Origin of the sequence: Undibacterium sp. 5I2 (assembly GCF_035019605.1) — a bacterium.
Taxonomy (GTDB): domain Bacteria; phylum Pseudomonadota; class Gammaproteobacteria; order Burkholderiales; family Burkholderiaceae_D; genus Undibacterium.
Genome location: NZ_JASJVS010000007.1, coordinates 1 through 57,671 on the forward strand (window position 1 = coordinate 1; position 57,671 = coordinate 57,671).

General features: G+C 54.7%; 48 protein-coding genes and 2 pseudogenes (1 of these 50 running past the window's edge). 20 read left to right on the plus strand and 30 right to left on the minus strand.

All coding sequences use genetic code 11. The features are described from left to right. Window positions 1-283 precede the first annotated feature (283 nt). Entirely contained in the window at window positions 284-1,249 is a 966-nt protein-coding gene (locus QN359_RS04255; protein ID WP_322248252.1) for a D-glycerate dehydrogenase, read from the plus strand. On the opposite strand, the gene QN359_RS04260 is transcribed toward QN359_RS04255, so the two are convergent. Both QN359_RS04260 and QN359_RS04265 read right to left on the minus strand, forming a co-directional pair. Continuing rightward, window positions 1,250-1,501, minus strand: coding sequence for an acyl-CoA-binding protein (locus tag QN359_RS04260; protein ID WP_322248253.1), 252 nt, complete (start codon window positions 1,499-1,501; stop codon window positions 1,250-1,252). Between the two features lie 128 nt (window positions 1,502-1,629). Then, window positions 1,630-2,331 carry a UPF0149 family protein gene (locus QN359_RS04265; protein WP_322248254.1) on the minus strand — a complete coding sequence of 234 codons (702 nt, stop codon included), beginning with the start codon at window positions 2,329-2,331 and terminating at the stop codon, window positions 1,630-1,632. A 138-nt stretch (window positions 2,332-2,469) separates the two neighbouring features. On the opposite strand from QN359_RS04265, the gene QN359_RS04270 reads away from it, so the two are divergent. Together QN359_RS04270 and rpiA are read left to right on the plus strand one after the other, a co-directional pair. Continuing rightward, window positions 2,470-3,477, plus strand: coding sequence for a serine/threonine protein kinase (locus QN359_RS04270; RefSeq protein WP_322248255.1), 1,008 nt, complete (start codon window positions 2,470-2,472; stop codon window positions 3,475-3,477). Window positions 3,478-3,516: 39 nt separating this feature from the next. Beyond that, entirely contained in the window at window positions 3,517-4,188 is a 672-nt protein-coding gene (rpiA, locus tag QN359_RS04275) for a ribose-5-phosphate isomerase RpiA (protein WP_322248256.1), read from the plus strand. Between the two features lie 75 nt (window positions 4,189-4,263). Here rpiA and QN359_RS04280 read toward each other — a convergent pair whose 3' ends face one another. Beyond that, window positions 4,264-4,536 carry an oxidative damage protection protein gene (locus QN359_RS04280; RefSeq protein ID WP_322248257.1) on the minus strand — a complete coding sequence of 91 codons (273 nt, stop codon included), beginning with the start codon at window positions 4,534-4,536 and terminating at the stop codon, window positions 4,264-4,266. Window positions 4,537-4,637: 101 nt separating this feature from the next. Next, the gene (gene argA, locus QN359_RS04285; RefSeq protein WP_322248258.1) at window positions 4,638-5,948 is read right to left on the minus strand and encodes an amino-acid N-acetyltransferase; all 1,311 of its coding nucleotides are present in this window, start codon (window positions 5,946-5,948) and stop codon (window positions 4,638-4,640) included. Window positions 5,949-6,198: 250 nt separating this feature from the next. On the opposite strand from argA, the gene hrpA reads away from it, so the two are divergent. After that, entirely contained in the window at window positions 6,199-10,218 is a 4,020-nt protein-coding gene (gene hrpA / locus QN359_RS04290; RefSeq protein WP_322248259.1) for an ATP-dependent RNA helicase HrpA, read from the plus strand. A gap of 33 nt (window positions 10,219-10,251) precedes the next feature. On the opposite strand, the gene QN359_RS04295 is transcribed toward hrpA, so the two are convergent. The 5 genes from QN359_RS04295 to QN359_RS04315 form a co-directional block, all read right to left on the minus strand. Then, complete coding sequence (locus QN359_RS04295; RefSeq protein ID WP_322248260.1) at window positions 10,252-10,851, minus strand: hemerythrin domain-containing protein; 600 nt, start codon at window positions 10,849-10,851, stop codon at window positions 10,252-10,254. Window positions 10,852-10,961: 110 nt separating this feature from the next. Continuing rightward, on the minus strand, window positions 10,962-12,824 hold the full coding sequence (gene pepF, locus QN359_RS04300; RefSeq protein WP_322248261.1) for an oligoendopeptidase F: 1,863 nt from the start codon (window positions 12,822-12,824) through the stop codon (window positions 10,962-10,964). A gap of 191 nt (window positions 12,825-13,015) precedes the next feature. Next, window positions 13,016-13,426, minus strand: coding sequence for a putative toxin-antitoxin system toxin component, PIN family (locus tag QN359_RS04305; RefSeq protein ID WP_322248262.1), 411 nt, complete (start codon window positions 13,424-13,426; stop codon window positions 13,016-13,018). Window positions 13,427-13,431: 5 nt separating this feature from the next. Further along, the gene (locus QN359_RS04310) at window positions 13,432-13,677 is read right to left on the minus strand and encodes a hypothetical protein (protein WP_322248263.1); all 246 of its coding nucleotides are present in this window, start codon (window positions 13,675-13,677) and stop codon (window positions 13,432-13,434) included. 633 nt (window positions 13,678-14,310) lie between these two features. After that, window positions 14,311-14,667, minus strand: coding sequence for a hypothetical protein (locus QN359_RS04315; protein WP_322248264.1), 357 nt, complete (start codon window positions 14,665-14,667; stop codon window positions 14,311-14,313). 57 nt (window positions 14,668-14,724) lie between these two features. Between QN359_RS04315 and QN359_RS04320 the strand changes: the two genes are divergently transcribed. Next, window positions 14,725-14,973, plus strand: coding sequence for a hypothetical protein (locus QN359_RS04320; RefSeq protein WP_322251152.1), 249 nt, complete (start codon window positions 14,725-14,727; stop codon window positions 14,971-14,973). Here the strand turns inward: QN359_RS04320 and QN359_RS04325 are convergent. Continuing rightward, window positions 14,906-15,306, minus strand: a pseudogene (locus QN359_RS04325) (transposase); the annotation flags it as partial. The gene QN359_RS04320 and the pseudogene QN359_RS04325 sit on opposite strands and share 68 nt — an antisense overlap. 349 nt (window positions 15,307-15,655) lie before the next feature. On the opposite strand from QN359_RS04325, the gene QN359_RS04330 reads away from it, so the two are divergent. After that, entirely contained in the window at window positions 15,656-16,141 is a 486-nt protein-coding gene (locus QN359_RS04330) for a DUF1579 domain-containing protein (protein ID WP_322248265.1), read from the plus strand. 186 nt (window positions 16,142-16,327) lie between these two features. On the opposite strand, the gene QN359_RS04335 is transcribed toward QN359_RS04330, so the two are convergent. After that, window positions 16,328-16,534 carry a response regulator transcription factor gene (locus QN359_RS04335; RefSeq protein WP_322248266.1) on the minus strand — a complete coding sequence of 69 codons (207 nt, stop codon included), beginning with the start codon at window positions 16,532-16,534 and terminating at the stop codon, window positions 16,328-16,330. A gap of 213 nt (window positions 16,535-16,747) precedes the next feature. Here QN359_RS04335 and QN359_RS04340 point away from each other — a divergent pair, with 213 nt between their 5' ends. Beyond that, on the plus strand, window positions 16,748-17,203 hold the full coding sequence (locus QN359_RS04340; protein WP_322248267.1) for a GNAT family N-acetyltransferase: 456 nt from the start codon (window positions 16,748-16,750) through the stop codon (window positions 17,201-17,203). 11 nt (window positions 17,204-17,214) lie between these two features. Here QN359_RS04340 and QN359_RS04345 read toward each other — a convergent pair whose 3' ends face one another. After that, entirely contained in the window at window positions 17,215-17,547 is a 333-nt protein-coding gene (locus QN359_RS04345) for an NIPSNAP family protein (RefSeq protein ID WP_322248268.1), read from the minus strand. Between the two features lie 197 nt (window positions 17,548-17,744). Between QN359_RS04345 and QN359_RS04350 the strand changes: the two genes are divergently transcribed. The 3 genes from QN359_RS04350 (at window position 17,745) to QN359_RS04360 (ending at window position 20,434) form a co-directional block, all read left to right on the plus strand. After that, window positions 17,745-18,269 (plus strand): IS66 family transposase, encoded by a 525-nt coding sequence (locus tag QN359_RS04350; protein WP_322248269.1) that lies wholly within the window; start codon window positions 17,745-17,747, stop codon window positions 18,267-18,269. Window positions 18,270-18,817: 548 nt separating this feature from the next. Then, on the plus strand, window positions 18,818-19,117 hold the full coding sequence (locus QN359_RS04355) for a helix-turn-helix transcriptional regulator (protein WP_322248270.1): 300 nt from the start codon (window positions 18,818-18,820) through the stop codon (window positions 19,115-19,117). A gap of 3 nt (window positions 19,118-19,120) precedes the next feature. Next, a complete protein-coding gene (locus QN359_RS04360) occupies window positions 19,121-20,434 on the plus strand; it encodes a type II toxin-antitoxin system HipA family toxin (RefSeq protein ID WP_322248271.1) in 1,314 nt (437 codons plus the stop codon). Window positions 20,435-20,479: 45 nt separating this feature from the next. On the opposite strand, the gene QN359_RS04365 is transcribed toward QN359_RS04360, so the two are convergent. From QN359_RS04365 to QN359_RS04380, 4 genes are all read right to left on the minus strand, one after another. Continuing rightward, window positions 20,480-20,908, minus strand: coding sequence for a type II toxin-antitoxin system VapC family toxin (locus QN359_RS04365; RefSeq protein WP_322248272.1), 429 nt, complete (start codon window positions 20,906-20,908; stop codon window positions 20,480-20,482). Further along, complete coding sequence (locus QN359_RS04370) at window positions 20,905-21,159, minus strand: type II toxin-antitoxin system Phd/YefM family antitoxin (RefSeq protein WP_322248273.1); 255 nt, start codon at window positions 21,157-21,159, stop codon at window positions 20,905-20,907. Before QN359_RS04370 ends, QN359_RS04365 begins: the two co-directional genes overlap by 4 nt. A gap of 211 nt (window positions 21,160-21,370) precedes the next feature. Beyond that, window positions 21,371-21,628 carry a hypothetical protein gene (locus QN359_RS04375; RefSeq protein ID WP_322248274.1) on the minus strand — a complete coding sequence of 86 codons (258 nt, stop codon included), beginning with the start codon at window positions 21,626-21,628 and terminating at the stop codon, window positions 21,371-21,373. 72 nt (window positions 21,629-21,700) lie between these two features. Then, window positions 21,701-23,074: an AIPR family protein gene (locus QN359_RS04380; RefSeq protein WP_322248275.1), complete on the minus strand. Its 1,374-nt coding sequence runs from the start codon at window positions 23,072-23,074 to the stop codon at window positions 21,701-21,703. 976 nt (window positions 23,075-24,050) lie between these two features. Here QN359_RS04380 and QN359_RS04385 point away from each other — a divergent pair. The 4 genes and pseudogenes from QN359_RS04385 to QN359_RS04395 form a co-directional block, all read left to right on the plus strand. After that, the gene (locus QN359_RS04385; RefSeq protein WP_322248276.1) at window positions 24,051-25,025 is read left to right on the plus strand and encodes a bile acid:sodium symporter family protein; all 975 of its coding nucleotides are present in this window, start codon (window positions 24,051-24,053) and stop codon (window positions 25,023-25,025) included. Then, window positions 25,025-25,816 carry a 2-oxo-tetronate isomerase gene (otnI, locus tag QN359_RS04390; protein ID WP_322248277.1) on the plus strand — a complete coding sequence of 264 codons (792 nt, stop codon included), beginning with the start codon at window positions 25,025-25,027 and terminating at the stop codon, window positions 25,814-25,816. Before QN359_RS04385 ends, otnI begins: the two co-directional genes overlap by 1 nt. Window positions 25,817-26,251: 435 nt before the next feature. Then, on the plus strand, window positions 26,252-26,374 hold the full coding sequence (locus QN359_RS20060) for a FitA-like ribbon-helix-helix domain-containing protein (protein WP_416200188.1): 123 nt from the start codon (window positions 26,252-26,254) through the stop codon (window positions 26,372-26,374). 49 nt (window positions 26,375-26,423) lie between these two features. Further along, a pseudogene (locus QN359_RS04395) lies at window positions 26,424-26,582 on the plus strand (XRE family transcriptional regulator); the annotation flags it as partial. Between the two features lie 102 nt (window positions 26,583-26,684). On the opposite strand, the gene QN359_RS04400 reads toward QN359_RS04395, so the two are convergent. Continuing rightward, on the minus strand, window positions 26,685-27,710 hold the full coding sequence (locus tag QN359_RS04400; protein ID WP_322248278.1) for an NADP-dependent oxidoreductase: 1,026 nt from the start codon (window positions 27,708-27,710) through the stop codon (window positions 26,685-26,687). Between the two features lie 245 nt (window positions 27,711-27,955). On the opposite strand from QN359_RS04400, the gene purU reads away from it, so the two are divergent. Both purU and QN359_RS04410 read left to right on the plus strand, forming a co-directional pair. Next, the gene (gene purU, locus QN359_RS04405) at window positions 27,956-28,828 is read left to right on the plus strand and encodes a formyltetrahydrofolate deformylase (protein WP_322248279.1); all 873 of its coding nucleotides are present in this window, start codon (window positions 27,956-27,958) and stop codon (window positions 28,826-28,828) included. After that, entirely contained in the window at window positions 28,828-29,370 is a 543-nt protein-coding gene (locus QN359_RS04410) for a YaeQ family protein (protein ID WP_322248280.1), read from the plus strand. Before purU ends, QN359_RS04410 begins: the two co-directional genes overlap by 1 nt. 38 nt (window positions 29,371-29,408) lie before the next feature. Here QN359_RS04410 and QN359_RS04415 read toward each other — a convergent pair whose 3' ends face one another. The 3 genes from QN359_RS04415 to yjgA are packed head-to-tail and all read right to left on the minus strand — an operon-like array spanning window position 29,409 to window position 31,323. Beyond that, complete coding sequence (locus QN359_RS04415; RefSeq protein WP_322248281.1) at window positions 29,409-30,086, minus strand: carboxylesterase; 678 nt, start codon at window positions 30,084-30,086, stop codon at window positions 29,409-29,411. A 24-nt stretch (window positions 30,087-30,110) separates the two neighbouring features. Further along, window positions 30,111-30,734 (minus strand): molybdopterin adenylyltransferase, encoded by a 624-nt coding sequence (gene mog / locus QN359_RS04420; protein WP_322248282.1) that lies wholly within the window; start codon window positions 30,732-30,734, stop codon window positions 30,111-30,113. Further along, window positions 30,721-31,323: a ribosome biogenesis factor YjgA gene (gene yjgA, locus QN359_RS04425; RefSeq protein WP_322248283.1), complete on the minus strand. Its 603-nt coding sequence runs from the start codon at window positions 31,321-31,323 to the stop codon at window positions 30,721-30,723. Before yjgA ends, mog begins: the two co-directional genes overlap by 14 nt. A gap of 223 nt (window positions 31,324-31,546) precedes the next feature. On the opposite strand from yjgA, the gene pmbA reads away from it, so the two are divergent. Further along, on the plus strand, window positions 31,547-32,899 hold the full coding sequence (pmbA, locus tag QN359_RS04430; protein ID WP_322248284.1) for a metalloprotease PmbA: 1,353 nt from the start codon (window positions 31,547-31,549) through the stop codon (window positions 32,897-32,899). 76 nt (window positions 32,900-32,975) lie between these two features. Here the strand turns inward: pmbA and QN359_RS04435 are convergent, their stop codons facing one another. From QN359_RS04435 to QN359_RS04455, 5 genes are all read right to left on the minus strand, one after another. Beyond that, window positions 32,976-46,823: an autotransporter-associated beta strand repeat-containing protein gene (locus QN359_RS04435; protein WP_322248285.1), complete on the minus strand. Its 13,848-nt coding sequence runs from the start codon at window positions 46,821-46,823 to the stop codon at window positions 32,976-32,978. 389 nt (window positions 46,824-47,212) lie between these two features. Further along, a complete protein-coding gene (locus QN359_RS04440) occupies window positions 47,213-47,926 on the minus strand; it encodes an ABC transporter ATP-binding protein (protein ID WP_322248286.1) in 714 nt (237 codons plus the stop codon). Then, window positions 47,923-48,684, minus strand: coding sequence for an ABC transporter ATP-binding protein (locus QN359_RS04445; RefSeq protein WP_322248287.1), 762 nt, complete (start codon window positions 48,682-48,684; stop codon window positions 47,923-47,925). Before QN359_RS04445 ends, QN359_RS04440 begins: the two co-directional genes overlap by 4 nt. Next, window positions 48,685-49,572 carry a branched-chain amino acid ABC transporter permease gene (locus tag QN359_RS04450; protein WP_322248288.1) on the minus strand — a complete coding sequence of 296 codons (888 nt, stop codon included), beginning with the start codon at window positions 49,570-49,572 and terminating at the stop codon, window positions 48,685-48,687. It abuts the gene before it with no gap. After that, window positions 49,572-50,456, minus strand: coding sequence for a branched-chain amino acid ABC transporter permease (locus QN359_RS04455; protein WP_322248289.1), 885 nt, complete (start codon window positions 50,454-50,456; stop codon window positions 49,572-49,574). Before QN359_RS04455 ends, QN359_RS04450 begins: the two co-directional genes overlap by 1 nt. A gap of 354 nt (window positions 50,457-50,810) precedes the next feature. Here QN359_RS04455 and QN359_RS04460 point away from each other — a divergent pair, with 354 nt between their 5' ends. Together QN359_RS04460 and QN359_RS04465 are read left to right on the plus strand one after the other, a co-directional pair. Next, window positions 50,811-51,542: a hypothetical protein gene (locus tag QN359_RS04460; protein WP_322248290.1), complete on the plus strand. Its 732-nt coding sequence runs from the start codon at window positions 50,811-50,813 to the stop codon at window positions 51,540-51,542. A 236-nt stretch (window positions 51,543-51,778) separates the two neighbouring features. Next, a complete protein-coding gene (locus QN359_RS04465) occupies window positions 51,779-52,507 on the plus strand; it encodes a carbonic anhydrase family protein (RefSeq protein ID WP_322248291.1) in 729 nt (242 codons plus the stop codon). A gap of 45 nt (window positions 52,508-52,552) precedes the next feature. On the opposite strand, the gene QN359_RS04470 is transcribed toward QN359_RS04465, so the two are convergent. Then, window positions 52,553-53,701 carry an ABC transporter substrate-binding protein gene (locus QN359_RS04470; protein WP_322248292.1) on the minus strand — a complete coding sequence of 383 codons (1,149 nt, stop codon included), beginning with the start codon at window positions 53,699-53,701 and terminating at the stop codon, window positions 52,553-52,555. A gap of 115 nt (window positions 53,702-53,816) precedes the next feature. Further along, window positions 53,817-55,220: an argininosuccinate lyase gene (gene argH, locus QN359_RS04475; RefSeq protein ID WP_322248293.1), complete on the minus strand. Its 1,404-nt coding sequence runs from the start codon at window positions 55,218-55,220 to the stop codon at window positions 53,817-53,819. Window positions 55,221-55,446: 226 nt separating this feature from the next. On the opposite strand from argH, the gene QN359_RS04480 reads away from it, so the two are divergent. Continuing rightward, window positions 55,447-56,196: a LytTR family DNA-binding domain-containing protein gene (locus QN359_RS04480; RefSeq protein ID WP_322248294.1), complete on the plus strand. Its 750-nt coding sequence runs from the start codon at window positions 55,447-55,449 to the stop codon at window positions 56,194-56,196. 5 nt (window positions 56,197-56,201) lie between these two features. Here QN359_RS04480 and QN359_RS04485 read toward each other — a convergent pair whose 3' ends face one another. The 3 genes from QN359_RS04485 to yghU all read right to left on the minus strand — a co-directional run. Then, complete coding sequence (locus tag QN359_RS04485) at window positions 56,202-56,429, minus strand: hypothetical protein (RefSeq protein WP_322248295.1); 228 nt, start codon at window positions 56,427-56,429, stop codon at window positions 56,202-56,204. A 122-nt stretch (window positions 56,430-56,551) separates the two neighbouring features. Then, entirely contained in the window at window positions 56,552-57,184 is a 633-nt protein-coding gene (locus QN359_RS04490) for a glutathione S-transferase (RefSeq protein ID WP_322248296.1), read from the minus strand. Beyond that, on the minus strand, window positions 57,181-57,671 hold the 3' portion of the coding sequence (gene yghU, locus QN359_RS04495; RefSeq protein WP_322248297.1) for a glutathione-dependent disulfide-bond oxidoreductase. The gene runs 373 nt beyond the window's last position; 491 of the gene's 864 nt are visible here — the last part of the coding sequence; its start codon lies off the right edge, out of view; its stop codon occupies window positions 57,181-57,183. The genes QN359_RS04490 and yghU overlap by 4 nt, the downstream gene beginning before the upstream one ends.

A 57,671-nucleotide genomic window follows, 5' to 3' on the forward strand; every position in this document is an offset into this window, starting at 1 on the left:
GGTTCCTGCCAAAAGCGCGCAGGAATGACGTGGCCACCAGTCAGGGTAATGATACCGACTCACTACCCTTTTGCGACGATCCATTAAGTTGTTTGCAAGGGGCGCGCTGCCTTGCTGTGTGCGTAGTTTGGAAATGATTCTGGAGGGAAATTGCTTGCGAGTAATTAAGCGCCCGTAAGTGCGCCTAACACGCTTAAATCTCATGCGCTACAATGACTGTCCGCGTGTTCTTGATGCGTATTCAGATCGCGCGTATTAACGGTTTATTTTAATTGAGGTGAGTATGAAGCCTGCCATTCTGGTTGCGCGTGCGGTTTTTCCTGAAGTGTTGGAGCGTTTGCAAGCGCATTTCGAGGTCGAGGCGAATCAAGAGGATGTGATTTTCACGCCCGCTGAGTTGGTCGCCAAGTTACAGGGTAAGGCCGGGGTGCTGACGACATCGAGTGCACGGATCAATGCCGCCTTGCTGCAGCAAGTTCCAGATTTGAAAATGGTCGCCAATATGGCGGTCGGCTACGATAATATCGATTTGGCTGCTTGTGCGGCCCACTCTGTGCAGGCCAGTAATACACCCGATGTACTCAACGAGACCACGGCCGATTTCGGCTGGGCCTTGATGATGGCAACGGCACGGCGCATTACCGAAGCCGAGCAGTGGTTGCGGGCCGGCTTATGGCAAAAATGGCGTTACGATTTGTTTCTCGGCCCCGATTTGCATGGGTCTACGCTGGGTATTTTGGGCATGGGGCGTATCGGTCAAGCGATTGCGCGCCGTTCCACTGGCTTCAATATGCAGGTGATCTATCATAATCGCTCACCCTTGGCCGCTGCCGATGAGGCGCAGGCCAACCATGCGCGCTATGTCAGCAAGGAAGAATTACTGAAAACGGCCGATCATTTGATCTTGGTGCTGCCGTATTCGCCGGCTTCGCATCATGCCATCGGTGCGCCTGAATTGGCGCTGATGAAGCCGACGGCGACGCTGGTGAATCTGGCGCGCGGCGGCATCGTCGACGATCAAGCTTTGATTACGGCCTTGCGGGAAAAACGTCTGGCTGCTGCTGGTTTGGATGTGTTTGAGAATGAACCGGCGTTTGCCGCCGATTTTTTAACACTCAGTAATGTGGTCCTGACCCCGCATATTGCCAGTGCTTCCGGCAATACCCGGCGTGCCATGGCGCATTGTGCGGTCGATAATTTGATCGCCGGGCTCAGTGGCTTGCCGGTGCCGAATTTATTGCGGGTCTGATTATTTCAGGGAGGCGATCAAGTCGATGTATTGCTGCATGGCCGCTTCTTTGCTCGTTCCTTGTAATTTTGCCCATGCATCGAACTTGGCGCGGCCGACAAAGTCGGTCATGCCAGGACGATCGCCGCTGGCGTCGCCAAGACTACCTTGTTTGAACAGTGCATAGATTTGCAACATGGTCATGTTGTCTGGGCGCTCAGGCAAATTCTTGGAATCGATAGAGGCGAGGGTGAATTGTTCTTGCAAGCTCATTGTGGTCTCCGGCTTCGTGTATAAAGTATAAACATAACACGAGTACCAGTGCGGCGACCAGCGTGGGGCTAGAGGCTTTCCTCTGGCGCGGACTGAGATGGCCCGCGCCAGCGGTGTGGAAGCTTTATTTACTCGGCGACCGCTTCGGCACCACAGCAAGTCTTGTATTTCTTGCCGCTGCCGCAAGGGCAGGGATCGTTGCGACCGATTTTCGGGGTGTCGCGTTTAACGGTGGTGACACCGGATTTGCGCAGTGGTGCCCAGAAACGTCGGATCGCTGGAATCGCGGCTTCCAAACTCAGTGCAAGCTCGTGGCATTTTTGCGGACTATCGACGAATTTCAATTCTTCTTCATCAATTTCTTCGGCACCGAGCAGATAGATAGGTTGCAGCAAAGGGCCGATTTCGGCCGAATCCCAGGCCGCTTCCCATTCGTCTTCGCGCAATTGCATGCCTTCCCAGAAGCCCCAGGCCCAGGTTTCGCCATCGATCAATTCTTGGCCATCTTGTTCGAGGATGCAAAACAAGGGTTCGAATTCTTGCGGTGCCACTTCGAAGGTGATTTGGATTTCATTCATGAAGCGCGCGATCAGGTGCGTGACGCGCTGCATTTCTTTGTCATTTTTGAAGGCTGGTTCTGCGCCATCGGCCAAGCCCCAGACCAGTGGCAGCCATTCGGTCATGGCAATCATTTCAGGGCCGAGTGCGATGGCGGTCAGGTAGCCGTGCAAGGCGTCCATGGTCATGCCATCGTCGCCGACGCGGTCGGACATGAGGAATTTGTCGAGTTCGTTGAATTCTTTATCGCTGAGCGGTTCGTCGAGTTGCATGGTGGAGCCTGAAGAGAAGAGGGAAATACCGGCAGTGTAGCGCTTTGCGGCGGGTGTGTAACGCGTTTTACGGATTTTTCCGCGCATTATCAGCGTATCGCCGTGCGCAGACTGGGCTGGTGCACGTACAATCTGGCCATGACAGAACACATTCTCCCGACTTCCTTTGCGGAACTCTCCCCCTTGCTGGTGCTTGATGCCGTCGATAGCTGCGGCTATCGCACGGACGGCCGCATCTTAGCGCTCAATAGTTATGAAAATCGCGTCTACCAAGTAGAACTCGATGATGCCGCACCGGTGATCGCAAAATTTTATCGCCCGCAGCGCTGGAGCGATGCGGCCATCATGGAAGAGCATCAGTTTGTTGAGGAATTGCTAGCGCAAGAAATTCCGGTGGTGCCGGCGCTGTGTGGCAGCGATGGCGCGAGCCTGCGCACGTATCAGGGCTATCGGTTTGCCTTGTTTGCGCGGCAGAGTGGGCGGGCGCCGGAAATCAGTGATGCCGCGACACTGGAATGGCTGGGGCGCTTCATCGGCCGCATCCATGCCGTCGGTGCCGTGCGTCCGTATGCCGAGCGGCCGGCCTTGGATTTACAAAGTTTTGGGGTGGCCCCGCGCGAGTGGTTGTTAGCGCATGATTTTGTGCCGCCAGCGCTGTTGCCGGCCTATCGCAGCGTGAGTCAGCAGGTGCTTGACGGTGTGGCGCGCTGTTATGAACGAGCCGGTGCAATCACGCTGCTGCGCTTGCATGGCGATTGTCATATGGGGAACGTGTTGTGGTTGGAAGCGGGCGCGCAAGCCGGGCCGCATTTTGTCGATTTTGATGATAGTCGCATGGGCCCGGGGATGCAAGATTTATGGATGTTATTGTCCGGTTCGCGCCAAGATATGCAGGCTCAATTGGCCGATATTTTGGCCGGCTATGAAGATTTTTTTGAATTTGAGCCGCGTCAGTTGTATTTGATCGAAGCCTTGCGCAGTCTGCGCTTGCTGCACTATTCGGCGTGGCTGGCGCAGCGCTGGAATGACCCGGCGTTTGTCGCTGCATTTCCATGGTTTAACACCGAACGTTACTGGCAAGATCGGATACTCGAATTGCGTGAGCAGGTGGCGCTGATGGATGAGACGCCCTTGTGGCCGGTATAATAGTGGCAAATTTTTTTCAAATGCTCAAGTGAGATTCTGATGACTCAAGATGAAATGAAACGTGCGGTGGCCCAGGCGGCGATTGCGTATGTGGTGGAAAATGATATCGTCGGGGTCGGTACCGGTTCGACGGCGAATTTCTTCATCGATGAACTGGCTAAAATCAAACATAAAATCAAAGCTGCGGTGGCCTCTTCGGAAGCGACGGCTGCGCGTTTGCTCGGCCATGGTATTACCGTACTTGATTTGAATGAGATTACGCGCATGCCGGTGTATATCGATGGTGCCGATGAAATCACCCATGAGGGGGCGATGATCAAGGGCGGTGGTGCCGCCTTGACGCGGGAAAAAATTGTCGCCTCGGTGGCCGAGCGCTTCATTTGCATCGCCGACGGCTCTAAGTTGGTACAACGTTTGGGGCGTTTTCCGCTGCCGGTGGAAGTGATCCCGATGGCGCATGCAGCGGTAACGCGTGCGCTCAATGCGCTGGGCGGCCAAGCGCAGCTGCGCTTGAAAGATGCTCAGCCTGTGCTCACCGATAACGGCAATGTGATCATCGATGTGCATGGTCTGCAGATCGCCGACCCAGCGGCGCTGGAGCAGGAAATCAATAATATCGTCGGAGTCGTGACGGTGGGTTTGTTTGCGCGGCAGGGTGCGAATGTTTGCTTGCTCGGTACGCCTGAAGGGGTGACGCAACTGACATTCTGAGGTTTGCGCTAAAAAAGAGCAGCATGCCAGCTAAGGCATGCTGCTCTTTTTTCGTTCCGGAAGCGCGGATTGAATTCAGTCGACCGGCGGCACGTAGCCGGCAGCGGCATCGGCACCATCACCGAAGAAATGGTTTTCCATTTGGGTGGCGAGGTATTTACGTGCGCGTGTATCGGCCAAGTTGAGACGATTCTCATTGACCAACATGGTTTGGTGCTTCATCCAGCCGGCCCATGCTTCTTTGGAGACGCTGTCGTAAATGCGTTTGCCCAGTTCGCCCGGATACGGGGCGAAATCCAAGCCATCGGCTTCTTTGTCGAGTTTGATGCAGTGAACTGTACGGGCCATGGTAATACTCCTTGTGTGATACCGGTATACAAAAACAGACCGAATTATAATGGAAACCTCGTCGTGCAGCCGCGCTGACTGCAGCGCCGAGGCCGACGCGCTTACAATTGCTTGATCAGCACCAGTGATTTGCGCTGCCAGTTATACATTTTCTGGCGGTCTTTCGGCAAATCGTCGAATGAGGCGTTGACGAAACCACGTTTCAAGAACCAGTGGGCGGTGCGGGTGGTGAGTACGAAGAGCGAATGAAAGCCGGCGCGGCGCGCGCGTTTTTCCATATGCTTGAGAATGCGTTCGCCATCGCCCTGACTTTGGACATCGGGATTGACAGTCAGGCAAGCCATTTCCGCCATTTTTTCAAATGGGAAGGGATACAAGGCAGCACAGCCGAAGATGACGCCGTCATGCTCGATGACGGAGAAGTAATTGATTTCGCGTTCGATCAGTTCGCGACCGCGTTTCACTAGAGTGCCATCGGCTTCGAGTGGTTCGATCAGCTTGATGATGCCGCCAACGTCTTCAATCGTCGCTTCGCGCAGACTCTCCAGATTTTCCGACGACACCATGGTGCCGACGCCATCATGGGTAAATAATTCCAGCAAGGCCGAACCATCCATCGCATACGGCACGATATGTATCCGCGCCACGCCGCCGCGCGAGGCTTTGACGGCATGTTCGAGGTAAAACGCGGAATCGGCCGGCAAATAATCGGCCTTGAGTTCGTGTTCGGCCTGGCTGAAGGAGAGCTCACGAATTTCATCGCCATCGCGATCAACCATCATCGGCGTTTCCGAGATGAAGATCAATTTGTCAGCGCGCAGGGCAGTGGCGGCCGAGACGGCGACATCTTCCATCGTCAGATTGAAGGCTTCACCGGTAGGGGAGAAACCCAGTGGGCCGAGCAGCACCAAGTTACCGCCCTCCAGAACGCGGTGTATAGTGTCGTAAGCGACTTTACGGGCGATGCCGGTGAGGCCGAAGTCGACGCCGCCGACGATGCCGATCGGTTTCGCGGTGACGAAATTGCCGGAAATGATGCGGATGGCGGCGTGCGCCATCGGCGTATTCGGTAAGCCCTGACTGAAGGCGGCCTCTATATCGAGACGCAATTCACCGGCCGCTTCTTTCGAACATTCGAGCGCAGCGGTGTCGGTGATGCGTATGCCGTTATGGAAATTACCTTCGACATTACGCAGCGCCAGTTGTTCAGCAACTTGTGGTCGCGAACCGTGGGCGATGACGATCTTAATGCCGAGCGCATGCAGCAGCGATAAATCTTGTGCCAACACCGGCAAGGCACCAGCCATCACCAGTTCGCCGGGAAAGGCGACGACGAAGGTTTTGCCGCGGAAGGCGTGAATATAGGGAGCGACTGAACGCAGCCAGTCGACGAATTGAACGGGATTTTCCATGGCGACATTATAATCTGAGACTTCGCCGGCAATGTGGCTTCTGCATGTGGCTGGCTCAAATTGGGCATTTTTTTTTGCTCTGCGATCAGCCTGCCCCAGTCTGGCGCAGTAGTGCGCCGCAAAGAGTTTTCAAAGTGGCATGTCCAAGCGCTTCAGTTCTTGCTGAAAAGTCGACAATCGCAGCGTTTCGCCCAATTTCCTGTGCCCTTACTCACCGATGCGGAAAAAATCTGGGATAATGCGCACCGATATGTCTTCTACTTTGCCCCCTAAAAATTCTACCGAAAAAATTCGGCCCGACGGCTTGGCCGGACTGCGCGAGTTGCGCGGACAATTGCGTGCGGCTGCGCCTGCACCCGAAGCGGGGAAAGCCGCCAAGCCGCACGCTGCTGCTGCTCGGCGCGGCGCGCCAGCAGCGAAGGTGCCGCCGACACAGCCTGTACCGCCGTCGCTGCCATTCCGTAATCCACCGCCGCGTATCAGTTTTCCCGAAGAATTGCCGGTGTCGGGCCGGCGTGCCGATATTGCTGCTGCCATCTCGGCCAACCAAGTTGTCATCGTCTGCGGTGAGACCGGTTCCGGCAAGACTACGCAACTACCAAAAATTTGTCTCGAACTCGGGCGCGGTCAAGCCGGTCTGATCGGTCATACCCAGCCGCGTCGGATCGCGGCCTCGTCGACCGCCAAGCGGATCGCACAGGAACTGAATTCTCCGCTCGGCGAGCATGTCGGTTTTAAGGTGCGGTTTACCGATACCCTCACTGCCGGGGCTTCGGTGAAGTTGATGACCGATGGTATTTTGCTGGCCGAAACCCAGGGCGACCCTTTACTACGTCAATACGACACCATCATCATCGATGAGGCGCATGAACGCAGCCTCAATATTGATTTTCTGCTCGGTTACCTCAAGCAGTTGCTGCCCAAGCGTCCTGATCTGAAAGTGATCATTACCTCGGCCACCATCGATGCCCAGCGTTTTGCCAATCACTTTGCCGCCCCTACTGCCGATGGTTTGGGCCGGCCGGCACCGGTGATTGAAGTGTCGGGGCGTTTGTATCCGGTCGAGTTACGCTATCGTCCGGTACAAGATTCGGATAAAGAACGCGACCTGATGGACGCGATTACCGATGCCGTCGATGAATTGTGTCGCATCGGTTCCGGTGATGTGCTGGTGTTTTTGCCGGGGGAACGCGAAATTCGTGATGCGGCCGAAGCCTTGCGCAAGCATCATCCGGCCCATGTGGAAATTTTACCGCTGTTCGCGCGCTTGTCGGCGCAAGAACAAGAGCGCGTGTTTAAAGTATCGAATGCGCGGCGCATCGTGTTGGCTACGAATGTGGCCGAGACCTCGCTGACCGTGCCGGGGATACGCTTTGTGGTCGACACCGGGCTGGCGCGCGTCAAGCGTTACAGTTATCGCAACAAAGTCGAGCAATTGCAGATCGAAGCGATTGCCCAATCGGCGGCCAATCAGCGTGCCGGTCGTTGTGGTCGCGTGGCGGCCGGGGTGTGCATACGCTTATACGAAGAAAGCGATTTCCTGCAACGTGTGAAATTCACCGAGCCGGAAATTCTGCGCTCGTCCTTGGCGGCGGTGATTTTGCGTATGAAGTCGCTGCGTCTGGCCGATGTGGAAGAATTTCCTTTCATCGAGCCGCCGCCTGGTCGCGCGATTGCCGATGGTTACCAATTGCTGCAGGAATTGGGGGCGATGGATGAAGCCAACCAGTTGACCTCGGTGGGGCGACAGTTAGCCAAATTGCCGCTCGATCCGCGCGTCGGTCGGATGATCTTGGCCGCCCGCGATAATCAGGCGCTGCACGAAGTGTTGATCATTGCCGCAGCCTTGTCGGTGCAGGATCCGCGTGATCGGCCGATGGAAGCGCAGGCAGCGGCCGATGCCGCGCATAAAAAATTCGCCGATGAAAAATCCGAATTTCAGTCGTATCTGAAAATCTGGACTTGGTTTGAAGAGGCGATTGCGCATAAAAAAACCAATCGCCAGTTGCAAGATAATTGCCGCGCCAATTTTTTGAATCAGTTGCGCTTGCGCGAATGGCGCGAAGTGCATTCGCAATTGCTGACCATCGTCAAAGAACAGGGCTGGCGCATCAACGAGACACCGGCCACCTATGAGCAATTGCATTTGGCTTTGCTGACCGGTTTGCTTGGCAATATAGGCTACAAAGCGGATGAGGAAGCGCATTACCTCGGCGCGCGCAGCATTAAATTCTTTATCTGGCCCGGTTCTAGCTTGGTGAAGAAAGCCGGACGCTGGATCATGGCGGCCGAGTTGGTCGATACCACACGCCTGTATGGACGTGGCATCGCTCAGATCAACCCGGAGTGGTTGGAGAAGGTCGGCAGTCACTTGCTGCGTAAATCGTATGGCGAACCGCGTTGGGAAAAGCGCGCCGGCCAAGTCTCGGCGTTTGAACGTGCCACCTTATACGGTTTGGTGGTCTATAGCCAGCGACGCACGCAGTATGGTCTGACCCACCCGGTCGAGGCGCGCGAGATCTTTATTCGCGAGGCCTTGGTCGAAGGCGAGTTCGACACGCGCGCGCCGTTTTTCGCCCACAATCAGAAACTGGTGCGTGAAATTGAAAATCTCGAACATAAATCGCGCCGCCTCGATGTCTTGGTTGACCAGGAATTGATCGTCGCCTTTTATGATCAATTGCTGCCGGCCGAGGTGTACAACGCCGTCTTGTTCGAGCAATGGCATCAGGAAGCGGTGAAGGCCGATGCGAAACTGCTGTACTTGAACAAAGATGACTTGATGCGCCATGAAGCGGCCGGCATCACCACCGATTTATTTCCGAAAGCCATGCAGGTATCGGGCGTGGCCTTGCAACTTGCTTACCATTTTGAGCCGGGCAGCCCGCGTGACGGCGTCACCTTGTGTGTGCCGCTGTTTTCGCTCAATCAGGTTTCAGCGGAACGCTGCGAGTGGCTGGTACCGGGCATGTTGAAAGAAAAAATTCATCTGCTGATCAAATCGCTGCCGCAAAAAATCCGCCGCCATTGCGTGCCTTTGCCCGAGTATGCGGCAGGGTTTGCTGAACGCTGCGATTTCGGTAAGGGTAATTTTCTTGATGCCGTGATCGCCGATATCCGCACGCAAAAAGGCTTGCTGTGCATGAGTACGGATTTTAAATTCGAGACGCTGCCGGTGCACTTGACGATGAATTTCAAGGTCATTGATGAGCATGGCCGGCAACTCGAAATGGGCCGCAATCTGAGTACGCTGCGGGTGGAATTCGGTACCCAAGCGCGCGAAAGTTTTCAGCGCATCGCCAGTGCTGATAAATTGGCCCTGCTTGATCGCACTGGCAGCGCTGCGGCGCAGCCTGCAGTGGCCAGCAAAGCCGCCGGCGCGCAGAAGCCGCTCGCTGCGGCCGCGCCGCTGCTGCAACAACAAGAAAAGCTGACGGCCTGGAGCTTCGGTAGTTTACCGGAACTTTTGGAAGTGCAGCAAGGTAAGCAAACCTTGATCGGTTATCCCGCCTTAGTCGACCATTTGACACATTGTCAAATCGAAGTCTTCGATGACCCTGATGAGGCAGCCCGCATTCATCGGCGTGGTTTGCGTCGTTTATTCGCTTTGCAATTGCGCGAGCAAGTCAAATTTCTGGAAAAAAATATTCCCGGTTTGCAGCAAATGGGCATGCAATTCATGGCGCTGGGCTCGCAAGAAGAATTGCGCGAGCAAATCATCGAAACCGCGCTTGAGCGCGCCTGTTTGCAAGCCCCTTTGCCAGCGACGGCAGAACAATTCCAGCGTCGGCGCGAAGAAGGCAAGGCTCGCCTGAATTTGCTGGCGAATGAAATCGCCCGCATGGCCGGGCAAATCCTGGCCGAGTACCACAGCTTGCCGAAGAAGTTACAGGGTATTAAGGCGCATACCGCCGCAGCGGCTGATATGCAAGCGCAACTACAATTACTGATAGGGAAGCGTTTCATCGCCGAGACCGAATTCGCCCAATTGACGCAGTTTCCGCGCTACCTGAAGGCGATTACGGTAAGGATGGAAAAATTGCGCGCCGACCCTGCGCGCGATGGCAAACTGCTGGCCGAGTGGTTGAGCGTGGCGCAGCCTTGGCAGCGCAGCCCGCGCAAATCCGGCACCGAGGGTGACCCGAAGTTGCTGGAATTTCGCTGGTTGTTGGAAGAATTGCGGGTGTCTTTGTTTGCGCAAGAATTACGTACACCGATGCCGGTGTCGGTCAAGCGCTTACAGAAAGTTTGGGACAGCTTACAGCGTTAGCGTTAGCCTGCCGTGTGGCAGGCTAACAGCGCATTACAGCGGTTCGGCCACGCCTATCGGGGCCGGACTGATGTTGACGATGAGTGAAAACAATTGCTCATAGCGGTAGCGTTCACCGGCTTGATCGAGACGCGTGCGGTTTTCCATGAAGGCTAAGTCGACTTCTTGCCAGTCGCTGACATTGAGTACCTGACGCGCGATCGGCATGATCGATTGTTCTTCCACTGCCATATGCGCATAATAAAATGACGCATATTGTTCGACCAAATCACGGAAATTCGGAAACGCCGGTGTGCCGACGAATTCATATTGGAGCAGGGCGTCTTGCAATTGATGTACCAGACGTTCGCCTTGGCTGTGTTGCTCAGTCAATTCTTCCAATGCCGCATCAAGTTGATGCGTACGTTCGCGGATTTTCGTAAACAGATATTGGTCTTCTTTGGGGTGGTGGACTTTTTCCGGGTATTCGGCGATGTAATACAGCATGGCGCGAAATACTTTCAAGTCGGGTGCGGCGCTGCCTTTTTCTATGCCGCGTACAAAATACAGCATACCTTGTATGACGGCCGACAGGTGTTCGTGTTCGTGATGAATGATATCAATCGATACCGGGTGAAAATTTCGTGCGGACATAGTGAGCCTCCGATAGTCTGGCTTCACTTTACAACGCTGCGGCGATGCTACTTTTGATGTGTATCAAAAGTAGCAGAATTCGACTTCAAACAAACCGGCTACCGCCTTGTTCAGCGCTTGGCCAGGATGGCTTCGATTTGATCCATGATGCTGTTCATTCGTTTGAATACCGCCAGATAAGGCGCGGGAGTGGCGAGATCGACGCCGGCGCGTTTAACCAGTTGATACGGATGTTCGGCACCACCGGCTTTGAGGATGGCGAGATAATTGTCGCGCGCACCAGGCTTGCCTTGTAGTATTTCAGCGGCAAATGCCGAGCCGGCAGCGATCGAGGTGGCGTACTGGAACACATAAAAGCGCGTGTAAAAGTGCGGGATATACGCCCATTCGCTGGCATAGACCGGATCGATTTTCATCACGCCTTCGGCATCGCCATGATAGCGTTTGAGGATGTCGCCGTAAATTTTACTCAACGCTTCTCCGGTCAGCGATTCACCTCGATCGACACGGGCGTGGACTTCGCGCTCGAAATCAGCAAACATGGCTTGACGGAAGAAGGTGCCGCGCAGGTTTTCCAATGCCGAACCAAGATAGAGCAGACGCTCATCGTCGCTATTGGCGATGCTGAGCATATGTTCGAGCAAAAACACTTCATTCGTGGTCGAGGCGATTTCGGCGGTAAAAGTTGGATAGCCGGAAGTGATGAAGGCTTGGTTGCGATTAGCTAAGTAGGAATGCATGGCATGACCCCATTCGTGCGCCAGGGTCGAGACCGATTCATAGTCATCATTGTAATTGAGCAGCAAGTAGGGGTGGACATCGTAAGCCGCACCGTTCATATACGCGCCGGAACGTTTGTGCGGGCGTGGATAGACATCCATCCAGCGCGCAGTGCTGGCCGCGCTCATGGCTTTCACATACTCGTCACCGAGCGGTTTGACCGAAGCCAGCATGAGCTGGACGCCTTCCTCAACCGCGTAGTGGTAGTCGCCCGATACCAGCGCCGGATACATATCGTAATAATGCAGGTCGGCGACTCCGAGCATTTTTCCGCGCAACTTGAAGTAGCGATGCAGGGTAGGTAGGTTAGCCTGAGTTTGGGCGATCAAGGTATCGTAGACGGCGCGCGGAATATTATCGGCATCGAGTGCAGCCGAGAGTGAATCGGGATAATTACGTACCTTGGCATAGGCCGAATCTTTTTTCAATTGCTCGTAAAAAGTGACGCCGTAAGTGCGTTCGAATTCTTGCCATTTACCCCAAAAAGCATCGAACACCAGCTTGCGGTCGGCGCGTACCGGTGCGGCGCGGTACTTGGTGTAGGCGGCTTGATCGATGACGATTTCCGTGCCATTCGATAATTTTACTTTCGGCCAAGGCATGTCGGCGTTGGATAGCGTGGTAAATACAGCGGCGGCGGCATTGGTGGCCAGACCGAAGTCGGCGATCAGTTGCTCACCTTTGGCATCGAGCGTATGACTGCGGCCGCGCGCGATGTCCTCGAGCATGAAGCGATACATGCCTAACGAGCGCTCTTGTTTAAGAAAAGCGGCAATTTTCTTCTCGCCCAGTTGCAGTAACTCGGGACGCAGGAAGGCGCTGGCTTGCTCGAATTGACTGCCGAGCAGGTCGGCCGTCTGTGCCACATCTTGCCCGGCATTGGTAGCGGTATCTTGATCGCGGTATTGGCTGGCGTAGCTTTGCAGGCGTGCGTAACGCTTGCTGATGTCGGCATACAGGTCGAGGCAAGTTTTGAATTCGCCGACCGTAGTGCCGAGGTGTTGGCTACAGCGCCCGAGTTGACGCATTTGCTCAGTCATGAAGGCCGCATCTTTGTCCCACAGCGCCCGGTCGGCATACAAATCGCTGAGATTCCATTGGTAGGGTGCGGTATCGTTGATGGCGGCGTTCGCTGGCGCGATGGGAAGAGAAAACGCCAGGGCCAGGACGCTGGCGATCCAAGATTTTTGCATAGTGCTCTCCAGTATTTTTTTTGAGGTAAAAAATATACCGCAAAATACCGCCGTTATTGTTTTGTGAAGTAAGAAAATCATCGGGGAAAGGCGATTTCGATAGAATCTTCGGTTTTCCCCCAAAAAACGGATGCAAGTAGTCTGGAGAGACGCGGATTTAAGCGGTGTCGTATCAGCCGTGCTGCAGTACGTCAGCTGTCCATCATTGTTAACGCCTGCGCTGCCGTCACGATGTGCATGCCTTGATAGACGTGCAGGTTCAACAGATGCTTGTCACCCGAGACGATGGCATTGGCCTGTGCCGCCAGAGCGCACGCAATCAGATGATCGTCATCGGGATCGTCAGGCACAACACACGTTACAAAAAGTGGCGATACGACGCGCGCAAATTCCAGATACAGCGCCACGACAGCATTGGCCGTTGTACCTTGCTCTAGCAATTTCGTCGCCAAATGTGGCCGAGCTAAAACCTCGCCAAACTCCGCCGCCAGTACTGGCGAGGGAAAGAGTTCAACGTCACCTTCTACCGCCCGCTGCAGCAAGCGATAAGGCATACCACACCACAATAACGCTGATACGACGACGTTGGTATCCAAAACCATTCGCATCAGTTCGACGTATTGCCTGCGCGGCGTGCGGCGCGCACAGCGTTGACTTCGGCGACAAGTTCCTCATCGCTCATCGGTGCAAAATTGGCCGTCTGCAGTCGCAGGCCGACCGCCAAGAGGTGCCGGCCTGCGTCACGACGGATGGCATCTTCGAGCAGGGTCCCGATAGCCGCATCAGTCAGCAGACCTGCACTCCGCGCGCGTTGTGCCAGCTCATCAGGCAGAGTCAGTTTCAATGTCGTCATGATGGATTTCCTTTCGCGCTGAAAGCTGTAATTGTTGCTTGGTTGGTAAGGTGTTCCGCAGCGTCTTGACTACGTTCTTGTCTGTAATCTGCGCTTCCCTAAGTACCTTGAATACAAAATACAATAAAGCATGTCTGCTGAACGATCAAGCATCTTTGTTTGATTACAAATATTGACAAGGCTGATAGAAACATGGCGCGTATCACGCCATGTTTCGACTATCCGCCAGATATCCGAAAAGTATTCTGCACACCAAGGCCATCGCGTCGGTCACTAGGGAAGCGCGGATTTAATCGCTGTGGAATTGTCCGTTGCCAATGAGGATGCAATGCAAGGCGCCTTTCACTGTCAATAGCGAGCTATTGACAGTGAAAGGCAACGCAGCAGTGCGCCTCAGTGGCGGCGGACAAACCGCTTGGATTAAATCTGCGCTTCCCTAGGCGTCTGCGAAAAATTACCAAGACATGCGCGCCGTTTCTGATCGATGCTGCCGTGTTCAAATTGTTTTATTTGGCGCGCAACAACATCAGTCAGAAGTGGACCATGCCGATAACAGGGCGGAATGTGGTTTGTTCCGCGCTGTCCTCAGCCTGACAGACGGCACGGCTGCCTGCGTGTCCGACGCAGCCTGCATCAAATCAAACTCGCCACACAGCGCCAATTGCGCTCATGCCTTTCGCGTAAAGGCTGTATCAAAGCGTGCAAACCGTGCGATGCCACGGCTTCGTCGCCGGCATCATCTAACATTTGCAGCAATAAAACGAGTGCCTGATCATTCATACCCATTTCGCGGCGAATCATGTGCAAATCATCAAAAGCGGCGCAGATGGCAGAAAGCTCGTCGAGTAATTGATCAAAAGCTATGACCTTGAGCGTATCGACTTGCATCCCACGCAAGCGTTCCAGCGTGGCTTGCAGTTGATACAAGCGGTGTAGCGCAAAAGAGGGATGGGGTGACGATGCGCACGCAACGGGAGAATGCGTAACCATGATGGCCTCCTATGAAGACCGTAACTTTCGGGCACGGGAAACCGCTGTCAGGGAGGTGTGTTCAGCACCGAGAAAAAGCATACCGCAGGATTTTTAAAATCTCAATATGAGGAGTTCAATTTTGGTCTAGCTTTTTATCCAGTCGCACCGGTCGCCGCCGACCATTGGCACGACGCTCAGCTCGGCGCAGGCGGCTGCCTCGGCGCGGATAATCACCTTAGTGAGGCAAATCGAGTCGCAACGACGACAATTCAGCCGCCACTTGCTTGCGTTCTTTCCAGCCGTCAAAGTTCAAGCTATGTCTGACCATGTGGACGATACACAGTTGCACCGTTGCACCGTGGCTTTCTGGAAGGCCGCCTTGATTGCTTCCGTGGAGGCTTTTAGAACATCGCCGCAGACAATGAAGATATCGCTGACGCCGCGATTACGCAGTTCGGTAAGCACCTGCAGCCGGAATTGGGCCCCTTCGGTCTGGGCCACCCACATGCCGAGAACTTCCTCGATAGCATCCATATTGACGCCGATGGCAAGGTAGCAAGCCTTGACTCTGACAGCGCCGCTATCGCGGACCTTGACATGCATACAGTCCATGTAGACGATTGGATAAAGCGCATTGAGTGGACCTGTTTGCCGAGCCTAGACCTCGTCTGTCACTTGAGGATTGATTATGAAAAATTTTTTGGTCGCAGATAGATGGAAAGGTAGAGGAAATCCGTAGTTCACATGTTACGCTGTCAAGTCAGAACACCGAAATCGCTACGCAACTCGTCATTGGCTTGACACAAGCAACACGTGATCCAAACGCCAACTTGTATTGCTCCTGGAATTGACAGAGGGCGTTCTGCCCTAGCTTGACATTGTGCGCGAATACAGGCTGCCATTTCGTCGCAGGTGTCGATTGCGTTGCGTGCCTGATCGGAAAGGCGATTGCATGAAGTAGCGAAGTTTTTTTAGTTGAACAAATATTTGAAAGGTAATTTTTGTGTTGAATGAATTGGATTCTAAAACTCCCGGAGACTTTGATTTCGTGATTGGCGACTGGGTAGTCAAGCACCGTCGCTTAAAAGAAAGATTGAAAGGCAGCGAAGAATGGGTGGAGTTTGACGGCGTTTCTTCCACGAGGAAAATACTGGGTGGCTTGGGCAATCTGGAAGACAATCACCTGCACTTTCCCGAGGGTTCGTTTCGTGCAGTGGCCTTACGTTCTTATAACGTCGATACGAAAAAATGGTCGATCTGGTGGTTGGACGGGCGCTTTCCAGACAGCTTGGACGTTCCCGTGGTCGGTGATTTTTCCGATGGGGTCGGCGTGTTTTATGCCAGCGACGTGCTCGATGGTGTCCCGATCAAGGTGCGCTTCCAATGGAATTCATTAGCATCGAACGGACCACGCTGGGAGCAGGCCTTCTCGAATGACGACGGGGTAACGTGGGAGACGAATTGGACGATGGATTTCTCTCCCAAGTCCTGATTTTTGATGCCTGCGCGCGCCTGCATCTGGTGCGGTGCGCGGATGTCGCCCAGGCTAGCCTACCACAGGCGCGCCTAGCCCATGTGGCGTGACACGATGGATAGGATGCGCACAATGGCTGGGATGCCCGACCAGCAAACAGCAAGGATAGCAAGGAGCTTGCCAGCTCAGCGCCCCGGTTAGGGGCTACCAAAGCAAACCGTGGGAGTTGGCGGTTTTGAGCGCCGCATCAAAATTTTGCACATCGAACTTGTCTTTGATCATTTGCACGGCATTGTGGATCGTCTTGGGCGACAGCGCCAATTCGGCCGCAATATCGCTGGCCCGATACCCCCTGCTGTGCAATTTGAGAATTGTCAGTTCCCTGTCGGTCAGTGCCAATCTTTGCTTCATTTCCACTTTGATGCTCGGGTATTCTGATGGTCAACGATTGATTTTTTGTGCGGCCTTCGGGTCGCGCTCCTAGTGGTACCCACGGGTATCCGCGGGCGCGGGCGTCGCCATAGGCAGCAAGGCGATGCCGGCGTCCGACCGAGCCGGTTCGCAGCAACACTTCGATTGCGGACAAATGATCGAGGCCCATTTCAATCTACTTCACCGAGATCTATGAACACTTTTACTACGCGACAGGCTGCAACATCGGACCTCGACAAGCTGGCCACGATCCTTGACCAATACCGTCAATTCTATGGACGCACAAGCGATGTTTCTGCCGTACGGGAGTTCCTGCAAGCGCGCTTCCTGTACAAGGAATCGAGCACCTTCGTGGCCATCGATGGCGACCGTATACTCGGGTTTACACAGTTGTATCCATCGTTTTCCACCCTGTCGCTGGAGCGGATATTCATCCTCAATGATCTGTACGTCGACGAGAACAGTCGCCAGCGCGGTGTGGCCAAGCGACTCATCGCAGCTGCCGCCGAGTATGCGACATCGCTTGGCGCGCTGTCGCTGACTTTGTCGACAGCAAAGAGCAACGAAGCGGCCCAAGCGCTCTATAGCGCCACTGGCTGGGTACGGGACGAACACTATTATGAGTACAGTCTCAAGCTAGTGCCCTAAAGTGCAGGAAATCATTGCGTTCTCAAGGCTTTGACCACGGCTTCGTCCAATTCGAGCGTGAACGATGTATAGCACTCGATGAGCGCAACAATGGACTCCCTAGGGCCGTCGCGCCAGTCGCTGCTGCCATAAAACGCATCCTGACTCACCGCACGGTCTGGCAGATCACAATAGGCGCGAATCAAGTAGTAGGCGTTGATGTCATGTGCGGAAGGGCCGTAGTCCACGACATCGACGCCCCAGTTTCGCAGCAGCGGATAGGATGCCTCTTGCACCAAGCGATGGAAGGCGTCGCGGCATTCCGGCTTCAAAATATACGAACGGAATTCAACAAGTTTTTTCATTTTTGGTCACCTAGTTCTACTTTGACACATTCACGTGTCATCTGTTGATATAGGTTCACTGTACAGTCAATGCGGTGCTATTGCCACTCTAATGGTGAAAGCGGCGTCACTACCTCATTTCCAGACCCTCAGGTTTCCCTTAAACGCAGATATTCGTCACCGCTTTATCTGTGCTGCCTGCGCGGTGGAATCCGAAAATGTCACTGATCGCTATGGAGCTGCATTTGGTGCTCGAAGATGATACCTCGCGACCGATTCGTCAGCAATTTTTTACACTTCTGGAAAGTGAACTAACTCAGAACGAACACTTTTGGGGGTTCTTCCACAGAACACCTTATCGTTCGAACGATAAGGAACCGGGGCAGTGCATCGTCGTGTTTGATTATCAGACCGGTCGCGCCGGTGCGAGCGCGCGCGCCTTCTTTTCGGGTTGGTGGGGCTCGCTCATGGTGGACGATTACGTGGGGTATAAAGCGATGTTCGCCGAGGGCGTCACCGCACTGGCCTGCCTGGCCCATGTGCGGCGTAAATTCTTTGATCTGCATGCGGCCAACGCCAGTCCGATCGCCGCAGGGGCGCTACGCTATATCGGCCAGCTCTATGCCATTGAACAGCAAGCCAGTTCGCTCAATACGACGGGGCGTCAACAGCTACGTCAGGAACAAGCCCAACCGTTACTGAGGCAATGGCACGCTTGGCTACTGATCACACAACAGAAATGAGTTATGCAGATAGCCATGCTTACAAGAACGGGTGAGTATACGAGTTGGTTGACAGGCTATTAACTAGCCAAAAACCAGATATGCAATTAACACTCAGATGAACTACCCTACTCGCACCCCATCCGTACTCCGAATAACGACTCGGCTCATCGACCTCCCACTGTTTTGCCAGCTCGGTTTTTTCGATTCGCCCGAAAGAGTGAAAAGAGTAAAGAAAAGAAAGAATAAAAAGAGTGAGTAAGGGTGGTTTCAGAAAGGGGGGGAGGCAGTGGTCGGTCGACCTCATGGCTCTTGTTGGCCACCTGTGGGTTAATTGCATTATTGGTGATCTGAATTAATATTTAATGATTCTATTTAAAGCTGCAAGACCTTGTATATTGCCATAAAAGATTTTATTAAATCTATTACATGATAGTAGTTTGAGTCACTTTGTGCCTCTTTCAAGAAAATTCTGCTAATATAAGAAAAAATACTTATGTGTATAATTAGCTTAATTAAGCCCCTTAAACTAATTTTTATTGTTTAATGACTTCTTTAAAGGCTCATAAATGAATCAACTAAATAACGAGGAACTCGAATCCTTACTCGGTGAGACGATCAAGAGAATTCGCTTACTCAAAAATATCGACCAGCAAACCCTATGCGCTCAAGCAGGTCTCAGCGTCACCGCCCTTAAGAATCTTGAAACTGGCCATGGTGCATCCGTTAAAACCCTCATCAAAGTATTACGTGGACTCGGGAAAACAGAATGGTTGCAATCCCTCTCTCCTATCGCCACGATTAATCCAATGACCTTACTGGCCAACCAAGCGCCACGCCAACGCGCACGCCGCAGCTCGAAGGAATAACTTATGCCCCCGTCGACTAAAAAAAGCCGCTATACGCCGGCAAAAATCATTCAAGTGTCTATTTGGGGGCAGTTGGTTGGTGCCGTAGCGCTCGATCCTATTTATGCTTATTACGTTTTTTCCTACGCCGAAAAGTTCAGACAATCATCGATTGAGCTCTCTCCACTGCAGATGCCTTTGAAATCGACCAGCGAACCGGTGATGTTTTCTGATTTGCCCGAAGCCACCTACAAACGCTTACCGGCGATGTTGGCCGACGCTCTACCCGATGATTTTGGCTCAGCACTCGTCGACCGCTTCATGGCAGAGCGCGGTATTTCCTCATCTCAAATTTCAGCACTTGATCGCCTTGCCTATATGGGATCACGTTCGATGGGGGCGATGGAATTCAAACCGCAACACGGCCCACGGAAAATGTCCTCAAGCGCGATTGTCTTAAGCTCGCTCGTCCAAGAAGCACGTAATGTAGTTTCCGGGACCTTCGGCGATGATGATCATACAAAAGCTGCTTTGCGTAGCATCATCGAAGTCGGCACCTCAGCTGGTGGTGCCAGAGCAAAAGCGGTGATTGCATGGAATCCCGACAGTCAAGAAATCCGTTCAGGTCATGCCAACGTCGACCTAGGCTTCACCCATTGGTTACTGAAATTTGATGGTGTTGGCAAGGATAAGGAGTTTTCTAGCAGCATGGGTTACGGCCGTATCGAGTATGCGTATTACCTTATGGCAAAGGCCGCAGGTGTTGCCATGACTGAATGTCGTCTATTGGAGGAAAACGGTCGCGCTCATTTTATGACGCGCCGCTTCGACCGGGAAGAAAATAATGTCCGTCACCACTTGCAAACGCTCTGTGCTATGGCACACGTCGATTATAAAAAAAAGGCGACCAACAGCTATGCGCAGTTTTTTATGACCATTCGTGATTTAGGCTTAGCACGGGAATCGATGGTACAAGCTTTCAGACGCATGGTATTCAATCTTATGGCGCGGAACTGCGATGACCATTCCAAGAATTTTTCTTTTCTGTTAAAACAAGGATCGCAATGGGAACTCAGCCCCGCCTACGATATGACATTTTCCTATAATCCGCACAGTGAATGGGTTTCGCAGCACCTGATGTCGGTCAACGGAAAATTCAGAGATTTTGAGCTTCAAGATATATTGGTTGAAGCAGATCGATTTGGTATTGGCGAAATACGTTCCATCATTCTTGATGCCCAATCAGCGATATCTCGTTGGCGAGAATTTTCCGCTATTGCAGGCGTTAGTCAGGATGATGTACTGAGCATCGAGAAATTATTCTGGTTTCCGATCTAAGCGCCTCTTTATGCTCCAGGTCTTCTTGTCGCGTGTTCATTTCTGTCACTGCGATACCTCCCACGGATTGATGAGGCTGACTCCCGTAGGCTTGAAATCAGCGACGTTGCGAGTGACCACGGTCATGCCATGCACAAGGGCAGTGGCCGCGATCAGTGCATCACGCTCGCCGCGCTGGTCGGGACAATGCAGTCGGGCGCAGCGTAGTGCCACGGCGGTGTCGACAGGCAGCGTGCGACCGGAAAACTCGGGCAATACGTGCTGTTCCAGCCACGAACGCAGCATGGCGCCTTGGGTCACATCCTTGCGCTCAATCGACAGAACGCCAAGCTCAAGTTCCATGATGGTGATGGCCGATACAAAGAGATCGGCGGCATCAACGCTTTCCGCCCATGCCGTCACGTTCGCATCGGCCTTGCCAAGCCGGACCTTGCGTAGTTCGGACACCACGTTGGTGTCGAGAACAAACATCATGAGAAATCAGCCGGCCGGCTTTGGATGCTCACGCGTGGCGGCGCAAACTCCATGTCGGCGATCCCCGGCATTGCCAGCGCGTCGGCGATATTGCGCCGCTGCTTAGTCAGCCTCTGATAGTCGTCAAAGCTCAACAGGACATGCGCGGGTTTACCTCGGTCGGTGATGAACACCGGCCCATTCTTTGCGGCCCGTTTTGCCTCGCTCGCCCCTTGATTGAACTCGCGGCTTGATAAGGTGGTAATGGTCATGGCGACACCTCACATACATTCAATAATGTAGAGATGTTACTACTGAAATAAAACGGGTGCAAGCGTTTCAAAGTCGGTAAGCAGTCGGTAGCGGGTTGTACGCAGGAACTGTCAGCACAGCGGGCAAATTCCGCCGGTTTGGGCTTACCACCCCTGCATTCTATCCTCATTGGCAACGACCAATTCCACTGCGATTCAATCGGCGCTTCCCTTACTTTTCCAAATCGTCAAACCGATCCATCACTTGTAATTCCGACACTAAATCGCCACGGCGGAATGTCGCCGAGAGTTGCTGCATGGAGATTTCATTGTTGCCGTAAAGACGCTTCAGTGCAATATTGACGTCATGAACGGATTCGTTGAAATAGCGCTCGCCATCATGCTCAATTTTTTCGCGAGCGATGGTGAAATTTTTATGGTCCAGGTCTTCTTGTCGCGTGTTCATTTCTTTAAGTAAGCGTACGCCCATACGCATCGCTATGAAACAAGACGCATAACGAACAAAAATCGGATCATGCTCAGCCGGGCGGCGACGATGATTTTAAGCAATACGATAAATCAATACGGCCGTGATCACTTGAGCGCCGTTCAACTGCGCTGTGAAGATGACATCATAGAGTTTTCCGAAATGTTCTCTGGCGAAAAATTTCGCTTGGCGGGGTGCGTGCCGCCATACCGATAGCAATGCTTCCGCAGCCGTGCCGTGGGTGATGTCGCTTGGCTTGCCTGTTCCATCCGCACGTTTGCGACGATAGACAAAGCCGAAATCCTGAATGTGACTTTCCAACTGTTTTTGTTTTTCATCATTGGACTTCAAATCCTTCAGATCTACCGGATTTTGACTGTTCGTCGCATGCGTAATCTGTAAAAATATGTCTTCATCGTCTTTAGGTAGTTTATACAGGCGAACCAAGACGGATGCATCTTCCGGTAAATGTTGCCCGGAAATTTCAAGTTCTTCGCTGGTCTTCAATATGGTCATACAGGTTTGACCGCCGTTTACAATCTGCAAATTTTCAATTTTCACTTGAAAGTTGCTGTTTTGCAGGGCATTGTATGAAAAATCATTGCAGACTAATGTGATGCCGTTATTAAAAAAATAAAAGTTGGAAGAATAGGGTGATAATAAAGTGTTACGAATGCCTTCGTTCACACGATTGCCATGCAAACTAAGATAACGACGAATGTTGCGCTCAAGCAGCCTTTCTCCATGTGTTTTCATTAAGTTTGCAATCTCGCTGACCGGTACGCGACCGATGCAGACGCGGCTGTAATGCATATCTTCCACGGTCGCTTTGCCGGTCAGTCTCAATGTGGTGTCGATATGTTTGATGCGCTGCAGGATGCTTAATAAAATGTCATGATTGACGTAGTCCCAACTGACTTGGTCGCCGAAGGCGGCCCTGGCAATCGCTTCGTCTGCCGATTTATTCCAGCGTAATCCGTTGTTGCATGCAATGACACGCACTCGCGGAATATGGCCATCGCGAATCATCGAGCGTACTTCTGCTACCTTGACTGCAAGCCGGTCGTTAATGGCCGCCAATCTGGCATGGGGATCAAAAATATATTTGATGGCGTTAATCAGTGAATCGATGCTTCTTTCTTCAAAGTTTGAAGTGGCATCTAATTTGGCCTTGTATTTTGCCTGAAAAAGTGTCACACCAAACTCGCCATCAACAACTTCGGTGATATGCATCGCATCAACACCAAAATCTTGCGAGCGATCTGTGACACAATCGAAGGCTTCATCCGGTTCCAGATCGAGCATCGTACGAACCGAAAAATACACGAACGCCAAGGATTTCAGCTTGGTCTCATCGTGTTGGCAGCCTAATTCTGACTGTGCGCGTTCGCGAATTTCTTCTTTGATGCCATCTACTCTTTGATCGATGATGGAAGCATTGATATTCATAGAGAACTCCAGTTCAGATCCGCTTAACATATTACTGCTTTGCTACCAATCGGGATCGGGTTGACATCCTTCCCGCCCTCAAGAGGCTGTCGCACAAGCCTGATGGACGCTTTTTCACACATGAAACACCGACTACCTCGTCAGTTCCGCATGCTTTTGGCTGGAACACAGTATCGTTTTCAGCACGGAAAACAGCATGATTTCTGGCATTTTTTTTAAGCACGAACGCCGTCAGGTTCTCGCGCAAAAGCGCACTGATCCTTACCCACAAGTCAGGTCGATTGCGTATCCACCCAGCCGCCCAATTCGTCATTGCCGCGCAGGCGCCTTTTATATCTGTGCTGCTCAGGCGCAGCAGGACGTGTTCATTTCACAGAAAAAAAAGTGCCCGTGATCGACCCTCTCACCCTGAAGGCACTGACGTGCCACTGGATTCCCCGCCTGCGCGGGGAATGACGAGTCGAGAGCAGGCCAGGTCGACTACGTATCCACCCAGTCGCCCAATTCGTCATTGCCGCGCAGGCGGCAATCCAGTGGCGCGCACGCGCCTTTTATATCTGTGCGGCTCAGGCGCAGCAGGACGTGTTGATTTAACAGGAAAAAAAAGTGCCCGTGATCGACCCTCTCACCCTGAAGGCACTGTCGTGCCACTGGATTCCCCGCCTGCGCGGGGAATGACGAGGCGAGAGCATGGGGGAATGACATGTCGGCCAGTTGGAGTAATGATACCGACTGAAAACTCTTTTGCGACAGCCTCTGAAGGCCGGGGTTTTACACCCAGGTCAGATTTTTGATGATCGACTAACTCGTAGCTTATTTCATTTCTTTGATGAACTGCGCAACCGCTATGCCTTGAACAGTTACGCATCCCCTTAGGCTCGCAACATTTCTTTACAACACAATATCGCCGTGTCGGGCAGGGCCTTGCAGTACAATGGCATTGATTTACTCCAAATGATTTTAACCATCCTCTCCTATGAAACGACCGCGCTTCCTTCCCGATAATATGACTTTGATGCTGCTGACGGTGGTGCTGATCGCCAGTGTCTTTCCAGCCCGCGGTACGCTGGCGCTGCGCTTTGATGATCTGTCGACCGGTATGATCGGTTTGCTGTTTTTTATGCATGGGGCGAAACTGTCACGCGAGGCAGTGTTGGCCGGCGCGACCCATTGGCGCTTGCATTTGTTGGTGCTGGCGGTGACGTTCGCACTGTTTCCCTTGCTCGGTTTGCTGCTTAAGCCGGCACTGTTGCCCTTGGTGACGCCGGACTTGTATCTCGGTATTTTGTTTTTATGTGTGCTGCCGTCGACCGTGCAGTCGTCGATTGCGTTTACCTCGGTAGCGCGCGGCAATGTGCCGGCGGCCGTCTGCAGTGCTTCGGCCAGTAATTTACTCGGCATCGTGCTCACGCCGCTGTTGGTCAGTGTCGTCATCAAAGCTTCCGGTGACAGTAATTCTTCGCTCGATGCCATGCTCAAGATTGTGTATCAGTTACTGCTGCCGTTTGTAGCCGGGCAGTTGGCGCGTCCGTATTTGCAAGCGTGGATTACGCGTCACATCGTGGTACTTAAAATGGTCGACCAGAGTTCGATTTTGCTGGTGGTGTTCGTGGCTTTCAGTGCGGCGGTGGTGCAGGGCTTGTGGCAGCAAATTCCGACGACGATGTTGTTGAGTCTGCTGCTCATCAGCAGTGTGTTGCTGGCCGTGATCATGGGTGTGACGGTGCTGCTCAGTCGTCGCCTCGGCTTTAGTAAGGAAGATGAGATCACCATCGTGTTTTGTGCTTCGAAAAAAAGTCTGGCCAGCGGGGTGCCGATGGCGAAAGTCTTGTTTTCCAGCGCCAGTGTCGGCATGGTGTTATTGCCACTGATGCTGTTCCACCAATTGCAATTGATGGTGTGTGCCGTGCTGGCGCAACGCTACGCTACGCGCAACGATAAGGAGGCATGATGCCGAAATTTGCCGCCAACCTGAGCATGATGTACGCGGAATTACCGTTCATGGAGCGCTTTGCTGCGGCTGCCAAAGATGGGTTTTCTGCGGTTGAATATTTGTTTCCGTATGAGTATGCTGCGGCCGATCTGGCGGCCCGTTTGGCTGAGTCGGGGCTGCAGCAGGTGCTGTTCAATGCCCCGCCAGGCGACTGGGCGGCCGGTGAGCGTGGCATCGCTGCACAGCCGGGGCGTGAGGATGAATTCAAGCGTGGCTTTGAGCGTGCGCTGGAGTATGCGCGTGTGCTCGGCAATCGGCAGATTCATGTGATGTCCGGTATGATTGCGCCGCAATTCGATATGGCGCGGCAACAGGCGGTGTATTTGAGTAATCTCGCGCATGCTGCCTTGTTGGCTTCGCGCGAAAACATCACGGTATTGATCGAGCCTATCAATACCCGCGACATGCCTGCTTATTTTTTGCAGCGCCAAGAGCAAGCTCAGCGTATTTGTGAAGACATCGGCGTCAGCCACTTGCAAGTGCAATTTGATATCTATCATTGTCAAATCATGGAGGGCGATGTCAGCAGTAAATTGCAACGCGATATGCACCGTCCGCATGCTGGTATTGGGCATGTACAGATTGCCGGTGTACCGGCGCGGCAAGAGCCTGATCGGGGCGAACTGAATTATCCGCACTTGTTTGCCTTGCTCGACGAATTGGATTATCGCGGTTGGGTCGGCTGTGAATATCGGCCGCGTGCCGGTACCTCGGCTGGGCTCGCTTGGTTGCGGCCTTGGTTGGGGTGAGCGCTTGTCGGACTTGTAGGTTGACATGAATTAATTGATGCTCGAGGGCTTGAATGCATGCTGAACCAATTTCCAGCTTTAGGCTCGGATCGAATGTTTTGCGTTTTCTTGTTGCCATGTGTTACTCCTCAGGTGGTGTATTTTCCACCGATTGAGGTGTCCGGGCAAATTAGGCCACAGCACGTCACTCCCGCATGCCCCGGTCCCGTCATTCCCGCATGCTTTTGGCGGGAACCCAGTGTCGTTTTCAGCGCTGAAAACACGATCATATCTGGCATTTTCAGTTAAGCACGAACGCCGCTGGGTTCCTGCCAAAAGCGCGCAGGAATGACGTGGCCACCAGTTGGGGTAATGATACCGACTCAATACCCTTTTGCGACAGCCTCTTTTGGCCGGAGTTTTCAACCCTAGTCGGATTGTTGATGAGCTGATGTGATGACAGCGCTGACAGTACGCAATCTGCCCGACGATCTGCATCGTGCAATGCGGATGTGGGCCGCGCAACATGGACACAAAATTTCTTATGGATATTGCGTACAACGACCGAGTTGCGCGTAATGGATTTGGCGGCGAGCCGTTATCGACTAGTCTTGATGGAGCGAGAAAAATGCGTCATCAAGAATTCGCCAGTATTTGGGATGCGATAGAGGACACGCCCGAAGCAGCGGCAAACATGAAGCTGTGCTCTGGCTGGATGAAGGCATTGAAAGCCCATCTGACCCGCAGCGGCATGAGCCAATCACAAGCGGCCAAGCTGTTCGGGCTCGACGCGTTGTGAGCGGATGGCTTCCCTTGGTGTCTGTCGATATTTCTCTACATTTCCGGGACAAGCTTGCTCGCCCCGGATTGCGATTGCAGGCTGCTGAATTTATTCGCCGCTGACTTGCAGTATCAATTTCCCAAAGTTCTTTCCTTCAAACAGCATGAGCAGGGTGGCGGGGAAATTTTCCAGGCCATCGACGATGTCTTCGCGTGTTTGGAACTGTCCGGCCGCCATCCATTGGCCCATCACCGTGACGGCTTCGGCATAGCGCGCTGCATAGTCAAAGACGACGATCCCTTCCATGCGTGCGCGGTTGACCAGCAGTGATAAGTAATTGGCCGGGCCTTTCACTGCCGTGGTGTTATTGTATTGAGAGATCGCGCCGCAGATGATGATGCGCGCTTTGAGGTTGATACGGGTGAGTACTGTATCGAGTATGTCGCCGCCGACGTTATCGAAATAAATGTCGACGCCGTTCGGACAAAACTCTTTCAAGCCATCGCGTAACGAGCCGGTTTTGTAATCGATGCAGGCATCAAAGCCGAGTTCATTGACGACAAAGTCGCACTTATCTTTGCCGCCGGCGATGCCGACTACGCGACAACCATGCTGTTTGGCGACTTGGCCGACGGTTTGTCCAACCGCACCGGCCGCACCCGACACCACGACGGTTTCGCCAGCCTTGGGTTGGCCGACATCGAGCAAGCCGAAATACGCGGTCATGCCTGGCATGCCGAGGGCATTGAGGTATTTGGGCAGGGGGGCTAAGCTGCGGTCGATTTTATAAAATGCCGCGGTCTTGTCGTTGGCCGGACCACTCCAATATTGCTGCACCCCGGTGCCACCCGAGACGTAATCGCCGATGGCAAAGCGATCTGATTTCGAGGCGATGATCTTGCCGACGCCGCCGGCACGCATGACTTCACCGATCGCTACCGGACGGATGTACGATTTCCCTTCATTCATCCAACCACGCATGGCCGGGTCGAGTGAGAGGTAAATAGTTTGCACCAAGATGTCGCCTTCTTTGAGTTCCGGCAGGGCGTCGGTCACGAATGACCAATCGCTGGTTTTTGGCATGCCGACCGGGCGGGCGGCGAGGCGGTATTGCTGGTTGCTGGATGGGGTCATGGTGTCTCCGTGGTTGTCGGGGTAATCAGAAGAAATCAGCAGCAGTGTCAAACGCTGCGCTGAAAGGATGACTATACATCAATTAGAACGTCCGTGCTTTTTATTCTGATCAGACTCGTATGTGAGGGCTTTGATCAATTTCGCGCTTGATCATGCGACAATAGCGGGTTATTTTATGGCCCTTGCTTTCGGCGGCGGCCATCATCCCCCTTAGGGCGTGCCGGCGAAGGCGCGCAGAATCATTTATGAGCTTGCAACCAGAATATATCCTCACTCTTTCTTGCCCCGATCAACGCGGCATTGTTCATCGTGTTTCGGGTTTTTTGTCCGATCACGCTTGTAATATTATCGATTCGGCTCAGTTCGGCGATGCGCAATCGGCGACTTTTTTCATGCGCGTGCATTTCGCATTGGAAGATGTGAATGTGGCCGATGCGGCCTTGCGCGCGGCCTTCGGGCTGCTCGGCAGCGAGCTGCATATGAATTGGCAATTGCACGATGCGCATCACAAGCCACGTGTGATTTTGATGGTGTCGAAAATCGGCCACTGTCTCAATGATTTGCTGTTCCGTTATAAGAGCGGTTTGCTGCCGGTGGAAATCAAGGCCATCGTCTCTAATCACACTGATTTTTACCAGCTCGCCGCCAGTTACAATATTCCCTTCCATCATTTGCCGCTGGCAGCCGGTGCCGATGCGGCGGCGAAACAAGCGCAGGAACAGAAAATTCTCGCGCTGGTGGCTGAGCATCAGATCGAGTTGGTGGTGTTAGCCAGATACATGCAGATTCTGTCGCCGCAACTGTGTACTGCTTTGGCGGGCAAGGCGATCAATATTCATCATTCTTTCTTGCCTAGTTTTAAAGGGGCCAAGCCGTATTATCAGGCGCATGAACGTGGTGTGAAGTTGATCGGCGCGACGGCCCATTTTGTTACCGGTGACCTGGACGAAGGGCCGATCATCGAACAAGATGTCGAGCGCGTCGATCATTCCATGGGGCCCGATACCTTGACGGCGATTGGTCGTGATGTGGAATGTGTGGTGTTGGCCCGTGCGGTTAAATGTTTTGTTGAGCATCGCATCTTACTCAATGGTCATAAAACGGTGGTATTCAAATAATGGCAATCAAATCCACCATTTATAAGGCCGATCTGAATATCTCGGATATGGATCGCGGCTACTACGCCGACCATAGTTTAACGATCGCGCGTCATCCATCAGAAACCGATGAGCGCATGATGATACGGGTATTGGCGTTTGCGATTCATGCGGCCGAGCGGCTGCAATTCGGGCGCGGCATTTCCGATACGGAAGAGCCGGATGTGATGCTCAAAGATTATACCGAGGCATTTTTGTTGTGGGTAGAAGTAGGTCAGCCCGATGATCGGCGCTTACTTAAAGCTTGCGGCCGTTCCGAGCAGGTGCTGGTCTACAGTTTTGCTAACGCCAGTGATATCTGGTGGCGGCAAATGAATAGCCGACTCGATCGTGCCAAGAATTTGTGTGTGATGAATGTGCCAGCCCAGCAGAGCCAAGAATTGGCCAAGTTGGCGCAACGTTCTATGCAATTACAATGCACGATACAGGATGGGCAAATTTGGATGTCGGCTGGCGACACGCAAGTGCAGATTGATCTGCAGACTTGGAAAGCCTTGGTCTGAGTGAGTCGAGCAGGGGGCACTCTGCTCGGTGTCGTAGCTTAAGCCGGTTGTGCGAAGACGCTGCTGAGCCAGCGGCTGATGTCGGCAATTTCTTCGCCGCAGACCGAATGCGCCATCCGGTATTCATGCCAGGCGACTGGGTAGCCTAAGTCGATCAGCAAATCGCGCGATTGCTCGGCACGTGCCAGCGGAATTACTGTGTCGGCATTGCCGTGGGCCAGATACACGGGCGTCGCTTGATTCACTGGGCTGCGTTCGGCTGCGACCACATCGCGCAGCGGTACGTAGCCGGATAAGCACAAGAAGCCGGCCAGTTTGTGCGGATAGCGCAAGCCGGTTTGTAAGGCCATGGCGCAGCCTTGTGAAAAACCGGCCAAGATAATCCGTTCGGCCGGTATGCCGCGGGCGATTTCACGTTCTATCAATTGTTCTATCGCCAGTTGCGATTGACGCAAGCCGTTTTCATCTTCGCGTTTGGCGATGTCGGTGCCGAGTATGTCGTACCAAGCGCGCATCACGTAGCCGCCATTGATCGTTACCGGGATGCTCGGCGCGTTCGGAAACACAAAGCGTAAAGCTGGGCAAGCACGCAAATCGAGTTCTTTGACGATGGGGACAAAATCATTGGCATCGGCACCGAGGCCGTGCATCCAGATGATGGCGGCGCTCGGGTTGGGCGCACTTTCCAGTTCTATGGTGTCGAGTAATGGGTTCATGGTCGCTTGGTCGAAAGTAGTCAATCAGGCCGGCGGACGTTGCGCCGATTTCGGGCGGAATGCTTGGCACACCGCGGCGTTGGTGCGGCTGTACGGGCCGCCGATGAGGTCGATGCAATACGGAATGGCGGCAAAAATACCGGCGACGAGCTGCTTGCCCTCGCTGTCTTTCAAGCCTTCCAAGGTTTCTTTGATTGCTTTCGGTTGCCCGGGTAAATTCAGAATCAGCGCGGCATGATCGGTAGTTTCACGAATGACGGCCAACTGCCGCGATAAAATCGCCGTCGGTACGAAGTGCAGGCTGATCTGGCGCATTTGTTCGCCGAAGCCCGGCATGGCTTTGCTGGCTACGGCTAAGGTCGCTTCGGGCGTGACGTCGCGGCGGGCCGGGCCAGTACCACCGGTGGTCAGCACCAGATCGCAGTGGGCTTGATCAACCAGTTCGATCAAGGTGGCTTCGATGCTCATGCGGTCATCGGGGATCAGGCGCGTTTCCACTTCCCAAGGGCTGGTCAGTGCGGCAGTTAACCACTGCTGCAAGGCCGGCAAGCCTTGGTCTTGATAAACGCCGGCCGAGGCGCGGTCGGAAATCGACACCAAACCGATGCGCAGGGCGCGTTCGGTCGTGATGGTATCAATAGGCGTCATCGTCCTCGTCCTCAGCATCGGCATCCACCAGTTCGGCATCGCCGGCAGCAGCTTTTTGCAATTGCTTGAGCAATTGGAACACTTCGCGGTAAGCTTTTGGTGGTTTGTTTTCGGCTTGCTCTTTACGGGCATTGCGTATCATGGTGCGCAATTGCTGCACGTCGAGCTCAGGATGTTCGACCATCAGCTCGGTCAGTGCATTGTCATCGCTGAGCAATTTGTCACGGCGACGTTCGAGCGCATGCATGGCGGCGGTCTCGGATTTCGAGGCGCCTTTCCAGCTGTCTATGGTTTTTTGGATCAATGCGACTTCGCTCTCATCGAGCGTGCGCATTCTTTTGCCGACATACTGCATTTGCCGACGCCGACCCTCGTGGCTGGTGATTTGCTGACAAGTCAGGATGGCATCGCGCACGTCTTCCGGCATCGGTACCCGTTTGACGCGATCACGCGGTTGTTCGACCAGTTCTTGGCCGAGTTTTTGCAGCGCGGTCATTTCGCGCTTGAGCTGGGATTTGGAAGGACGGTCGTACTCTTCTTCAAACTCGTTAGACTGGTAGCCACATGAGCCACGATTTGGATTTGGCATAATTCTGCGCCTTTACTATAAACTGAAAGAAACGGCTGCTATGATACCCTCTTTAGGGGGCTCTCTGGCAGGATATCGGCAAAAATCCCGGCTGCAGAGCCTGAAAGTTTAGTGATTTTTCCGTTATGATGTGTGTTTGGTCTACCATGCATTGCGAACCGACCTTCAGCTCAGCATTCTTTGCGTAGTCTTCATTCAGAAATTTACTTCAGAAACCGTGTCCATGAGCAAACCAGTGTTTACCCATTCATCCGAGCAGTTGAAACAAATTGCACAGGATATGTTGCTTTTTGCTAAAGAAAAAGGCGCTTCCGATGCCGCCGTAGAAATCAGTGAGGGCAGCGGTTTATCGATCAGTGTCCGCAAAGGCAAAGTCGAAACGATAGAGCAGAATCGCGATAAGGGCATCGGTATTACCGTGTATATCGGTCAGCGTCGCGGCAATGCCAGCACCTCCGATTTTTCTACCCAAGCCTTGCGTGATACCGTCGATGCGGCCTACAACATTGCGCGCTTCACTGCCGAAGACGACTGTGCCGGTTTGCCCGATGCCGAGCTGCTGGAAATGGCACCGCGCGATCTGGCGCTCTGCTATCCTTGGCTGATTACGGCAGAACAGGCGATCGAACTGGCGCAGCGTACCGAAGCAGCTGCTTTTGATGTGGATCCACGCATCAGCAACAGTGAGGGGGCGGGGGTACACGTTCAACAATCACATTTCATCGCGGCGAACTCGCGCGGTTTTCTCGGTGGTTATCCGATTTCTCGGCACACGATATCGGTCGCGCCTATCGCTGGCAAGGGTGCCAAGATGCAGCGCGACGATTGGTATTCCTCGCACCGCAATCCCAAGCAATTGGCCTCGCCGGAAGCGATCGGGCGTTACGCTGCCGAACGCGCCTTGGCACGCTTGAATGCGCGCAAACTGTCGACGCGTCACTGCGCGGTCTTGTTTGAAGCACCGTTGGCAGCCGGCTTGCTCGGCTCCTTCGTACAAGCCACCTCGGGCGGGGCTTTGTATCGTAAATCCTCGTTTTTGCTCGATTCACTCGGTACGCAAGTTTTTCCGCAGCATATACAGGTGCTGGAAGATCCACATGTGCTCGGTGCGGTCGGTTCTTCTCCGTTCGATGATGAAGGCGTCAAGACCACGCGGCGTACCGTGGTCGATCAAGGGGTGTTGCAAGGATATTTTCTGTCCTGCTATTCGGCGCGTAAGCTGGGTATGCAAACTACCGGTAACGCCGGCGGTTCGCATAATTTGTCGCTGACTTCCAGTCAAACCAAGGCGAGCGATAATTTTGCCGCGATGCTCAAAAAAATGGGTAGCGGTTTGTTAGTGACCGAATTGATGGGGCAGGGCGTCAACTACGTTACTGGTGATTACTCTCGTGGAGCTTCCGGTTTTTGGGTGGAGCATGGGGTGATTCAGTATCCGGTTGAAGAGATCACCATCGCCGGCAATATGCGCGATATGTTTCAACAAATTCTTGCCATCGGTGCCGATACCTTGGTGCGTGGCACCAAGCAAACCGGCTCGATTTTGATCGAGAAAATGATGATCGCTGGCAGTTAATTACTCTGCTTGCCAGCGCTGGAACGACAAATGACAAATGACAAACGGCACCGCAGTGCCGTTTGTCATTTTTTGTCTACCAATGCCACAACACCCCGATTGAAGCAGCGGTGCTGCCGGCATGGCCTTGGCCAGTGCGCTCGAGTCGATCAACATGGCCATACACGCTGAATTGCTGATTCAAGGCCAAGTTAAAGCCGGCACTGAGTTCAAGCGCCGTATAGCCGCTGCTGCTGGCAATATCGGTGCTGGATGGCAAATTGACGAAGCGCGTGATGCTGTTGCCCGAGTTGGCACGATACACATTGACGCTGACATCCGGTTGCAAAACCCCGATTGCGGTGCTGGTCTGCCCTTTGAGGCGCAAACCGGCGCGCGTTACCCAGCCGGCGGCATTGTGTTGCTCGACCGTGGCACCGGAAATCGCGGCATCATCGAAACGCACATCTTGGTGGATCAACTGCAATTGCGGCTCCAGCGTCATCCCTGCGCTGATTGGTAAGGTCCAGCCAGCTTCTAAAGAAGTGCTGAGGGTACTGCCTTTAGCATTGCTGGCCATGCTGCCGATTGGTGTGATGCTGTAGTGGTGGGTGCCGCTCTGCAGCACGGCATCGAGATAATAATGCGCGGCCGTGTTGGTGTAGGTTAAATATGCACCCTTGTATTCGGAACGAATGTCGGTATTGCCGACCAAACCGGTGGTGCCACCGGCAAAGCCGCTGACGCTGGCGTTGCCGTCAAGCTTGCCGACATAGACGCCACCGCGCAGTTGTTTGTCGGCATACACATCGGTGCCGGCTTGGAAGCCATTCAGGCGACCGGTGCTGCTTTGTTGCACTGCGCCGTCTTGGGCCGAGTTGATCTGCGTGCTGAGCAGACGCCCCCAAGCGTGCCGAGCCTGGGCGTCGAGTGGATCGATCGATTGTGTATGTTGATTGTCGTCGCCATTACGATGACTGCGATTGCCCAACATGCTCAAGTCAGCTTGACGCGTTTGGGCTGCCAGCGCGGCGAACAGCGGCACTTCGATGCGGTAAGTCGTGACTGGGGCGGTTACCGGATCCGATGGAGCTAATGGGTTAGACGGTGCCGGTGCTGTCAATTGCGAGCGCAAATACCAGTCTTGACCAGCGCCGCTGAGGTCACCGGCATACAAGCGGTATTGGTAGGCGCCGGCATCGACGTGAGGGGTAGTCACAGCGGCCAGCACGGCAGCACTGCTGGCGCGCATGGTTCCGGGTACGCTCAACGGTACGGCGGTCGAGCCGGCCAAGGCAAAGGCATCTTTTGACGTTTGTGCCGTGGTGGTGGCCCCATTTTGGGCAGCAATCACTTTAATACCGTTGCCGCTGGTTAATCCACCGAGCCCACCGAGATTGACGATTTGTACCGTGGTTTTGCCGCTGGCACTGGCAGTCGGGCCATTCAAGACCAGCATGTCAGAAACGCCAGCAGCAGAAAGATTGCTGCCCAATTGCAAAGTCCCGCCATTGCCAGTGTAAGCACCGTTGACGGTGAGCGTTGTGCCCGCTACGCTGCCAAGCAGCGAGACCGTGCCGCTGTTGCTTAAGCTCGCCACCGTCTGATTGAATCCGGCCAGATCGAGCTTCGCTTTTGCTGCCACGGTGTAAGCCGAGGCCGGGCTAAGGGTATTTGCTGCACCGGCGAGCAGTGTACCCGCGTTGATGGTGGTGCTGCCACTGTAGCTATTGCTGCCGCTGAGAGTGGTGGTGCCGCTGCCGATTTTATTGATAGCGACCGTGCCAGCGCCATCGGCAATCGAGCCGGCGAAACTGGTCGAGCTGTTGTCGTTACCGAGCTTGAGTTCGGCCGCCGCGGCGGCAGTGTTGGTGATACTGCCGGCGCTGCCGGCGAGCGAGCCGACGTTTTGATTGAAGCCGCACAAATCGACGCTGGCCCCGGCGACAGTGCTGAGCGCTGAATTGTTACCTAGGGCGTTGCTGGCACAAGCTTTGAGCGTGCCGCCGCTGACGGTGGTGGCACCGCTGTAGGTATTGGCACCAGACAGTGTCAGCGTGCCGCTACCGACCTTAGCCAAACCGAGTGCGGCGCTGCCATCGCTGAGAATACCGGAAAAATTACTCGAGCTGTTGTCGCCACCGCTGCTCAGTTGCGCGGCAGTGGCACCGTTATTGGTGACGCTGCCAGTGCCGGCCAGCGAACCGATCAGTTGATTGTAACCACCCAGATCGAGCGTGCTGGTGCTGGTCAGTGTGATGGCAGAATGCGGGCTCAGTGCATTCGCGGCCGTAGCGCTGAGGGTGCCGGCGGTCAGCGTGGTGGCACCGCTGTAGGTGTTGCTGCCAGACAAGCTTAGCGTGCCACTGCCTGCTTTGCTCAAGCCTACCGTGCCGAGGCCATCGATGAGGCTGCCGGCAAAGCTGGTGGAACTGTTATCGGCGCCAGCGCTGAGCACGGCGGCGGTGAGCCCACTGTTGGTGACGTTACCGCCAGTGCCGGCCAAGGAGGCGATGGTTTGATTAAAACCGCCGAGATCGAGGCTGGCCGTGCCGGCGATGCTGACGGCCGAGTTCGGGCTCAAGGCTTGGGCCGCACCGGCGCTGAGCGTGCCGGCAGTCACGTTGGTGGCGCCACTGTAGGTGTTCGTGCCGGCCAGAGTCAGGGTGCCGCTGCCGGTTTTGCTCAAGGCGACCGCGGCCGTGCCATCTTGTATGGTGCCAGCAAAAGCCGTGGAGCTGTTGTCGCCGCCGCTGCTGAGTGTGGCCGGGCTGCTGCCGCTGTTGGTGACGCTGCCGCCGCTGCCAGTGAGCGAGCCGATGGCTTGGTTATAACCGCCCAGATCAAGGCTGGCACCGGCGCCGGTGCTGACGGCCGAGTTGCTGCCGAAAGCATTGACTGCCCCAGCAGCCAAGGTGCCGGCGCTGATGGTGGTTGTTCCGGTATAAGTATTGCTGCCGGACAGAGTTTGGGTGCCGCTACCGGTTTTGCTGAAGGCGACGATGCCGACGCCGTCAGCGATGGTGCCGGCAAAATTACTCGTCGCATTATTGCCGCCGGTAGTCAGCAATGCGGCTGCCGTGCCACTGTTGCTGATATTGCCGCCACTGCCGACCAAAGAACCGATGCTTTGATTATAGCCAGCGAGATCGAGATTGGCACCGGCGGCCGTGCTGACGGCAGAATTGCTACCGAAAGCATTGACGGCTCCGGCCGCCAGGGTACCGCTGCTGACTGTGGTGGCACCACTGTAGGTGTTCGTGCCGGTCAGAGTCAGGGTGCCGCTGCCGGTTTTGCTCAGGGCGACCGCGGCCGTGCCATCTTGTATGGTGCCAGCAAAAATCGTTGAGCTGTTGTCGCCGCCGCTGCTGAGTGTGGCCGGGCTGCTGCCGCTGTTGGTGACGCTGCCGCCGCTGCCGGCGAGCGAACCGACGGTTTGGTTGTAGCCCCCGAGATCAACCGTGGCACCGGCCGCGGTACTCAGCGCAGAGTTGCTGCCAAAGGCATTGACCGCTCCAGCCGCCAGAGTGCCGGCGCTGACGCTGGTGGCACCGGTGTAGCTGTTACTGCCGCTCAGAGTAGTCGTGCCGCTGCCGATCTGACTGACACCGCCGCTGCCGCTGATGGCATTGGCCAAGCTCAAGGCATCGCTGCGATTAAGTGCCAGCGTGCCACTATCGCTGACGGCACCACTGCCTAAGCTGCCGCTATTGCCGCCTGCGCCAACTTGTAAGGTGCCCGTACCGATGGTGGTCGTACCGGTGTAGCTGCTGTTGCCGGCTAACACAGTGGTGCCGGCCGCCGTGTTGGCCACATTGAGTGACACGGGGCCGCCAGCGGCATTGTCGCTGATGATGGAATTAATGCTCAGTACCGCAGTAGGGCTGGCATTACTCAGATTGAGCGTTGATGGCCCGGCAATGCCGGCAGTCAGCACCCCTTGGTTAGGACTTTGGCCTATGGTCAAAGCTTGCGCGCCATTGGCCAAGGCAATCGTGCCGGTGGTGCTGTTACTGGTATTGCTACCGATGACCAAGCTGTCATTGGGCGAATTGTGGTTCATCGCCAGCACCGTCGGTGCCGTACTCTGTGACATCAGTAAGGATTGTATCGTCGTTGTGCTGCTGGCTAAATAATTCTGCCCTGAGGCACTGCCGCCATTGACTAACTGCACCACCGCGTTTCCGGCCGGAATATTTGGTATCGCCACGGGACCGGCGGCTGGATCGGAATACACGTTTTGTGCAGCGGTTTGCAGAGCCACGACGTAATTGATGCCAGCGACGTTTTGAATGGATGCAAAATTCACGCCATTCCAGAGGGAACCTCCACCGATTTGAGTCTGTGCGTCATTGGCCCCGGCACTGCTGCTGGTGATGAAACGCGCACCAATTGTGGCGCCGGTCGCGCCGACAAAATTGGTCGTGCTGTTGGTGGCGAGCGCGCCGAGGTTGAGATCGATATCAAGGGCGCCATTTTGATTGAATTTCAGCGTACCGGCACCGATACTGTTGGTGGTGCTGCTCAATGTTTGTATGACGCCATTGTTTTGGCCTGCGCGTCCGGTGACCAGTAAAGTGCCGTCCTGCAAAATCAAGGCCGAGCCGGCCGCTAAAATATTTGTCAGCGGTGCACCAGCGGCGGAAAAATCCAAGTTCAGTGTGCCGGCTTGTATCGTCGTCCCGCCGCTGTAGTTATTCGCCGCACTCAGAGTTTGCATGCCGCTGCCGGTTTTCAGCAGCGCCAGACTGGCTGCGCCATCTTGCATGATGCCGGCAAAACTGCCGGAGCTCTGATTGCCACCCAGGCTAAGCACGGCGGCGCTGGCACCACTGTTGGTGACAGTGCCGGCGCTACCAGACAGGGCGGCGATGGCTTGATTAAAGCCACCGAGGTCAAGCGTGCCGCCGGCGGCGGTGCTGACGTGAGAATTGCTGCTCAAGGCATTACTGGCAGCGCCGACCAAGCTGCCGGCGGCGATGGTAGTGGCACCGCTGTAGGTATTGGTACCGGAGAGGGTGAGCTTGCCGCTGCCGGTTTTTGTCAGTGCCAGGGCGGCCGTGCCATCCTGTATGCTTCCGGCAAAGCTACTGGAGTGGTTGTCGCCGCCACTCGTCAAGTTGGCTGCTGTCGTCCCATTGTTGGTAACACTGCCGCCGCTGCCCGACAGAGAGGCGATGGTTTGGTCGTAGCCGCCGACATCGAGGGTCGCACCGGCTTGGGTCGTGACGGCCGAGTTACTGCTCAAGGCATTGAGGGCGGCGGCGGCCAAGCTGCCGCTGATAATCGTGGTAGCCCCGCTGTAGCTACTGTTGCCGGCCAGAGTTTGGATGCCGCTACCGGTTTTAGTCAGACCGACAGCGCTGTTGCCGTCACTGAGCACGCCGGAAAAGCTGGTATTGCTGTTATTACTGCCAGTGATTAACAGTGCGGCATTGCTACCGCTGTTGGTCACCGTACCGCCGCTACCAGCCAGCGAAGCGATGGTTTGCTTATAACCACACAAATCCAAGCTGGTACCACTGCTGGTAGTGAGCGCAGAATTGCTGCCGATTGCATTGAGCGCACAAGCGCTGATCGTGCCGCTGCTAATCGTGGTGGCACCGCTATAGGTATTAGTGGCGCTCAAGGTCAGAGTACCGCTGCCGGTTTTGCTCAGAGCGACTGCAGCCGTGCCATCTTGTATGGTACCGGCGAAGCTGGTGGAGCTATTGTCGCTGCCAATGCTGAGTGTGGCCGCTGCCGTGGCGCTATTGGTGACCGTGCCAGCGCTGCCGGCGAGCGAACCGATGGCTTGGTCATAGCCGCCCACATCGAGGCTGGCACCGGCGACTGTGCTCAGTGCCGAGTTACTACCTAAGACATTCGCGGCCCCGCCGCGCAGTGTGCCGGCGCTGATGGCGGTAGCGCCGCTGTAGCTATTGCTGCCGCTGAGCGTGGTTGTGCCACTACCGATTTGGCTGAGACCACCGCTACCGCTGATGGCATTGGCGAGCGTGATGGCATCGCTGCGATTGAGGGCCAGGGTGGCATCGGTAATGACTGCACCGCTACCGAGGCTGCCGCTGCTGCCGCCGGCCCCGACTTGTAAGGTACCGGACCCTATTCGGGTGGTGCCGGTGTAGTTGTTGTTGCCAGCCAGCACCGTGGTGCCGGCTGCCGAGTTGGCGACATTGAGTGAAACGGGGCCACCAGCGGCATTGTCGCTGATGATGGAATTAATGCTGAGTACAGAAGTATGGCTGGCATTGCTCAGATTGAGCGTTGATGGCCCGGCAATACCTGCAGTCAGCACCCCTTGGTTAGGACTCTGGCCTACGGTCAAGGCTTGTGCGCCATTGGCCAAGGCAATCGTGCCGGTGGCGCTGTTGCTGGTATTGCTACCAAGGACCAAGGTATCACTAGGCGAATTGTGATTCATCGCCACGATTGTCGGCGCTGTGCTCTGTAACATCAGTAAAGATTGAATCGTCGTCGTGCTGCTGGTCAAATAATTCGGCCCCTGACTGGTGCCGCCATTGACTAAGCTGACCAATGCATTGCCGGCGGCAAGATTCGGTATCGCTACTTGGCCGACCGCAGGATCAGAATACACCGTCTGTACCGGGGCTTGCAGCGCCACGACATAATTGATGCCACCGAAACTTTGAATTGATGCAAAAGTTACGCCATTCCACAGTGAGCCACCGCCTAATTGAGTCTGAGCATTGTTGGCCCCGGCACTGGAGCTGGTGATGAAACGTGCACCCACTGTCACGCCAGTCGCGCCGACAAAATTGGTGCTACTGCTGGGATTGAGTGCACCGAGGTTGAGGTCGATATCGAGAGCCCCATTTTGAATAAATTTCAGCGTACCAGCATCGCTACCGGAATTGTTGACGGTACCACTCAAGCTTTGTATGACGCCATTGTTTTGTCCCGCCCGGCCAGTGACGACCAGCGTGCCGTTCTGTAACGTCAAGGCCGAACCCGCCGCCAAGATATTACTTGCCGGTGCGCCGACGGCAGAAAAATCCAAATTCAGCGTGCCGTCTTGTATCGTCGTGCCACCGCTATAAGTATTCGCAGCGCTCAGGCTGAGGGTGCCGCTACCGGTTTTGAGCAACGCCAAGCTGGCCGCGCCATCTTTGATGGTGCCGGCAAAACTGCCGGAGCTGTTATTGCCGCCGGTGTTGAGCACGGCTGCGCTGGCACCGCTATTGGTGACGGTACCGGCACTGCCGGACAGAGCGGCGATAGTTTGATTAAATCCGCCGAGGTCAAGTGTGGCACCGGCGGCGGTGCTGACGACCGAATTATTACTGAAAGCATTGACGGCAGCAGCGGCCAAGGTGCCGCCGCTAATCGTGGTGGCACCACTGTAAGTGTTGGTGCCGGAAAGGCTCAGGGTGGCGCTGCCGACTTTCGTCAACGCGATCGTGCCAGTGCCATCCGTGATATCGCCGGCGAATTGGCTGGCAGTATTATTGCCACCACTCGTGAGTACAACGCTGGCAGCGCCACTATTGGTGACCGTGCCGCCGGTGCCCGACAGCGAGCCCAGCGTTTGATGATAACCACCGAGATCAAGCGTCGTGCCGCTGGCGGTTTGTAGCGCCGAATTATTTCCGAGGGCATTGACGACACCGGCAATCAAGCTACCATGATTCAGAGTGGTGGCCCCGCTGTAAGTATTGTTGCCGGACAGAGTCAAACTGCCTCTGCCGGCTTTAGTCAAGCCAGTCGTCGCCGAGCCATCTTGCAGAATACCGGCGAAAGTGCCGGAACTGTTGTCGCCGCCCATCGTTAAGGCTGCGCCTGTTGCACCAGAGTTGGTGACGCTGCCGCCGCTGCCGACCAGCGAAGCGATGGTTTGGTTAAACCCACCGAGATCGAGAGTGGCACCGGCCACCGTGCTGACGGCCGAATTGCTGCTCCACGCATTGTTGGTCGCGGCGGCCAGCGTGCCAGCGGTAATCGTGGTGGTGCCGCTGTAGGTACTGCTGCCAGAGAGCGTCAGCGTGCCAGTGCCGGTTTTTGTCAAGGCCAGGCTGGCCGTGCCATCCTGTAGTATGCCGGCAAAGTTGCTGGCGGCATTATTTGCACCGCTAGTCAGCACGGCGGCAACGAGGCCATTGTTAGTCACACTGCCACCGCTGCCAGCGAGTGCAGCGACGCTTTGATTGAAGCCGCCCAGGTCGAGGATTGCACCGGATGCAATGTTCAAGGCCGAATTGCTGCTTAAGGTATTGGTGGCTGCAGCGGCCAGGGTGCCGGCGCTAATCGCGGTACTGCCGCTATAGGTATTGCTGCCGGACAGAGTCTGCGTACCGCTGCCAAGCTTGCTCAAAGAAACTTGGCCGACACCGTCGCTGATCACACCAGCAAAATTGTCCGTGCCGTTAGCGCTACCGGTGCTGAGCACGGCGGCAGTGCTACTGCTGTTAGTGACGGTACCGCCACTGCCATTCAAGGACGCGATAGCTTGGTTGAAGCCGGCCAGATCAAAGCTGCCAGCGGTGTTGGTAGTGAGGCCAGAACTGCTGGCAAAGGCATTACTGATGGCGGCGCTCAAGACGCCGCGGCTGAGCGTGGTTGCGCCGGTATAGCTATTGGCCGCCGCGAGGATGAGAGTGCCGCTGCCGTTTTGCGTCAAACTGCCCGTGCCGCTGATATTGTTGTTGAGCGTGATGCTGTCGCTACGATTGAATATCAGGCTGGCGTTATTGATGACGGCACCGCTGCCGAGCGAGCCGGAGCTGCTACCGGTACCGATTTGCAGCGTGCCGGCGTTGATGCTGGTCACACCGCTATAACTGTTGGCAGCAGTTAACGTTTGCGTGCCACTACCCACTTTCGTCAAACCTAGTGCGCCACTACCATTTTGTATCGTGCCGGCGTAAGTGCTGCTGGCATTGTTTGTACCCGTCGTCAGCACGGCCGCAGTCAGCCCGCCGTTCGTCACAATACCGCCGCTGCCGCTGAGCGCGGCGATGCTTTGATTGTAGCCGCCGACATTCAGGGTCGCACCAGCTACCGTGCTGAGCGCCGAACTACTGCTCAAGCTATTGAGAGCGCCGGCGGCCAAAGTGCCGGCGGCAATGGTGGTGTTGCCGCTATAAGTGTTGCTGCCGGACAGGGTCTGCGTGCCACTGCCACTCTTGGTCAGGGCCACACCGCCGCTACCGTCGCTTATCGTGCCGGCAAACGTGCTGGAGGCATTATTGTTACCGGTATTTAAGAGCGCTGAACTCGCGCCACTGTTGCTGACGTTGCCACTGCCGGCCAAGCTGCCGATGTTTTGATTGTAAGCAGCCAGATCGAGCGTCGTTCCGGCGTTGGCAGACAGCGCCGAGTTCGTGCCGAAGGCATTGATGATGTCGGCACGCAGTGTGCCTTGATTGAGTAAGGTAGCACCGCTATAAGTGTTCGCTGCGCTCAGCACTGTCACGCCGCTGCCATTTTGTAGCACAGCCCCGCTGCCGCTGATGGCGTTGGCGACGGTAGCTGTATCGCTGCGATTGAACGCGAGGCTGGCATTATTAGTCACACTGCCGCTGCCAAGTGAACCGCTGCTAGCACCCGCACCGATTTGCAGCGTGCCGGCATTGACTGTGGTCAGCCCAGTATAACTATTGGTCGCGCTCAGGATGCTGGTGCCGCTGCCCGCTTGGGTCAAACTGCCGCTGCCGCCAATGTCATTGGCGTAACTGGCGCTGTCACTGCGATTCAACACCAGGGCGGCGTTATTGGTCACAGCACCGGTACCGAGAGAACCACTGGTGCCGCCAGCACCGACCTGCAGCGTGCCGGCGCTGATCGTTGTCGGGCCACTATAAGTGTTGGGGCTGGTGTTGCTCAGAATGGTGGTGCCGCTGCCATCTTGCAATACACCGCCGCTGCCGCTGATCTGGTTGGCGACGCTCAGGCTGTCGCTGCGATTGAAGGCGAGGCTGCTGTTGTTGACGACATTACCCGTGCCAAGGGTACCGGCAGTGCTGCCAGCACCGACCTGTAGCGTACCGGCGCTGATTGTCGTGATGCCGCTGTAAGTGTTGGCGGCGGTCAAAATGGCGGTGCCAATGCCACTTTGCAGTAAATTGCCGGTGCCGCTGATCTGGTTGGCGACGTTCAGGCTGTCGCTGCGATTGAAAGCGAGGCTGCTATTATTGATGACAGTGCCAGTACCGAGGGTACCGGCAGTGCTGCCAGCGCCAACCTGTAGCGTGCCGGCGCTGATCGTCGTGGTGCCGCTGTAAGTGTTGGCACCGTCCAGTATGGCAGTACCAATTCCGTTTTGCAGTAAATTGCCGGTACCGCTGATCTGGTTGGCGACGTTCAGGCTGTTACTGCGATTGAAGGCGAGGCTGCTATTATTGATGACATTTCCAGTACCGAGGGTACCGGCAGTGCTGCCAGCGCCAACCTGCAAGGTGCCGGCGTTGATCGTCGTGGTGCCGCTGTAAGTGTTGGCACCGTCCAGTATGGCAGTACCAATTCCGTTTTGCAGTAAATTGCCAGTGCCGCTGATTTGGTTGGCCACGCTCAGGCTGTCGCTGCGATTGAAGGCGAGGCTGCTGTTGTTGACGACATTACCCGTGCCAAGGGTACCGGCAGTGCTGCCAGCACCGACCTGTAGTGTACCGGCGCTGATTGTCGTGATGCCGCTGTAAGTGTTGGCGGCGGTCAAAATGGCGGTGCCAATGCCATTTTGCAGTAAATTGCCAGTGCCGCTGATTTGGTTGGCGACGCTCAGGCTGTCGCTGCGATTGAAGGCGAGGCTGCCGTTATCGACGACACTACCAGTACCGAGGGTACCGGCAGTGCTGCCAGCACCGACCTGCAAGGTGCCGGCGCTGATGGTCGTCGTGCCGCTGTAAGTGTTGGCGCTGCTGTTGCTCAGAATGGTGGTGCCGCTACCATTTTGCAGTAAATTGCCGGTGCCGCTGATCTGGTTAGCGACGTTCAGGCTGTCGCTGCGATTGAAAGCGAGGCTGCCGTTATCGACGACACTGCCAGTACCGAGGGTGCCGGTAGTGCTGCCAGCACCGATCTGCAAGGTGCCGGCGCTGATCGTCGTGGTGCCGCTGTAAGTGTTGGCGGCGGTCAAAATGGCGCTGCCAATGCCATTTTGCAGTAAATTGCCAGTGCCGCTGATTTGGTTGGCGACGCTCAGGCTGTCACTGCGATTGAAGGCGAGGCTGCTACTATTGATGACATTGCCAGTACCGAGGGTACCGGCAGTGCTGCCAGCGCCAACCTGCAAGGTGCCGGCGTTGATCGTCGTGGTGCCGCTGTAAGTGTTGGCACCGTCCAATATGGCAGTGCCAATGCCACTTTGCAGTAAATTGCCAGTGCCGCTGATTTGGTTGGCCACGCTCAGGCTGTCGCTGCGATTGAAGGCGAGGCTGCTGTTGTTGACGACATTACCCGTGCCAAGGGTGCCGGCAGTGCTGCCAGCACCGACCTGTAGCGTACCGGCGCTGATTGTCGTGATGCCGCTGTAAGTGTTGGTGGCGGTCAAAATGGCGGTGCCAATGCCATTTTGCAGTAAATTGCCAGTGCTGCTGATCTGGTTGGCGACGCTCAGGCTGTCGCTGCGATTGAAGACAAGGCTGCTGTTGTTGACAACATTACCCGTGCCAAGGGTGCCGGCAGTGCTGCCAGCACCGACCTGCAAGGTGCCGGCGCTGATCGTCGTGGTGCCGCTGTACGTGTTGGCACCTGCCAGTATGGCGGTGCCAATACCATTTTGCAGTAAATTGCCGGTGCCGCTGATCTGGTTGGCGACGTTCAGGCTGTCGCTGCGATTGAAGGCGAGGCTGCTGTTGTTGACGACATTACCTGTGCCAAGGGTGCCGGCAGTGCTGCCAGCACCGACCTGCAAGGTGCCGGCGCTGATCGTCGTGGTGCCGCTGTAAGTGTTGGCGGCGGTCAAAATGGCGCTGCCAATGCCATTTTGCAGTAATTTGCCAGTGCCGCTGATTTGGTTGGCGACGCTCAGGCTGTCGCTGCGATTGAAAGCCAGGCTGCCGTTATCGACGACACTGCCAGTACCGAGGGTGCCGGCAGTGCTGCCAGCGCCAACCTGTAGCGTGCCGGCGCTGATCGTCGTGGTGCCGCTGTAAGTGTTGGCGGCGGTCAAAATGGCGGTGCCAATGCCATTTTGCAGTAATTTGCCAGTGCCGCTAATTTGGTTGGCGACGCTCAGGCTGTCGCTGCGATTGAAAGTGAGGCTGCCGTTATCGACGACACTGCCAGTACCGAGGGTGCCGGCAGTGCTGCCAGCGCCAACCTGCAGCGTGCCGGCGCTGATCGTCGTGGTGCCGCTGTAGGTATTGTTACCGCCCAGGATGGCGGTGCCGCTGCCATTTTGTAGTAAATTGCCAGTGCCGCTGATTTGGTTGGCGACGCTCAGACTGTCGCTGCGATTGAAGACGAGGCTGCTGTTATTGACGACATTGCCCGTGCCAAGGCTACCGATAGTAGTGCCATCGCCAACCTGCAAGGTACCGGCGCTGATTGTCGTGGTGCCGCTGTAAGTGTTGGCGTCAGCCAGAATGGTGGTGCCGCTACCAAGTTGCTTAAAGTCACCTGTGCCAATGATGGGATCGCTAAGCGTCGTGCTGTTATTGAGATTGATCGCCAAAGTCGCATTGTTAGTGACGGTACCGACGCCTAACACACCAGTCGAACCGCCGTTGCCGACTTGCAGCGTACCGCCAGTGATGGTGGTGCCATTATAGTCACCGATGATGTTGGGGGAGGTCAGGGTCGCAATGCCGGTACCGAGTTTGATCAGTGAACCACCGCTATTGCCCATGCCCACATTGATGTCGAGATCGCTGACGGCATCGCTGCCACGCGTGACGTCAAAGGTGATGGCGCTGGACCCATTCATATTGAGGTCGTTGGGCGAGGTGATGCTGTTTTTTGCGCCGCCATTAGTCTTGAAGATGATGCCTCGACCACCTTCGACCCAGTTGAGGGTGGCATTGCCGATGATGCTGCCACCACCATGGCTGTCAAAATTAAACGTGGTACTGAAGTCGTAGCGATTGGCACCACCGAAAGCATTGAGCAGCAAGCTGCTGCCGTTATTAATATTGATGCCGCTGCCGGAATAGTTGTTGACACCGTTGGTGTATAAGCCGAGCGAACCGGCATTGATATTGATCACCCCGGTGTAAGCGCTGGCATTGTTGAGAATGGTCAGGCCACTGCCGTTTTGATTGAGTGTGCCGCCGCCCCTGAGCTGATTGCCCATAGTATAGGTATCGCTACGCGCGAAGTTCAGTGTGCCGTTATTTTGAATGTTGCCGCGACCGAAAGTGCCGGAAGTCGCGTTGTTTCCCACTTGAACAATGCTGCCTGCGCCAATGGTGCTGGCACCGCTGAAGGTATTGGTGCCGCTCAAAATGATGGTCGAGGTTCCAGCGGTAGTCAGTGGGCCGGTGCCAGACAGCACAGAACCTATTGTCAGATTGCCGCCATTGGCGGTGATGAGGGTGCCGCCGGCCGACAGGCCTAAGGTCCCGCCCGTCAGTGTGTACGCCGTGTTGGAAGTTAAATTTCTGATATTGAGGGTGCCCGCCAGGGTGACCGTGTCACCGCCACCCGGCGCGGCGGCGGAAGCATTGAACACCGCATCATCGGTGCCGACATTGCTCCATGGTGCCCAGATGCTGCCGTTATACCATGTTGCCGTCGTGGTATCCCACGTTCCGCTGCCGCCTTGACCAGCGGCGTTGCCACTGGCGTACCAAATCAGCGCAGTGGCATGTACCGTCGGGTACGCCGAGAGTAGCGCGAGACAGGCAATTTTCAGTTGCAAAGTGAAGCGAGATTGCGCTGGCGTCGCAGCGCTCGCCGCCCGTCTGCCTTTGCCATGGGATTTGGTATTTTCAGAAACTGCTACCGAGGTGCCTGTCATTGCATTCCATATCGAGCGAAATATCCGGTTCATACCATATCCTTTTTAAACTGAATGAAATGGCATCGGAGTGTTGCAAGAGCGCTGGCAAAGGTCCGCTGTCACGAAAATTTGAGTTTCTATTTTGGCGTAATGTGTTATCTATTACATACGCACTCGATGGCAAATTCAAGGATGGCCGACACCTCAACTTAATATATTTTTAATATTCTCAAAAAAGCAACATTTTTTTTCCGCACGTCAATTGACTGAAAACAAGTGCGTACATAGGGGAAACTTTCGAGCTGAAATAGTGTTAGAAACCCAATTTTTTTGAGAAACTTTAAGGGAATAACACGCATTCAGCGGCGCCGCCACTGCCGCATTGTGGTTGGCAGTGGCAAGCGTCGGCAGCTTGGATCAGGAGGGGGGAGGGGAGTAACTCAGCCGCCGAGGTAGGCGGCAATCACTTGTGGGTTATTGAGTAAGTTGGCACCGCTATCATGCAAAACAATGGCACCATTTTCCAGCACATACGCTTGGCTGGAAATTTTCAAAGCCTGACGGACATTTTGTTCGACCAGCAAGACCGTCAAACCGGCACGATTGATTTCCCCGATTACCCGGAAAATTTCCTGCACCATCAAGGGTGCCAAGCCCATCGATGGTTCGTCGAGCAGCAATACTTTCGGCCGTGCCATGAGCGCGCGCGCAATCGCCAGCATTTGCTGTTCGCCGCCAGAGAGATTGCCGGCCAAGCCGGTTGCGCGACTCTTGAGTACCGGAAATAAGCTCAGTACCCAATCGAGGTCAGCACTAATGGCCGCCTTATCGTTGCGGGTGTAGGCACCGAGCGCCAAATTTTCACTGACCGTCAGCGTGCCTAAGATTGCTCGTCCTTCTGCCACCTGGACCACGCCGCGCCTGACGATGTGATGTGGCGCGAGCGTGCGCAAATCGCTTTCTTCCAACAGAATGCGTCCGGCCTGGGCGGCGATCAATCCTGAGATCGCCAGCAAGGTGGTGCTCTTGCCAGCCCCATTGGCACCAACCAAGGCGGTGATTTCACCTGGCATGAGCGCAAGTGAAATACCTTTGAGCGCTTCGATCTGACCGTAGGCGACGCGCAGTGCCTCTATGCGCAGTAAGGGCATCATGCCGCATCCTCCCGACCCAGATAGGCTTCAATCACCAGCGGATCAGTGCGTATTTGCGCAGGTGGGCCTTCGGCAATGATTTTGCCGAAATTCAGTACGGCGATGCGATCGCATAATTCCATTACAAAACGCATATCGTGCTCGATCATGAAAATGGCAAAGCCGCGATCCCGGATGTTTCGTATTTCTGTCATCAATTCAGTTTTTTCTGCCGGATTCATGCCCGCTACCGGCTCATCGAGCAACAGCAATTTCGGTTGCGTCGCCAGAGCGCGGGCAAATTCGAGCTTGCGTTGCTCACCATACGACAAATTGTTAGCCAACAGCGCCGCCTTGTGATCGAGCTTGACCCAACTGAGTAATTCTAATGCGCGCTCGCGCGCCTGTCGTTCCGCGGCGCGGAATGAGGGTAGGCTAAACAGGAGACCGGCAACCCCATAATTCAAATGCGCATGCATGCCGACGACGACGTTCTCCAATAAACTCATTTCCTTGAAGATACGGATATTTTGAAATGTCCGAGCAATCCCGAGGCCGGTAATCTGGTGCGGTGCGACCTGGCTCAGATCCTCACCATTGAAACTGATCATTCCGGCAGTCGGCCGCAGCAAGCCGGTGATCAAATTAACGATAGTCGTTTTACCGGCACCGTTGGGCCCGATCAAGCCGTAAATACTACCGACAGGCATGTTGAAACTGACATCTTGCAATACCTGCAAGCCGCCGAAATGTTTGCTGACTGAAGCTAATGCGAGCATTCAAGCTCCCTCTGACAAAGATTTTTTAGTGGCAGCACGCATAGCGCTGCGCCATTGCCGCAAGCGGGCCGGATCCCATATGCCCTTAGGTAAATACAGAATGACAATGATAAGAATGAGGCCGTTAGCAGCGAGCCGGTAATCTTTCAAACCATGCATGAGCTCGGGCAAAATGCTCAAAGTACTGCTGCCAATCAGCGGGCCGAGCAGGCTGGCCGTGCCACCGAACACGGCCATGGTTAAAATATCGACCGCATTTTCAAAACCGTAATTGCCCGGACCTATCGTGAACGTGTAATGGGCATTGAGGCCGCCAGCCAGCCCGGCGATCATGGCCCCGAGTACAAAGGCGAGCAGCTTATACGCGGCCACATTCACCCCCATCAGGCGAGCTGCGATCTCATCTTCTTTAATCGCCTCAAACGCCCGACCGACCTTGGATGCGCGCAAGCGCGCCAACAACAGCAACACCAGCACCAAAGCCAACATGATGTGATACCACTCGGTTTTTAGCTCGATACCGTTCAAACCCATAGGGCCGCCGGTAAAATTCAAGTTGAGCACGATCACTCGCACCACTTCGCCGAAGCCCAAGGTTGCCATCGCCAGATACACGCCCGACAGACGCAAGGTCGGAATACCGATCAGACACGCCACCAGCGCCGGTGCCGCTGCAGCGGCGGCCAGCGCGAGTGGAAATGGCAAGGCCGTCTGCATGGTAATCAGTGCGGCGGTATAGGCACCGATACCCATGAAGGCGGCATTCGCCAGCGACAACAAGCCGCAGGAAAGTGTCAGGTAAATCGACAGCGCCAGCAGAGCATTGATGCCTATGCCGAAAATCACGCTGCTGTAGATTGCCCAAAATCCATCAAACCATTCCGCCATCATCCCGCCTTTCTTTCTGAAGTTTTGCCGAACATGCCGGCTGGCTTGAACAATAAGATTAAAAATAATAAACCGAAGGCGACGGCATCGCGAAAATCGCTGGACAGATACGCCACCGTCATGACTTCGGCAAAGCCGAGGAACAGGCCACCGAGCAAGGCACCACGGATGTCACCCATGCCACCCAAGATGATGACGGCAATGCCCTTATGCAGCATCGGTTGCCCCATGAAGGGAGAAATCGCATTGAAAGACAGCCCGACCAGCACACCGGCCGCCCCACCGAGTGCCGCTGCGGCAAAAGAAGTGAGAAAAAACAAGCCCTCAACATTAATGCCGAGCAAATACGCGGCTTTCGGCGATTCGGCAATCGCCCGCAGCGCCCGCCCCAACTGCGTGCGGCGCATGACGAGCAGTAAGGCCAGCATCAAGACAAAAGAAATCACTACAATCGCCAGTTGCACTGCCGTTAAATGCACATTTCCTAAGCTAAAACTGTCTTCGGGGATCGTGCCGAAGGGGAAGCGTTGATTCTCTGCGCCGAACCAGCCTTGGGAAATATTCGTGATCATGATCGCCACGCCTATGGTCGCAATCATCGGCGCCAAATGCGGTGCCGAGCGCTTGCGTAACGGCCGCAGCACCAGAAAGTCGACCGCTACACCGATGCTGCCACAAGCGAGCATGGCCAACACCATCGCCAACCACAAGGACAGATGAAAATAAGTGATCAGCAACAGCGCGATATAGCTGCCAAGCATGAAAATCGCACCATGCGACAAATTGATCACGCCGAGCACGCCGAAAATAAGAGTGAAGCCGAGCGCGAAGAGCGCGTACACGCTGCCTAGCGAGAGCGCATTGATCAGTTGTTGTTCGAACATGGTGTTCCAGACAGAGTAAGGGCGGACGTTACGCAATGAGCAAAATAATATTCTGCTGCATCATAGATAAACACGAATAATAATCAATAGGCAGCACCAATATACGCGCGAAAAACAACAATTGGGCGATCAGTAAACATTCTTTTCGAGCAGCCGGCGCGTCTCGCTGGCACTCAGTGCGCTGTGTTTTGCCGTGTTTAGTACTAATCCCATTCATGTGATGTAAAAAATCAGACCTGTCTGATTTTCATGGCGATACCAACTGCGTATCGTAGATCAATGATGAAACAATCGAGTCCACGGCATGGATTGTTTTCATGGACGACGGAAAAACTCTAATAGGATCACAAAACAATGACTTTTTTTACCCCCAAAAACCTGCTCAAGCTCACCGCCATCATGGGCTCTGCCAGCTTGCTCGTCGCCTGTGGTGGTGGCGGTGGTGGCAACACCATAGACAGCCGCTTTCCTGTTGGCGAAGCTACCTATAATCTTTTAGATACTTACCAGCAGAAAAATTTGCGGATTACCGGCACGTCTGACCGGAATGGCTACTCGACTGGGCTGTCGGGCTCGGTCAATTGGTCGCAAGATGCGCTGCGTGCGCAATCTTACTTCAACGGCATCCCGGCGTGGGAACAAAGCACCCGAGTCAGCGGCTCTATGTATGAGGGTAATTATTACCAGCAAGTGTATAACAACGTGATTCACTATGTGGATGGGCAACGCAAGCCGCTAGGCTACAGTGACGATAGAAACTATTGCGTAGTAACAAGTTCTGCGCCTATCCCTGAGTATTTACATCCGGGTGAGGGCCTTGTGTATGCAAATTACCGCTGTTACAGCGATGCCAGCATGCGCTATCAGACCGGCACGCTGAGCAGCAGCTATGTACTCGGTGACGGGCCCTCACTGTTCGAAGCCAACTTGGCACATATCGAAACCTTCAACAAAATCGGCCAGGGTGCCCCCGATGTGACGCAAACCAATTACGTGATCAATTTATCTGGCGACACTTACTTCGATTCCGTCACCATCAATCGGCACGAGGATCGTTACAACGCATCGATCGTGTACGCGCCTTGATGGTGAGTCGTAGGGTGGCTGCAGCTTAAGTCCCAGTGCTGCCGAACCAGCAGCACTGGGAATGGTCAATGCTGTAGCCGTACTAAAATTTCGAATATGCAGATTGCACACAAATTTTTATTAAAAATGAAATTCAATTAGACAAGTCCCGTATCGTCACCTATATTTTCTAAGGAGCCCCTGCTTGCATTGAGGTGCGGTCTTGAAACTAAGCTATTTATCCCATGGAGGCGAACATGAAAAAAATGTGGATGTTGTTAACCCTGAGTTTGATGAGTACTCTCGCACTGGCTCAGCACGGTGGCTGGAGTTACGAGGGCGAAACCGGGCCTGAGCATTGGGCCAAGCTGTCGCCAGAGTCGGCCGACTGTGGCGGTAAGAATCAATCACCGGTGGATTTACATGGTTTCGTCAAGGCACAGTTGGTTCCGATCGCCTTCAATTATCATGCTGGCGCGAATGAAATGATCAACAACGGCCATACGATACAAGTCAATTATCTCGAAGGTAGCCAAATAAAAATTGACGACATGAAATTTGCACTCAAGCAATTTCATTTTCATGCACCGGCGGAAAATTTGATCATGGGGAAATCCTACCCACTCGAAGCGCACTTTGTACATGCGGCAGACGATGGTGAACTCGTGGTGATCGCCTTGATGTTTAAGGTGGGCGCTGAAAATGCAGCGCTGAATAAATTGTGGCCATCGATGCCAGCCGAAAAAGGACAAAAAAACACCCTTCCAGCTCTGTTTGCCGCGGCCGATTTAATGCCGAAACAAAAAGACTACTACCGCTTTGAGGGTTCCTTGACCACTCCACCCTGTACCGAAGGAGTGCGCTGGTTAGTGCTCAAACACCCGGTTGAAGCATCGGCCAAGCAAATCGAAAACTTTTCTCGGCATTTGGAGCACGCGAATAATCGGCCTGTGCAGCCAACTAACGCCAGGGTGATTTTGAACTGAGTCGCCTGACGATGCAGTAATGCGGGCTGCAGCCCGCATTACTGATTACTTCAATAAAATGAATTTCCCGCCTTTAGCAATATTTACGATCGCATCCTGCTGTGCATCATAGCCAACTTCTTTGCCATCCTTACTCACCGGGCGACGGAAGGCGAATTTGCCAGTTGCTCCTTCGAATTTCACTGCCGGTAAAGCCAGGCGCAGCGCCAATCTGTCTTTTTCCAAATTGCCACTCAACTTGACTGTCTTGAGTGCTTCGGCCACGATATACATGGCATCGTAAGCTTGGGCGGCGAATTGATCGGGCTCGCTGCCATAACGCGCTTTGTAGGCGGCGATGAACTGGGTATTGGCCGGTGCCGTGTTTTCTGCCGACCACGGACTGCCCATCAAGGTTTGATCGGCCGCGTCTTTGGCAATCTCAAACAGCTTAGGCGAATTGAAGCCGTTGCCGCCGATAAAAACTTGCTTCATGCCGAGTGAACGGGTTTGTAAAATGATGTTGGCCGCTTCTTCTGCCAAACAAGAACAGACGATGGCATCGGGATTCGCTGCCTTAATCTTGGTCAGTTGCGCTTTAAAATCAACATCGCCTTTGGCATAGGTTTCGGTTTCCGTGACCGCTATTTTCTGCTCACTTAACGCAGTTTTGAAGACATCGTAGCCGCTTTTGGTAAAGGCATCATCGTTACCGTAGATGATCGCGACCTTCTTGATATTGAACTGTTTCACCGCTGCTTTCACTGTCACCGGCAAGACATCGGCTTCCATGACCGAGTTGCGGAACACGAAAGGCCCCATGGCCGTGATGCCATCGGCCGTATTGCTGGTGCCGAACACCACGGTTTTGCTGGCATTGGCGATAGGATCGGCAGCGAATGCAGAATTCGATAGGGTAGGGCCGAAGGCCATCAGTACTTTATGCTGAAAAATTAATTTCTTGAAGGCATTAATGGCTTCTTCTTTCTTGCCCTGTTCATCCTCAATCACCAGAATGAGCTTATTGCCATTGACGCCGCCTTTGGCATTGATGCTATCAGCCGCCAGCACGAAGCCATTTTTGATCGCGCTACCGTATTTAGCGGCCGGACCGGATAGGGCTTCGGCGACACCAATTTGGAGGTCGACGGCATGAGAAAGGGTGGCGCAACCGAAAAGGGCGGCGCTCAGTGCAAGATGAAGCTGGCGTGACATGGAATCTCCGTTTTTATCGTTTTTGCTCAATTGGCTCAAAGAGTGTAGGGCCAGACACGGCGGGCGGCAATCAAAAACAGCGATTTTTTTGCCGCCGCGCCAATCAATTGTCGTCTTACTCCAGCGGCAGCAATTTTTGACGTGCTCTGGCGATCGCAGCACGGACTTGCTTAGGTGCTGTGCCACCGACGTGATCGCGCGCGGCTACCGAGCCTTCCAAAGTCAATACCTCGTAAATGTCGGCCTCGACCAAGGCGGAATAGGTTTGCAATTCCGCCAGCGGCATATCACTGAGGTCGCAAGCACGTTCCACGCAGGTACGTACCGCATGCGCAACAGCTTCGTGGGCGTCACGGAACGGCAAGCCTTTTTTGACCAGATAATCGGCCAAGTCGGTTGCCGTGGCATAGCCTTGCAAGGCGGCGGCGCGCATGGCCTCGGGTTTGACGCTGATGCCGCCAGCCATGTCCGCAAAAATACGCAAGGTATCGACCAGCGTATCGACGGTATCGAACAAGGGTTCTTTATCCTCTTGATTATCTTTGTTGTAGGCCAAAGGCTGGCCCTTCATCAGCGTGAGCAGGGCGATCAAATGGCCATTGACGCGGCCGGTTTTGCCGCGCGCCAATTCCGGCACGTCCGGGTTTTTCTTTTGCGGCATGATCGACGAGCCGGTGCAGAAACGGTCGGCGATATCGATGAAGCCTATGCGTGGGCTCATCCAAATGACCAATTCTTCCGACATCCGCGAAATATGCGTCATTACCAAGGCGGCAGCAGCGCAAAATTCAATCGCGAAATCGCGATCTGATACGGCATCGAGTGAATTTTGACAAACCTCATCAAAGCCGAGCGTGCGTGCGACACGTTCGCGGTCGATTGGGAAAGTCGTGCCAGCCAAGGCGGCGGCACCGAGTGGCAAGCGATTGACACGTTTGCGGCAATCTTGCATGCGCTCGGTATCGCGGCCAAACATTTCTACATAGGCCAGAATGTGATGGCCGAAAGTGATCGGTTGTGCCACTTGCATATGGGTAAAGCCAGGCATGATTGTTTCGGCATTTTTTTCCGCCAAATCGAGCAGCGCGCTGCGCAAAGCGGTGAGCAAGACGACGATATTGTCTATGGCGGCGCGCAAGTACAGGCGGATATCGGTGGCCACCTGATCATTGCGCGAACGGCCGGTATGTAAGCGTTTGCCGGCATCACCAACGAGTTCGGTCAGGCGTTTTTCTATGTTCAGATGCACGTCTTCGAGGTCGAGCAGCCATTCGAACTGACCACTGTCAATTTCCGCTTTGATTTGCTGCATGCCGCGGCAAATATCGGCGTAATCCTGGGCCGTGATGATCTGTTGCGCGCTGAGCATTTCGGCGTGCGCCAGCGAGCCTTCGATATCCACAGCGGCCATGCGATTATCGAAAAACACCGAGGCCGTATAGCGCTTGACCAGATCGGACACCGGTTCAGAGAAGCGGGCAGACCATGCCTCGGTTTTTTTTTGGAATTGTGATGTCATGATGAAATAATTAGCGGTTGAGGCGAAAATGGTAATGAATTGACCAGGCGTTTGCAAGGAATTGCCTCGATTATAAAACAATGAACCCTGTTTGCCTTTGTAAATAAAGCCTGTGAAGCGCAATAAGCGGCGCATGGGCCGCGTTTGAGTTTCCTCAAGCCGCCAAGCGGATCTTGATTTATTTTTCTTCACTGAGCGTTTTCTACCGCAAAGGTGAAGCATGACTGTGCCCAGGGTTTTTATCATTGCCAATGTCGTCACGGAGCGGCAAAGCGTGTTTGCCAGATTGGCAGCACTGCCGGCTCAGGGTCGCCATCTCATTGTCGGCGCTGCCCATAGCACCGATATCGGCTTGACAGAAATCCGGCTACTGCGACCGGAAATCGTGGTGGCTGTTGCCAACGTCGCTGCGGTGCAGCGCTTGCATGCACAACTGCGCCACATGATGGCAGTAGTGCCAAACGTGATTGGCTGTCAGGCCGACGGCAGTTGCGTGGTTTTTCCGGCGGCACCCAGCGGCGCGCTGCCATCTGGCCCGGTCAGCATACATCTGCACAATCTGTGTGCTGCCATAATCTATGTGCGAGAACGTGCGCGCGCGAAGGGCGCGCCGGTGCGCGATTTCTTTTCCGTCATTGAGCATCGTCGCCATGTGCTGGTGCCGGTGCGCGAAGTGTTGTTTTTGCAGGCGGGCTTCAAATACGTCAGCATTGCCACGCGGGAGAAGGAATTTCTAACCGAAGAATCGCTCATCACGCTGGAGCGCGAAATGCCCGATCACTTCATTCGCTTGCACAGAAATACTCTGGTAGCACGCAGTGCGGTGCTCGGCATCGAACGCGGCAATCGTTTTTGTGATGTTGGTACGCCGACTGAGCATGTCAGCACATTTTGGCAAGTCGTGGTATCTGGTTCCGAACAACGCTTGCGCGTGTCACGGCGGCGGTGGCAGCAGATCAGCAAGCTGCTGCGCTGAGTGCTTCAACGCCAAATCGGCAAGCCATTGATATCGGTATTCTCGTCATTGATCCAAGCTGGCAAGCCGCTGGTATCGGTCATGCCGAAATCGGCCAACAGATTCAATTGCTCTTGCTTTGCCATTTTCCCATGGCCCGCTTTGCGGGTAGATTTTCTCGTTTCGGCAACGGCAGGGGGCAGGATGTTCAAGCCGGGCAGTTCCAGCGTGGACTTATCTTTATTATCTTTCATCAGTCTCTATGGGGCGAAAATCTCAACGCGAATACGCAAAAAATGTGCGCAATCGAGCGCTGCAAGGCCGTAGATTATACCGGATTCCCCACCCCCGCGGCGCTCGTCCTGCACGATTCAAGCTACAGCGACATCGCCGCTCGTTGTGCCATCAGCGCCCGCCAGCGCTGTACATGCGGGTAGCGTTCATCGGCTTTGAATTTCACCACGCGCGCGAAGTCCACGGCCACCACGGCGGTGATGTCGACCAAACTGAAGCGCTTGGTGGCGATGAACTCGCGGTTTTCCAGGTGAGTGTTGAGGCTAAGGAAAAATTGCTGGATCCGTGCCAAACCGCGTTCGGCCAAGGCGGGAATTTGCTCGTAGTTAACGGGCCCTGGCAAGGCGCGTTGCTTCATCGCTGGGGCACTGTTGCGCAAGGCCTCGGCCACCGCGAGCAAGCCTTCAAATTCCACCCGCCAATTCCAACTGGCAATCTCGGCTTTTTCTTCCGCCGTGATTCCCATCAATGCCGGGGCTGGATAGACGGCTTCCAGATACGCGCTGATGCCGGCATTGTCAGTCAGTATGATGCCGCTTTCGGTTTTCAAAGCCGGCACCGTCGACAGAGGATTGATGAGTTGAAAAGCCGGGCTCAGTTGTTCGCCCTGGCGCAAGTCGACCGCTATCGTCTCGTAGTGCGCGCCTTTTTCGGCCAGTAGAATGCGCGCGCGACGTGGGCTCGGTGCCGTGCTACAGTCGTAAAAAGTCATCATAGTTTGTCCTGCGTCTTGGTATCAAAATCTTTGGCATCGTGGCGCTCGTGTAATTGGCTGGCCGGATCACCAAACACACGATTCACCATGCGTCCACGTTTTACCGCTGGACGCTGAGCGATTTGATCGGTCCAGCGCAGCACATTGGTATAGTCTTGAACTTGCAAGAATTCTCCGGCATCGTACAATTGTCCCTTCGCCAAACTGCCATACCAAGGCCAGATCGCCATATCGGCAATACTGTATTCGTCGCCGGCGATATATTCGGTCTCGGCCAAGCGGCGGTCGAGTACGTCCATTTGCCTTTTTACTTCCATGGCATAACGGTCTATCGCGTAGCCGATTTTCTCCGGCGCATACGCGTAAAAATGTCCAAAACCGCCACCGAGAAATGGCGCGCTACCCATTTGCCAAAACAACCAAGACAGGCACTCGGCCCGCGCCGCGCCGCCGGAGGGTAGAAAAGCAGAAAATTTTTCGGCCAGAT

What these genes read in the sequence shown, in the direction of transcription:
- QN359_RS04255 (WP_322248252.1), top strand. Translation starts at nt 284, where the DNA reads ATGAAGCCTGCCATTCTGGTTGCGCGTGCGGTTTTTCCTGAAGTGTTG.
- QN359_RS04260 (WP_322248253.1), bottom strand. Translation starts at nt 1,501, where the DNA reads ATGAGCTTGCAAGAACAATTCACCCTCGCCTCTATCGATTCCAAGAAT.
- QN359_RS04265 (WP_322248254.1), bottom strand. Translation starts at nt 2,331, where the DNA reads ATGCAACTCGACGAACCGCTCAGCGATAAAGAATTCAACGAACTCGAC.
- QN359_RS04270 (WP_322248255.1), top strand. Translation starts at nt 2,470, where the DNA reads ATGACAGAACACATTCTCCCGACTTCCTTTGCGGAACTCTCCCCCTTG.
- rpiA (WP_322248256.1), top strand. Translation starts at nt 3,517, where the DNA reads ATGACTCAAGATGAAATGAAACGTGCGGTGGCCCAGGCGGCGATTGCG.
- QN359_RS04280 (WP_322248257.1), bottom strand. Translation starts at nt 4,536, where the DNA reads ATGGCCCGTACAGTTCACTGCATCAAACTCGACAAAGAAGCCGATGGC.
- argA (WP_322248258.1), bottom strand. Translation starts at nt 5,948, where the DNA reads ATGGAAAATCCCGTTCAATTCGTCGACTGGCTGCGTTCAGTCGCTCCC.
- hrpA (WP_322248259.1), top strand. Translation starts at nt 6,199, where the DNA reads ATGTCTTCTACTTTGCCCCCTAAAAATTCTACCGAAAAAATTCGGCCC.
- QN359_RS04295 (WP_322248260.1), bottom strand. Translation starts at nt 10,851, where the DNA reads ATGTCCGCACGAAATTTTCACCCGGTATCGATTGATATCATTCATCAC.
- pepF (WP_322248261.1), bottom strand. Translation starts at nt 12,824, where the DNA reads ATGCAAAAATCTTGGATCGCCAGCGTCCTGGCCCTGGCGTTTTCTCTT.
- QN359_RS04305 (WP_322248262.1), bottom strand. Translation starts at nt 13,426, where the DNA reads ATGGTTTTGGATACCAACGTCGTCGTATCAGCGTTATTGTGGTGTGGT.
- QN359_RS04310 (WP_322248263.1), bottom strand. Translation starts at nt 13,677, where the DNA reads ATGACGACATTGAAACTGACTCTGCCTGATGAGCTGGCACAACGCGCG.
- QN359_RS04315 (WP_322248264.1), bottom strand. Translation starts at nt 14,667, where the DNA reads ATGGTTACGCATTCTCCCGTTGCGTGCGCATCGTCACCCCATCCCTCT.
- QN359_RS04335 (WP_322248266.1), bottom strand. Translation starts at nt 16,534, where the DNA reads ATGAAGCAAAGATTGGCACTGACCGACAGGGAACTGACAATTCTCAAA.
- QN359_RS04340 (WP_322248267.1), top strand. Translation starts at nt 16,748, where the DNA reads ATGAACACTTTTACTACGCGACAGGCTGCAACATCGGACCTCGACAAG.
- QN359_RS04345 (WP_322248268.1), bottom strand. Translation starts at nt 17,547, where the DNA reads ATGAAAAAACTTGTTGAATTCCGTTCGTATATTTTGAAGCCGGAATGC.
- QN359_RS04350 (WP_322248269.1), top strand. Translation starts at nt 17,745, where the DNA reads ATGTCACTGATCGCTATGGAGCTGCATTTGGTGCTCGAAGATGATACC.
- QN359_RS04355 (WP_322248270.1), top strand. Translation starts at nt 18,818, where the DNA reads ATGAATCAACTAAATAACGAGGAACTCGAATCCTTACTCGGTGAGACG.
- QN359_RS04360 (WP_322248271.1), top strand. Translation starts at nt 19,121, where the DNA reads ATGCCCCCGTCGACTAAAAAAAGCCGCTATACGCCGGCAAAAATCATT.
- QN359_RS04365 (WP_322248272.1), bottom strand. Translation starts at nt 20,908, where the DNA reads ATGATGTTTGTTCTCGACACCAACGTGGTGTCCGAACTACGCAAGGTC.
- QN359_RS04370 (WP_322248273.1), bottom strand. Translation starts at nt 21,159, where the DNA reads ATGACCATTACCACCTTATCAAGCCGCGAGTTCAATCAAGGGGCGAGC.
- QN359_RS04375 (WP_322248274.1), bottom strand. Translation starts at nt 21,628, where the DNA reads ATGGGCGTACGCTTACTTAAAGAAATGAACACGCGACAAGAAGACCTG.
- QN359_RS04380 (WP_322248275.1), bottom strand. Translation starts at nt 23,074, where the DNA reads ATGAATATCAATGCTTCCATCATCGATCAAAGAGTAGATGGCATCAAA.
- QN359_RS04385 (WP_322248276.1), top strand. Translation starts at nt 24,051, where the DNA reads ATGAAACGACCGCGCTTCCTTCCCGATAATATGACTTTGATGCTGCTG.
- otnI (WP_322248277.1), top strand. Translation starts at nt 25,025, where the DNA reads ATGCCGAAATTTGCCGCCAACCTGAGCATGATGTACGCGGAATTACCG.
- QN359_RS20060 (WP_416200188.1), top strand. Translation starts at nt 26,252, where the DNA reads ATGACAGCGCTGACAGTACGCAATCTGCCCGACGATCTGCATCGTGCA.
- QN359_RS04400 (WP_322248278.1), bottom strand. Translation starts at nt 27,710, where the DNA reads ATGACCCCATCCAGCAACCAGCAATACCGCCTCGCCGCCCGCCCGGTC.
- purU (WP_322248279.1), top strand. Translation starts at nt 27,956, where the DNA reads ATGAGCTTGCAACCAGAATATATCCTCACTCTTTCTTGCCCCGATCAA.
- QN359_RS04410 (WP_322248280.1), top strand. Translation starts at nt 28,828, where the DNA reads ATGGCAATCAAATCCACCATTTATAAGGCCGATCTGAATATCTCGGAT.
- QN359_RS04415 (WP_322248281.1), bottom strand. Translation starts at nt 30,086, where the DNA reads ATGAACCCATTACTCGACACCATAGAACTGGAAAGTGCGCCCAACCCG.
- mog (WP_322248282.1), bottom strand. Translation starts at nt 30,734, where the DNA reads ATGACGCCTATTGATACCATCACGACCGAACGCGCCCTGCGCATCGGT.
- yjgA (WP_322248283.1), bottom strand. Translation starts at nt 31,323, where the DNA reads ATGCCAAATCCAAATCGTGGCTCATGTGGCTACCAGTCTAACGAGTTT.
- pmbA (WP_322248284.1), top strand. Translation starts at nt 31,547, where the DNA reads ATGAGCAAACCAGTGTTTACCCATTCATCCGAGCAGTTGAAACAAATT.
- QN359_RS04435 (WP_322248285.1), bottom strand. Translation starts at nt 46,823, where the DNA reads ATGAACCGGATATTTCGCTCGATATGGAATGCAATGACAGGCACCTCG.
- QN359_RS04440 (WP_322248286.1), bottom strand. Translation starts at nt 47,926, where the DNA reads ATGATGCCCTTACTGCGCATAGAGGCACTGCGCGTCGCCTACGGTCAG.
- QN359_RS04445 (WP_322248287.1), bottom strand. Translation starts at nt 48,684, where the DNA reads ATGCTCGCATTAGCTTCAGTCAGCAAACATTTCGGCGGCTTGCAGGTA.
- QN359_RS04450 (WP_322248288.1), bottom strand. Translation starts at nt 49,572, where the DNA reads ATGGCGGAATGGTTTGATGGATTTTGGGCAATCTACAGCAGCGTGATT.
- QN359_RS04455 (WP_322248289.1), bottom strand. Translation starts at nt 50,456, where the DNA reads ATGTTCGAACAACAACTGATCAATGCGCTCTCGCTAGGCAGCGTGTAC.
- QN359_RS04460 (WP_322248290.1), top strand. Translation starts at nt 50,811, where the DNA reads ATGACTTTTTTTACCCCCAAAAACCTGCTCAAGCTCACCGCCATCATG.
- QN359_RS04465 (WP_322248291.1), top strand. Translation starts at nt 51,779, where the DNA reads ATGAAAAAAATGTGGATGTTGTTAACCCTGAGTTTGATGAGTACTCTC.
- QN359_RS04470 (WP_322248292.1), bottom strand. Translation starts at nt 53,701, where the DNA reads ATGTCACGCCAGCTTCATCTTGCACTGAGCGCCGCCCTTTTCGGTTGC.
- argH (WP_322248293.1), bottom strand. Translation starts at nt 55,220, where the DNA reads ATGACATCACAATTCCAAAAAAAAACCGAGGCATGGTCTGCCCGCTTC.
- QN359_RS04485 (WP_322248295.1), bottom strand. Translation starts at nt 56,429, where the DNA reads ATGAAAGATAATAAAGATAAGTCCACGCTGGAACTGCCCGGCTTGAAC.
- QN359_RS04490 (WP_322248296.1), bottom strand. Translation starts at nt 57,184, where the DNA reads ATGATGACTTTTTACGACTGTAGCACGGCACCGAGCCCACGTCGCGCG.